Source organism: Streptomyces sp. NBC_01275 (assembly GCF_026340655.1).
GTDB lineage: Bacteria > Actinomycetota > Actinomycetes > Streptomycetales > Streptomycetaceae > Streptomyces.
This window is the reverse complement of sequence record NZ_JAPEOZ010000001.1, coordinates 6,979,515-7,036,812: the sequence shown is the minus strand read 5'-3', so window position 1 is coordinate 7,036,812 and position 57,298 is coordinate 6,979,515. Positions and strand designations below refer to the sequence as shown.

Annotated in this window: 46 protein-coding genes and 1 pseudogene (2 of these 47 only partly in view); 11 read left to right on the top strand and 36 right to left on the bottom strand. The window is 71.3% G+C overall.

Annotated elements, in window-relative coordinates:
* The 4 genes from infB to rimP all read right to left on the bottom strand — a co-directional run.
* Positions 1 to 433, bottom strand: partial view of a translation initiation factor IF-2 gene (gene infB / locus OG562_RS31325; protein WP_266403894.1) — the 5' end (the start) only. It extends 2,714 nt beyond the left edge of the window; 433 of the gene's 3,147 nt are visible here — the first part of the coding sequence; it begins with the start codon at positions 431 to 433; the stop codon falls past the left edge of the window.
* Between the two features lie 148 nt (positions 434 to 581).
* Positions 582 to 878 carry a YlxR family protein gene (locus tag OG562_RS31320; protein WP_266403893.1) on the bottom strand — a complete coding sequence of 99 codons (297 nt, stop codon included), beginning with the start codon at positions 876 to 878 and terminating at the stop codon, positions 582 to 584.
* A gap of 193 nt (positions 879 to 1,071) precedes the next feature.
* Entirely contained in the window at positions 1,072 to 2,058 is a 987-nt protein-coding gene (gene nusA, locus OG562_RS31315) for a transcription termination factor NusA (RefSeq protein ID WP_266403891.1), read from the bottom strand.
* A 2-nt stretch (positions 2,059 to 2,060) separates the two neighbouring features.
* The gene (rimP, locus tag OG562_RS31310; protein ID WP_266403889.1) at positions 2,061 to 2,582 is read right to left on the bottom strand and encodes a ribosome maturation factor RimP; all 522 of its coding nucleotides are present in this window, start codon (positions 2,580 to 2,582) and stop codon (positions 2,061 to 2,063) included.
* Positions 2,583 to 2,824: 242 nt separating this feature from the next.
* Between rimP and OG562_RS31305 the strand changes: the two genes are divergently transcribed.
* The 3 genes from OG562_RS31305 to OG562_RS31295 are packed head-to-tail and all read left to right on the top strand — an operon-like array spanning position 2,825 to position 4,933.
* Positions 2,825 to 3,466, top strand: coding sequence for a hypothetical protein (locus tag OG562_RS31305; protein WP_266403887.1), 642 nt, complete (start codon positions 2,825 to 2,827; stop codon positions 3,464 to 3,466).
* Positions 3,463 to 3,984, top strand: coding sequence for a ferritin-like domain-containing protein (locus OG562_RS31300; protein ID WP_266403885.1), 522 nt, complete (start codon positions 3,463 to 3,465; stop codon positions 3,982 to 3,984). Before OG562_RS31305 ends, OG562_RS31300 begins: the two co-directional genes overlap by 4 nt.
* A 52-nt stretch (positions 3,985 to 4,036) precedes the next feature.
* A complete protein-coding gene (locus OG562_RS31295) occupies positions 4,037 to 4,933 on the top strand; it encodes an aminoglycoside phosphotransferase family protein (RefSeq protein ID WP_266403884.1) in 897 nt (298 codons plus the stop codon).
* Here the strand turns inward: OG562_RS31295 and OG562_RS31290 are convergent.
* From OG562_RS31290 to OG562_RS31255, 8 genes are all read right to left on the bottom strand, one after another.
* The gene (locus tag OG562_RS31290; RefSeq protein WP_266403882.1) at positions 4,930 to 5,136 is read right to left on the bottom strand and encodes a ferredoxin; all 207 of its coding nucleotides are present in this window, start codon (positions 5,134 to 5,136) and stop codon (positions 4,930 to 4,932) included. The two genes, OG562_RS31295 and OG562_RS31290, sit on opposite strands and share 4 nt — an antisense overlap.
* Entirely contained in the window at positions 5,137 to 6,354 is a 1,218-nt protein-coding gene (locus tag OG562_RS31285) for an NADH-ubiquinone oxidoreductase-F iron-sulfur binding region domain-containing protein (RefSeq protein ID WP_266403880.1), read from the bottom strand. It abuts the gene before it with no gap.
* The gene (locus OG562_RS31280) at positions 6,351 to 6,932 is read right to left on the bottom strand and encodes a ferric reductase-like transmembrane domain-containing protein (protein WP_266403878.1); all 582 of its coding nucleotides are present in this window, start codon (positions 6,930 to 6,932) and stop codon (positions 6,351 to 6,353) included. Before OG562_RS31280 ends, OG562_RS31285 begins: the two co-directional genes overlap by 4 nt.
* Entirely contained in the window at positions 6,929 to 7,894 is a 966-nt protein-coding gene (locus OG562_RS31275) for an FAD:protein FMN transferase (protein ID WP_266403875.1), read from the bottom strand. Before OG562_RS31275 ends, OG562_RS31280 begins: the two co-directional genes overlap by 4 nt.
* Positions 7,894 to 8,307: a hypothetical protein gene (locus tag OG562_RS31270; RefSeq protein ID WP_266403872.1), complete on the bottom strand. Its 414-nt coding sequence runs from the start codon at positions 8,305 to 8,307 to the stop codon at positions 7,894 to 7,896. Before OG562_RS31270 ends, OG562_RS31275 begins: the two co-directional genes overlap by 1 nt.
* Positions 8,308 to 8,446: 139 nt before the next feature.
* On the bottom strand, positions 8,447 to 10,153 hold the full coding sequence (locus OG562_RS31265) for a proline--tRNA ligase (RefSeq protein WP_266403870.1): 1,707 nt from the start codon (positions 10,151 to 10,153) through the stop codon (positions 8,447 to 8,449).
* A gap of 107 nt (positions 10,154 to 10,260) precedes the next feature.
* Positions 10,261 to 10,791 carry a GNAT family N-acetyltransferase gene (locus tag OG562_RS31260; RefSeq protein ID WP_266403867.1) on the bottom strand — a complete coding sequence of 177 codons (531 nt, stop codon included), beginning with the start codon at positions 10,789 to 10,791 and terminating at the stop codon, positions 10,261 to 10,263.
* A gap of 69 nt (positions 10,792 to 10,860) precedes the next feature.
* On the bottom strand, positions 10,861 to 11,709 hold the full coding sequence (locus OG562_RS31255; protein ID WP_266403864.1) for a GNAT family N-acetyltransferase: 849 nt from the start codon (positions 11,707 to 11,709) through the stop codon (positions 10,861 to 10,863).
* Positions 11,710 to 11,900: 191 nt separating this feature from the next.
* On the opposite strand from OG562_RS31255, the gene OG562_RS31250 reads away from it, so the two are divergent.
* The gene (locus tag OG562_RS31250) at positions 11,901 to 12,257 is read left to right on the top strand and encodes a hypothetical protein (RefSeq protein WP_266403861.1); all 357 of its coding nucleotides are present in this window, start codon (positions 11,901 to 11,903) and stop codon (positions 12,255 to 12,257) included.
* 12 nt (positions 12,258 to 12,269) lie between these two features.
* Here the strand turns inward: OG562_RS31250 and ispG are convergent, their stop codons facing one another.
* The 5 genes from ispG to OG562_RS31225 form a co-directional block, all read right to left on the bottom strand.
* Positions 12,270 to 13,427: a flavodoxin-dependent (E)-4-hydroxy-3-methylbut-2-enyl-diphosphate synthase gene (ispG, locus tag OG562_RS31245; protein ID WP_266403858.1), complete on the bottom strand. Its 1,158-nt coding sequence runs from the start codon at positions 13,425 to 13,427 to the stop codon at positions 12,270 to 12,272.
* A gap of 204 nt (positions 13,428 to 13,631) precedes the next feature.
* A complete protein-coding gene (locus OG562_RS31240; RefSeq protein ID WP_266403856.1) occupies positions 13,632 to 14,936 on the bottom strand; it encodes an RIP metalloprotease in 1,305 nt (434 codons plus the stop codon).
* Entirely contained in the window at positions 14,933 to 16,216 is a 1,284-nt protein-coding gene (gene dxr, locus OG562_RS31235; RefSeq protein ID WP_266403853.1) for a 1-deoxy-D-xylulose-5-phosphate reductoisomerase, read from the bottom strand. The genes OG562_RS31240 and dxr overlap by 4 nt, the downstream gene beginning before the upstream one ends.
* A gap of 187 nt (positions 16,217 to 16,403) precedes the next feature.
* Positions 16,404 to 18,341, bottom strand: a complete 1,938-nt coding sequence (locus OG562_RS31230; RefSeq protein WP_266403851.1) for an acyl-CoA dehydrogenase family protein — start codon at positions 18,339 to 18,341, stop codon at positions 16,404 to 16,406.
* A 144-nt stretch (positions 18,342 to 18,485) separates the two neighbouring features.
* The gene (locus OG562_RS31225; RefSeq protein ID WP_266403849.1) at positions 18,486 to 19,295 is read right to left on the bottom strand and encodes an endo-1,4-beta-glucanase; all 810 of its coding nucleotides are present in this window, start codon (positions 19,293 to 19,295) and stop codon (positions 18,486 to 18,488) included.
* Positions 19,296 to 19,541: 246 nt separating this feature from the next.
* Between OG562_RS31225 and OG562_RS31220 the strand changes: the two genes are divergently transcribed.
* From OG562_RS31220 to OG562_RS31210, 3 genes are all read left to right on the top strand, one after another.
* The gene (locus tag OG562_RS31220; RefSeq protein WP_266403845.1) at positions 19,542 to 20,555 is read left to right on the top strand and encodes a LacI family DNA-binding transcriptional regulator; all 1,014 of its coding nucleotides are present in this window, start codon (positions 19,542 to 19,544) and stop codon (positions 20,553 to 20,555) included.
* 129 nt (positions 20,556 to 20,684) lie between these two features.
* Entirely contained in the window at positions 20,685 to 22,748 is a 2,064-nt protein-coding gene (locus tag OG562_RS31215) for a glycoside hydrolase family 31 protein (protein ID WP_266403842.1), read from the top strand.
* Between the two features lie 110 nt (positions 22,749 to 22,858).
* Entirely contained in the window at positions 22,859 to 24,046 is a 1,188-nt protein-coding gene (locus OG562_RS31210; protein WP_266403839.1) for a sulfotransferase, read from the top strand.
* A gap of 26 nt (positions 24,047 to 24,072) precedes the next feature.
* Here the strand turns inward: OG562_RS31210 and OG562_RS31205 are convergent, their stop codons facing one another.
* From OG562_RS31205 to OG562_RS31175, 7 genes are all read right to left on the bottom strand, one after another.
* A complete protein-coding gene (locus tag OG562_RS31205; protein ID WP_266403838.1) occupies positions 24,073 to 24,786 on the bottom strand; it encodes a hypothetical protein in 714 nt (237 codons plus the stop codon).
* A 42-nt stretch (positions 24,787 to 24,828) separates the two neighbouring features.
* On the bottom strand, positions 24,829 to 27,042 hold the full coding sequence (locus OG562_RS31200) for a glycoside hydrolase N-terminal domain-containing protein (RefSeq protein WP_266403836.1): 2,214 nt from the start codon (positions 27,040 to 27,042) through the stop codon (positions 24,829 to 24,831).
* Complete coding sequence (locus OG562_RS31195) at positions 27,039 to 29,030, bottom strand: beta-galactosidase (protein ID WP_266403834.1); 1,992 nt, start codon at positions 29,028 to 29,030, stop codon at positions 27,039 to 27,041. Before OG562_RS31195 ends, OG562_RS31200 begins: the two co-directional genes overlap by 4 nt.
* Positions 29,027 to 31,243 (bottom strand): exo-alpha-sialidase, encoded by a 2,217-nt coding sequence (locus tag OG562_RS31190; RefSeq protein ID WP_266403832.1) that lies wholly within the window; start codon positions 31,241 to 31,243, stop codon positions 29,027 to 29,029. The genes OG562_RS31195 and OG562_RS31190 overlap by 4 nt, the downstream gene beginning before the upstream one ends.
* 231 nt (positions 31,244 to 31,474) lie before the next feature.
* Positions 31,475 to 32,410 carry a carbohydrate ABC transporter permease gene (locus tag OG562_RS31185; protein ID WP_266403829.1) on the bottom strand — a complete coding sequence of 312 codons (936 nt, stop codon included), beginning with the start codon at positions 32,408 to 32,410 and terminating at the stop codon, positions 31,475 to 31,477.
* On the bottom strand, positions 32,407 to 33,441 hold the full coding sequence (locus OG562_RS31180; protein WP_266403827.1) for a sugar ABC transporter permease: 1,035 nt from the start codon (positions 33,439 to 33,441) through the stop codon (positions 32,407 to 32,409). Before OG562_RS31180 ends, OG562_RS31185 begins: the two co-directional genes overlap by 4 nt.
* 27 nt (positions 33,442 to 33,468) lie before the next feature.
* Positions 33,469 to 35,172, bottom strand: a complete 1,704-nt coding sequence (locus tag OG562_RS31175) for an extracellular solute-binding protein (protein WP_266403825.1) — start codon at positions 35,170 to 35,172, stop codon at positions 33,469 to 33,471.
* Positions 35,173 to 35,507: 335 nt separating this feature from the next.
* Here OG562_RS31175 and OG562_RS31170 point away from each other — a divergent pair, with 335 nt between their 5' ends.
* Positions 35,508 to 38,402 carry a glycoside hydrolase family 3 C-terminal domain-containing protein gene (locus OG562_RS31170; RefSeq protein ID WP_266403822.1) on the top strand — a complete coding sequence of 965 codons (2,895 nt, stop codon included), beginning with the start codon at positions 35,508 to 35,510 and terminating at the stop codon, positions 38,400 to 38,402.
* 154 nt (positions 38,403 to 38,556) lie between these two features.
* Here the strand turns inward: OG562_RS31170 and OG562_RS31165 are convergent, their stop codons facing one another.
* The 5 genes and pseudogenes from OG562_RS31165 to gabT form a co-directional block, all read right to left on the bottom strand.
* Complete coding sequence (locus tag OG562_RS31165) at positions 38,557 to 40,002, bottom strand: aldehyde dehydrogenase family protein (RefSeq protein WP_266403820.1); 1,446 nt, start codon at positions 40,000 to 40,002, stop codon at positions 38,557 to 38,559.
* A 164-nt stretch (positions 40,003 to 40,166) separates the two neighbouring features.
* Positions 40,167 to 40,799, bottom strand: a complete 633-nt coding sequence (locus tag OG562_RS31160; protein ID WP_266409626.1) for a phosphatase PAP2 family protein — start codon at positions 40,797 to 40,799, stop codon at positions 40,167 to 40,169.
* A gap of 205 nt (positions 40,800 to 41,004) precedes the next feature.
* Entirely contained in the window at positions 41,005 to 42,729 is a 1,725-nt protein-coding gene (locus tag OG562_RS31155; protein ID WP_266403817.1) for a glycosyltransferase family 2 protein, read from the bottom strand.
* A 234-nt stretch (positions 42,730 to 42,963) separates the two neighbouring features.
* Positions 42,964 to 43,180: pseudogene (locus OG562_RS31150) on the bottom strand (phosphoesterase); the annotation flags it as partial.
* Between the two features lie 84 nt (positions 43,181 to 43,264).
* On the bottom strand, positions 43,265 to 44,599 hold the full coding sequence (gene gabT, locus OG562_RS31145) for a 4-aminobutyrate--2-oxoglutarate transaminase (RefSeq protein WP_266403816.1): 1,335 nt from the start codon (positions 44,597 to 44,599) through the stop codon (positions 43,265 to 43,267).
* A gap of 252 nt (positions 44,600 to 44,851) precedes the next feature.
* On the opposite strand from gabT, the gene OG562_RS31140 reads away from it, so the two are divergent.
* Positions 44,852 to 47,203 carry an ATP/GTP-binding protein gene (locus OG562_RS31140; protein ID WP_266403813.1) on the top strand — a complete coding sequence of 784 codons (2,352 nt, stop codon included), beginning with the start codon at positions 44,852 to 44,854 and terminating at the stop codon, positions 47,201 to 47,203.
* Positions 47,204 to 47,261: 58 nt separating this feature from the next.
* A complete protein-coding gene (locus OG562_RS31135) occupies positions 47,262 to 48,887 on the top strand; it encodes a PucR family transcriptional regulator (protein WP_266403810.1) in 1,626 nt (541 codons plus the stop codon).
* 146 nt (positions 48,888 to 49,033) lie between these two features.
* On the opposite strand, the gene OG562_RS31130 is transcribed toward OG562_RS31135, so the two are convergent.
* The 7 genes from OG562_RS31130 to OG562_RS31100 form a co-directional block, all read right to left on the bottom strand.
* Positions 49,034 to 49,486, bottom strand: a complete 453-nt coding sequence (locus OG562_RS31130) for a hypothetical protein (protein WP_266403807.1) — start codon at positions 49,484 to 49,486, stop codon at positions 49,034 to 49,036.
* A 130-nt stretch (positions 49,487 to 49,616) separates the two neighbouring features.
* Positions 49,617 to 51,056 carry an FAD-binding oxidoreductase gene (locus OG562_RS31125; protein WP_266403804.1) on the bottom strand — a complete coding sequence of 480 codons (1,440 nt, stop codon included), beginning with the start codon at positions 51,054 to 51,056 and terminating at the stop codon, positions 49,617 to 49,619.
* Between the two features lie 47 nt (positions 51,057 to 51,103).
* Positions 51,104 to 51,916 (bottom strand): ABC transporter permease, encoded by an 813-nt coding sequence (locus tag OG562_RS31120; protein WP_266403802.1) that lies wholly within the window; start codon positions 51,914 to 51,916, stop codon positions 51,104 to 51,106.
* Positions 51,917 to 52,846, bottom strand: coding sequence for an ABC transporter permease (locus OG562_RS31115; protein ID WP_266403799.1), 930 nt, complete (start codon positions 52,844 to 52,846; stop codon positions 51,917 to 51,919).
* On the bottom strand, positions 52,846 to 53,991 hold the full coding sequence (locus OG562_RS31110; protein WP_266403797.1) for an ABC transporter ATP-binding protein: 1,146 nt from the start codon (positions 53,989 to 53,991) through the stop codon (positions 52,846 to 52,848). Before OG562_RS31110 ends, OG562_RS31115 begins: the two co-directional genes overlap by 1 nt.
* A gap of 5 nt (positions 53,992 to 53,996) precedes the next feature.
* The gene (locus OG562_RS31105) at positions 53,997 to 55,244 is read right to left on the bottom strand and encodes a spermidine/putrescine ABC transporter substrate-binding protein (protein WP_266403795.1); all 1,248 of its coding nucleotides are present in this window, start codon (positions 55,242 to 55,244) and stop codon (positions 53,997 to 53,999) included.
* Between the two features lie 69 nt (positions 55,245 to 55,313).
* Complete coding sequence (locus OG562_RS31100; RefSeq protein WP_266403794.1) at positions 55,314 to 56,855, bottom strand: gamma-aminobutyraldehyde dehydrogenase; 1,542 nt, start codon at positions 56,853 to 56,855, stop codon at positions 55,314 to 55,316.
* A gap of 211 nt (positions 56,856 to 57,066) precedes the next feature.
* Between OG562_RS31100 and OG562_RS31095 the strand changes: the two genes are divergently transcribed.
* Positions 57,067 to 57,298: the start of an NADAR family protein gene (locus OG562_RS31095; RefSeq protein ID WP_266403792.1), read on the top strand. It continues 329 nt past the right edge of the window; the window shows 232 of its 561 coding nt (coding positions 1-232); it begins with the start codon at positions 57,067 to 57,069; its stop codon lies off the right edge, out of view.

Genomic DNA, 57,298 nt, shown 5'->3' with positions numbered 1-57,298 from the left:
ACGGCGGAGCGGTGAACTCCGGGACGGCCGGGGCGGGACGCGGCGCGGGCCGGGGGCCCGGCGTCGGACGCTGGCCGGAGGACGCCGGCGCGGGGGCCGACGGAGCCGGGGCCGACGAGGCGGCCGGGGCGACCGGCGCGGCCGGGGCCGCGGGCGCCTGTGCCACGGGGGGCTTGGGGGCAGCCGGCCGCGGAGCGGCCGGACCCGGACGGGCCGCCTGCGCCGGTGAGGGCGCGCCGGGCCTGGGGGCAGCCTTGCGCGGGGCGGGCTTGCCGCCGCCCTGGAAGGCGTCTGTCAACTTGCGTACAACGGGCGCCTCGATCGTCGAGGACGCCGAACGGACGAATTCACCGAGTTCTTGGAGCTTGGCCATGACGACCTTGCTCTCGACCCCGAACTCCTTGGCGAGTTCGTATACCCGGACCTTAGCCACTTCGCTCCTTTTAGGTCCGGGTGTGTCCGGACCGTCGCTACTTCATGGGCGTACTCATCGCGTGCTCATCGAGTGCTCATCGCAATCTCGACCTACTTCCAACTCGCGGGGTACCAGAGCCGCACGGAGGTTCCGTGCGACGCCGTTCTTACGGTGTTGCCTGCTCGGCAACGGTCGTCTGCTCGACGTACTGGCGCAACGCCTTTGTGTCGAGCGCTCCCGGGGCTCGCAACGCCCTCGTGAACGCCCGGCGGCGTACCGCCTGATCGAGACAGACCAGGGTGGGGTGTACATAGGCACCCCGGCCGGGCAGCGTACCGCGTGGATCGGGGACGCATGCGCCCTTGATCGCCACGATGCGCAGCAGCTCCGTCTTGGCCGCCCGCTCCCGGCACCCCACACAGGTGCGTTCAGGGCATGCTCCGGCGTGCGTCCGGCCAGACACAGTTAAGTCTACCTCCCCGCGGCGGTCTCACCCCTTTGGGGCAGAACTCGAACACTTGCCGCGTTACATCTGACGTGATCTAAGCGGAGGGCGGCTTGGATCTATTCCCCGGCCGCTCTCGACTGGTGAGCCCGGCGGCTCTCGCCCGGCGGTCCCGGCCGCACCGCCCGGTGGCTCCGGCCGCCCTAGGCGGCTAGTCCTCGGGCTGCTCGGTGTCGGGGCGGATGTCGATCCGCCAGCCGGTCAGACGGGCGGCGAGGCGGGCGTTCTGCCCTTCCTTGCCGATCGCCAGCGACAGCTGGTAGTCCGGCACCGTCACACGCGCGGAGCGGGCCTGGAGGTCCACGACCTCGACCTTGGAGACGCGGGCCGGGGACAGCGCGTTCGCCACCATCTCGGCCGGGTCGTCCGACCAGTCGACGATGTCGATCTTCTCGCCGTTCAGCTCGCCCATCACGTTGCGGACCCGGCCGCCCATGGGGCCGATGCAGGCGCCCTTGGCGTTCAGACCCGAACGGGTGGACCGTACCGCGATCTTCGTGCGGTGGCCGGCCTCGCGGGCGATGGCGGAGATCTCCACCGACCCGTCGGCGATCTCCGGCACCTCCAGGGCGAAGAGCTTCTTCACCAGATTGGGGTGGGTACGCGAAAGCGTGACCGAGGGACCGCGGACGCCCTTCGCCACCCGAACGACGTACGACCGAAGACGCATGCCGTGCTGGTAGCTCTCGCCGGGGACCTGCTCCTGCACCGGCAGGATGGCCTCCAGCTTGCCGATGTCCACGAGCACGTTCTTCGGGTCGCGGCCCTGCTGGACCACGCCGGTGACGATGTCGCCCTCGCGGCCCGCGTACTCGCCGAGCGTGGCGTCGTCCTCGGCGTCGCGCAGGCGCTGCAGGATGACCTGCTTGGCGGTGGTGGCGGCGATGCGGCCGAAGTCCGACGGGGTGTCGTCGAAGTCGCGCGCCTCCTGCCCCTCCTCCAGGTCCTCGGGGTCCTCCTTCGCCCACACCGTCACATGGCCGGTCTCCCGGTTGAGCTCCACGCGCGCGTGGTGGCGGCTTCCCTCGGTACGGCGGTAGGCGATGAGGAGGGCCGACTCGATCGCCTCGACCAGCAGGGGGAAGGAGATCTCCTTCTCCCGTACCAAGCCCCGCAGGGCACTCATGTCGATGTCCACGGCTACGCCTCCTCCTCTTCCTTCATGTCCTTCTCGTCCTTCTTGTCCTTGCGGTTGAACTCGACCTGCACGCGCGCCTTGTCGATGTCGCCGAAGGCGAGTCGGCGGGCGGTGGCCTTGCGGCCCTTCACGCCGGGCACCTCCACGTCGACGCCCTCGTCGTCGACCTCGAGGATCCGCGCGACCAGGTCGTCGCCGCCCTCGGTGAGCTGGAACCTGACCAGCCGGTCGACGGCGCGCGTGTAGTGCCGGTGTTCGGTGAGGGCGCGCTCCGCGCCCGGGGTGCCGACCTCGAGGGTGTACTCGCCCTCGCCCATCGCTTCGGTCTCGTCGAGCTTCGCCGAGAGCGCACGGCTCACATCGGCGATCTGGTCCAGGTCTGCTCCGGTGTCGGAGTCGACGACGACACGCAGTACACGCTTGCGCCCGACGGAGTCCACGGCGATCTCTTCGAGATCCAGGCCCTGGGAGGTGACGAGCGGTTCCAGGAGCTCTCGCAGCCTCTCGCTCTGGGTGGTGCTCATCCGGGTGACTCCTCGGCCGCGTGTGCTGTTGTGGGTTGGATCGCGTGTCTGGTCAAAGGGTATCCGGTCGCGAGGAGTGTTGCCGTCCACCTGTGCACGGAGGGTGGCGAAGGGGTGCCCTCGGGTGGCGCCCGACGGTGCCGCTGAGCGCCGCGGGACGGGTGCGCGGGTACGGTGATCGCGGGCCCGCCGCCCACTGGTCCGCCCCCTGGTTCCGTACGAGTTCTCCGAGGACGTCTGCCGTGCCGTTCCCCCTGCCCTCGCGCACCCCGTCGGGGCCGCGCAGAAGATCCCTGCTCGCGTCGGCCGCCGGGGCCGCGCTGCTGGTGGGCTGCTCGTCCGCCGGCGAGAACGGCGCGGACACAGCGGGCGCCGCGAGCGGCAGCCCGTCGGTCACCGAGCGGGCACGCACGCGTGCGGCCCAGGACAGCGACGCTCTGTTGCGGCGCTACGACGCCGTCCTCGCCGTCCATCCGGCGCTGGCGCGGCGGCTGGGACCGCTGCGGGCGGAGGTCGCGGCGCACGTGGAGGCGTTCGGCGGCGTCGGGAACGGAAGCGGGAAGACGTCCGCGCCCCCGTCGGCCTCGAACTCCCCGTCCGCTTCTGCTTCTCTTTCCGCTTCTCCTTCTGGCGCCCCTTCTGGTGCTCCTTCCGCTTCTCCTTCTAGTGCTCCTTCTACGAGTCCTGTGGGCACGCCTGCTGCCACGACGGCCCCCGGGACCGAGAAGGAGGCCCTCGTGGGTCTCGCCGCCGCCGAGCGGACGCTCGCCGACCGCCGGGCCACGACCCTGCTGGAGGTGCCCGGCGAGCTGGCCCGGCTGCTGGCGTCGGTGGCGGCCGCCGGGGCGGCGCACGCGTATCTGTTGACGGAGGGGACCCGATGAGCAAAGCGACGAGCACGCCGACCAGCGCGGAGACGAGCGCCCAGTCGACCGCGCTGCAAGCGGCGCTGGCCGCAGAGCACGCCGCGGTGTACGGGTACGGGGTCGTCGGCGGCCGGATCGGCGAAGAGCGGCGCACCGAGGCGCGGGCCGCCTACGACGCGCACCGGGCGCGCCGGGACGCGCTGGTGCGCGAAGTGCGTGACCTGGGCGCCGAGCCGGTCGCCGCGAGCGCCGCGTACGCGCTGCCGTTCGCGGTGGCGGACTCCGCCGCGGCCGTACGGCTCGCCGCCGAGCTGGAGGACCGGGTGGCCGGGGTCTACTCCGACCTGGTGCGGGCGGCCGGGGAGAAGCGGCGCGCGGAGGCCGCCGGGGCGTTGCGGGAGGCGGCGGTCCGGGCGGTGCGCTGGCGCGGGGGGAGCGTACCCTTCCCAGGTCTCGCCGAACGGAACGGTAAGAATTCGGCCACGTCCGGGATCCCGGCCTCCCCGGGGGCGGCTTCGGCGACACCGACCGCGTAACCGGGAGCAGGACCGGGAACTGGACCGGGAGCAGGAAGGGAACGACTCGCGCATGGCTTTCGAACCGCCGCACCGTCTGGTCAGGGCGCTCGGCGAATCGGCACCGGACGGTGACGGCTGGTTGGAGAAGCTGCCGGAGGCGGCTCGACAGGCCGTCGCTCTACGCGAGTTGACCGTCGAGCGGGTGCAGGTGCCGGGCGGCCGGACGAGCCTGGTCGTGCTGGTCCGGCGCGCGGACGGGACGCCTGCCGTGCTGAAGCTGGCCCCTCCGCGGTTCCGGCCGGCGGCGGAGCGGGCCGCGCTCGCCCACTGGGCCGGGCTGGGCGCCGTACAGCTGGTGGAGGGGCCGGGGGGTGACGGGGGGATGTTGTTGGAACGGCTGCATCCGGATGTGTCGGTGCGGTCGCTGGCCGAGGCGAAGGCGTTGCTGGAGGCTGCGGGGACGCTGCGGCGGCTGTGGGTGGAGCCCCCGGCCGGCGGCGGTTTCGAGACAGTGGCCGAGCGGACCGGGCGGCAGGCCGAGGCCATGCGGGCGACTGCCGTCGGCTCCGAGGTGGGTGTGCTGGTGGACGCGGCTCTCTCCGCCCGGGAGGAGTTGGTGGGGGCGGCGACTGAGGTGCGGTTGCTGCATGGGACGTTTCGGCAGAGCAAGGTTCTCGCCGGTGAGCGGGCGCCATGGCTGGCCGTGGGGCCGGATCCGGTGGTCGGCGAGTGTGCGTTCGATCTGGCTCGGTTGGTGCGGGATCGGGTGGAGGATCTGATCGCTTCGCCGTCGGGCGCGGCGCATTGCCGCCGGCGGGTCAAGCGGCTGGCCGAGTCGTTGGAGCTCGATCAGGAGAGGGTGCGGGGGTGGACGCTGTTTCGGGCTGTGGAGTCTGGTGTGCGGGCACTGCGCGTGGGGCGGGTCAGGGATGCCGAGTTGTTGCTGGAGTTTGCCGGGTGGCTCTAGCGCGCCGCCAACTTCAAAGCCAGGACCGGGCAGTCCGCTGCTGCTCTGCGGGCCCGTTTTGTCGTGCGGGGCGGGACGGGAGTGCCGTTGACGATGGGGTAGCCCCACTCGTCCAGGGTGATGTGGTCGGGGAGGAGTTCCGCGCACAGGCCGTGGGCCTGGCAGGACGTCCAGTCGACGTCGATGGTCATGGGCTGGTCCATTCAGGCCTCCTGAGGGATCGGCAGCAGAGGCGTGCGGTCGGTGGCCGTGCAACGGCCGTGGGCGTGGGCGTCCGCCTCGGCGGCGAAGGTGGTCAGGGCGCTGCGGACCAGGCGGACCGTGCCGTCGGGGTGGTGGCAGGCGCCGCGGCCCTCGACGAGGCCCGACCAGCGGGCGAGGTCGGCGCGGACGGTGCCCTGGGGGCCCGGGGCGGCGAGGGTGCGGAAGGCGGTGGCGATGCGGGGCAGGCCGTTGAGGCAGGGGCCGCACTGGCCGGCCGACTGCAGGGCGAGGTAGCGCAGGACGCGGGCGGTCTCGGCGAGGCCGCACCGGCCGACGGGCAGCGCGGCGAGGACACCGGCGCCCAGGTAGCTTGAGTCGACGGTGAGTTGGGCCGCCTCCGGGGCGGGGATCCAGGTGCCGTGGTAGCCGCCGACGAGGACCGCCTGGGCGCCCTCCAGCGGCAGCAGCCGCCCGATCGGCAGACCGTACGGAGCCTCGATGACCCGGGGTTCGCGGCCGGCCGCATGGACCGTGCACAGGGCGCTGCCCGGCTGGGTCGGGGTGCCTGCAGTGCGGTACCAGTCGGCGCCGTAGCGGGCGACGAGGGCGAGGTGGGCGAGGGTCTCGACGTTCTGCACCAGGGTCGGGGCCCGGTGCACCCCGCGTTCGCGGACGGGCGGGCGCTGGTGCGTGGGCAGGGCCGCGCCGCCGGAGACGTACTGCGCGAGGGCGGAGGCCTGGCCCGAGAGGAACGACTTGGGCAGCCGGACGACCTTGACGGGCAGCGGGTCGGCGGTGCGCTGGGCGAGGACGGATTCCAGCCAGGTCGCGCCGTCCTCCACGGCGAGGTGCGCCTCCCCCGCGCCGACCGCGTGGGCCGCGACCTGCAACCCGTCGAGCACGAGGTGGGGCGAGAGCCGCAGCAGCGTCTTGTCCTTGCGGCTGGCCGGCTCCCCCTCCGCGCCGTTGGCCACGACCACCGGGGTCCGTCCGGTGCGGCGGCCCGCCTCGGCCACGGCGACGAGCTTGCGGTACGTCGGGAAGGCGGCTCCGCCGTGCCCGGTGAGCCCGGACTCGGCGACCGTGCGCAGAACAGCGTCGGGATCGCCGTACGCCAGCGGGCCGTAGCGCTGCTGGTGGGTGGGGAGGTCGGCCGGGGCCGCGCCGGGGGCGAGGAGCCGGGGGGACATGTACAGGTCGGGGAAGGTCGCGGTCACGGTCGGGCTCCTTCGGCGGTGCGCAGGAGGGCCGCGGGGGTGCGGCGGGCGGCGCGGGCGGCTTGGGCGAGGCGGGCGGCGACGGCGGCGACGGCGGTCGCCACGCAGGCGACGGTCAGCCAGGTCATCCAGTCGGCTTCGGTGTCCGTGCCGATGCCGATGCCGTGCACGAGGGCGACCGGCCAGGAGGCGTACGCCAGCCAGTGGACGGCCCGCCAGGCGCGGTGGCCGAGGCGTTCGCGCAGCAGGCTGGTGACCAGGACGGCGAGCATCAGGTCGAGGGCGACCGTGCCGAGGCCCAGCCAGAGGGGCTGGTAGTCGGAGACGAAGGGGATCAGGACGTCGACGACCGTGATGTTCACATAGCTGTCCACGATCGCCGTGGTGATGTGCAGGGCCAGGAACGCGGTCGCGGAGAGGGAGAGGGTGCGGTGCAGGCTCATCGTGCCGAACCGGGGGAGCCCCGGGAGCCGGGTTCTCAGTCGGACCGCTATGCCCAGCAGGACGACGATCGTGAAGAGGACGAGGCACACGGCGCCGGTGGCGCGGTTGGCGTACCAGAGGGTCTCGGAGGTCATGCCGCGGCCTCCAGGGTGGTGGTGGGCCAGCCCGGTGTGGTGACGACCGTGCCGTTCTGCGCCACCAGGCGGGCCGGGAGGCCGCGGCGGGTCAGCCAGCGTTCCGCGCCCGCCCCCTTGACCAGGGCCGCCGTGCTCGCCGCGTTGGCGTCGGCGCAGGTCGCGGCGGCGACGGAGACGGTTCGCCAGGGGGAACGGACGGGCAGGCCGGTGCGCGGGTCGACGATGTGGTGCAGGTCGTGGCCGCCGCGCCGCCAGCGCCGGGCGGTGGTGCCGGAGGTGGCCAGGCCGCCGCTGCGCAGCCCGACGGTGGCGTACGGGCCCTGCGCGGGCGTCTCGTCGACCGCGCCGGTGACGTCCTGGACGCGGATCTGCCAGCCGCCCGCCGGGGGCTCCCCGGCGACGGCCGTGTCGCCGCCCAGGCTGACCAGGACCCCGCAGCCGGCCGCCTCGGCCAGCATCGTCGCGGCCCGGTCGGCGGCCCAGGCCTTGGCGGTGGCGCCCAGGTCGAGCCGGACGCCCTCGGGGACGGTGACCGTGCCGGTGGCGCGGTCGAGGTGCACGGCGCGCCAGCCCGGGGTGCGGCGCACGGTGAGCCGGACCGGGCGGTCGTCCTCGCTCACCAGCGTGAAGTCGCGGTCGTAGCCGATCGCGGCCATCGCGGAGCCCACGGTCGGGTCCACGGTCCCGTCGGTCGTCTCGGCGGCGCGCAGCGCGACCGTGAGGGCCTCGGCGAGCAGGGGGCTGACCCGGACCGGGCGGCCGGCGGTGGCGTCCAGGGCGGCCAGTTCGGAGTCGGCGCGGAAGCGGCTGCAGGCCGCGTCGACCTCGGCGAGGTGCCGGGCGAGGAGCAGGTTGCAGGACTCCAGCAGGGCCGGGTCGGTGACGACCAGGCGGACGGTGGTGCCGAGGGCACGCCACTCGACGGCGGCCGTGGTGCGGGCGGCGAGAGGCGTGCTCATCACGACGCCCCCGAGGTGGAGTCGGCGGAGCCGCCGGAGGAGGAGGTCAGACCGCTGCCGGAGCTGGTGGAGTCAGTGGAGCCGGTCGAGCTGCCCGAGCTGTCCGAGCTGTCTGAGCTGGTCGAGCCGTCCGAGCCGCTCGAGCTGTCCGTGGACGAGCTGCTCGACGAGGAGTCCGTGCTGCTGCTGTCGTCCGTGGTGCTGGAGTCGGCGCTACCGGAGTCCGTGCCGCTGCTGGTGCTCGTGGTGCTGTTGGTCGTCGACGAGGCTGCCGCGTCGGCGTCCGCCTGCATCGTGCCGACCAGGGCGAACACCCCGGCCGCGGCGGCGAGCGTGACGGCCGCCGCGAGGGACGCCGTCCGACGGGCTCCTCTTCTGACCGCTGCCGCGGCACCTCGTTCCCTGGTGGTCATGGCCGTTCCCCTCCCTAGTGACGTTCTGTCACGTCCTAAGGTCGGGGAACAGCCTGAGAGAAGTCTGTGAGGCGGCCATACGCCTCGACAGAAGTCTCTGAGAGGTTTCTTTAAGCGGTGCGGCCGCGGTGAGGTTTCCTCAGGCGGTCGTGAGGCGGGCGATCGCCTCGTCGACCGTGAGCTCCTCGCGCTCGCCGGTGCGACGGTCCTTCAGCTCCAGGACGCCCTCGGCGCTGCGTCGGCCCGCGACCAGGATCTTCGGCACGCCGATCAGCTCGGAGTCGGTGAACTTCACGCCCGGGGAGACCCCGGCCCGGTCGTCGACCAGGACGCGCAGGCCGGCGGCGCGCAGCTTCTCGGAGACCTCCAGCGCCAGCTCGGTCTGCAGGGCCTTGCCTGCGGCGACGACGTGGACGTCGGCCGGGGCGACCTCGGCGGGCCAGCACAGGCCCTTGTCGTCGGCGCTCTGCTCGGCGAGGGCCGCGACCGCGCGGGAGACGCCGATGCCGTAGGAGCCCATGGTGACGCGGACCGGCTTGCCGTGCTGGCCGAGGACGTCGAGCTTGAGGGCGTCGGCGTACTTGCGGCCCAGCTGGAAGATGTGGCCGATCTCGATGGCGCGGTCCAGCTTGAGGCCGGTGCCGCAGTGGGGGCAGGGGTCACCCTCCTGGACGACCACGGCGTCGACGTACTCGCCGACCTCGAAGTCACGGCCCGCGACGACGTTCTTCGCGTGCGTGTTCTCCTTGTTGGCGCCGGTGATCCAGGAGGTGCCGGGGGCCACCCGCGGGTCGGCGATGTACCTGACCTTCTCGCCCAGGCCCTGCGGGCCGACGTAGCCGCGGACCAGGTCCGGGCGGCCCACGAAGTCCTCGGCGGTGACCAGCTCGACGGCGGCGGGCGCGAAGTGCGCCTCGACCTTGCCCAGGTCGACCTCGCGGTCGCCGGGGACGCCCACGGCCACGATCTCGCCGTCGACCTTCACCAGCAGGTTCTTCAGGGTCGCGGAGGCCGGGACGCCGAGGGAGGCGGCGAGGGTCTCGATGGTGGGGGTGTCGGGGGTCGGGATCTCCTCGAGAGCGGCCACGCCGTCGGCGTCCACCGGCTTCAACTCGTACGTGATCGCCTCGGTGTTGGCCGCGAAGTCGCAGTTCGGGCAGTCGGCGAAGGTGTCCTCGCCGGCCTCGGCCGGGGCGAGGAACTCCTCCGACTTCGAGCCGCCCATCGCGCCCGCGGTCGCCGCGCAGATGCGGTAGTCCAGGCCCAGACGCTCGAACACCTTCTGGTACGCCTGGCGGTGCAGGGCGTAGGAGTGGGCGAGGCCCTCGTCCTCGGTGTCGAAGGAGTAGGAGTCCTTCATGAGGAACTCACGGCCGCGCAGGATGCCCGCGCGGGGGCGGGCCTCGTCGCGGAACTTGGTCTGGATCTGGTAGAGGATGACCGGGAGGTCCTTGTAGGAGGACGCCTGGTCCTTCACGATCAGCGTGAAGATCTCCTCGTGGGTGGGGCCGAGGAGGTAGTCGCCGCCCTTGCGGTCCTTCAGACGGAACAGCTCCGGGCCGTACTCGTCCCAGCGGCCGGTCGCCTCGTACGGCTCACGCGGCAGCAGGGCGGGGAGGCTGACCTCCTGGGCGCCGATCGCGTCCATCTCCTCGCGGACGATTCGCTCCACGTTGGCCAGGACCTTCTTGCCCAGGGGCAGCCAGGACCAGATGCCGGCGGCGGTGCGGCGGACGTAGCCGGCGCGGACGAGGAGCTTGTGGCTGAGCACCTCGGCGTCCGCGGGGTCGTCGCGCAGCGTCTTCGCCATCAACTGGGACATGCGCTGGACCGGTGCGTTCGCCATGGTTCTCGTACTCCTGCCGATGGGGGTCCCCCCGCTCGGGCGAAGCCGAGAGCGGGGGAGGGTGTTGGCAGGAGGTTAACCGGGAGCGCGGCGTGGCCGGTAATCCGTCAGGGACGGCGCAGGGGCAGCGGGGCGCCCATCACCGCGTAGGGGCGGGGGGCGCTCGGGAAGAGGACGCGGCGGGCGAGGTCCTGGTACCCGAGGGAGCGGTAGAGGGCCCGGGCGGGGCTCTCGGTGTCGATCGCCGAGAGGATCGAGCGGGGTTCGCTCGCCGTGTCGGTGATCGTGGTGATCAGGGCCCGGCCCACGCCGCGGTTCTGGTGGGCGGGGTGGACGTGGAGTTCCGTGATGACGAAGGAGTCGTCGAGCCACTCCTCGTTGCCCTGGGCGCGGAGGTAGGGCTGGACGACGGTGGACCACCAGTGGACGCGGTCGTTGGGCATGCCGTAGACGAAGCCCACGAGGGCGTCTCCGACGGTTGCTCCGAAGGATCTCGCGCCCGGGTTCGTCATATGGCGCAGGACGATCTGTCGGCGTACGGCCACCTCGTCGGGGCCGAGGCCGAAGGCGACCGCTTGGACGGCCAGGGCCTCGTCCACGCGGGCAGGAAGGTCCAAGGCGCCGATGACGAGGTCCATGGCGGGGAGCCTACAGGGGGGTTGCTCCGGTCTGCCGAGTGCGGCCCGTCGTGGCCGGTCGTGCAGTCTTCAGAACAGGATGCTCATGAACTCGCCCACCTCTTGGAAGCCCACCCTTCTGTACGTGCGCCTCGCCGACGTGTTGAAGTCGTTCACGTACAGACTCACCAGCGGGGCCACGTCCGCGAGCGCGTAGCGGAGTACGGCCGCCATTCCTGGGGCGGCCAGGCCCCTCCCCCGGTACTCGGGGGCCACCCACACGCCCTGGATCTGGCAGGCCTGGGTCGTCGCCGCGCCGATCTCGGCCTTGAAGACGACCCTGCCGTGGTCGTCGAGGCGGGCGAAGGAGCGGCCGGAGCCGACCAGTTCGGCGACCCGGGCCTGGTACAGGAGTCCGCCGTCGCCGACCATCGGGGAGACGCCGACCTCCTCGGTGAACATCGCCACGCACGCCGGCATGATCGTTTCCATCTCGTCCTTGCGGATGCGGCGGACGTAGGGATCCGGGGCGACGTCGGTCGGCATCCGGTCGGTGACCATCAGCGGCTGGTGCGCGCGGACCTCGCGGGCGGAGCCCCAGTGAGGTTCGAGGAGGCGCCAGAGCAGGGCGGTCGGCTCGGCGGGGCCGACGATGGAGGAGCAGCGGCGGCCCGCCCGGCGGGCGCGGTCGGCGAAGGCGCGTACGGCGCGCGGGGTGGCGCAGATCGGGACGAGGTTCGCGCCCGCATAGCAGAGGGACGTCAGCATGCCGTCCTCGTACCAGCCCCACATCTCGCCGCCGAGCCGCCAGGGGTCCAGGCCCGCGACCTGGACGCGGGAGGTCACGAAGGCGTTGGCGACCGGCTCACGGTCGAGGACGACTAGCGCGGCGTCCAGGTCGCTCGGTTCGAGGACCCGGGAGGTGGTCTGGGTCAACACGTGCGGGGCCTCACACTCAGGTCTGCTTGATCTCCGCACTGTACCTGCGGAAGCTTGGGTGCGCCGCCCTGTGTGTGGGCCCCTGTTCACAGGTGGGCGTCTGCTGGTGTCGCCGTCCTCTGGGGGCTGCCGCCCCCAGACCCCCGCTTCGGCCCTGAACGGGCCTCGTCCTCAAACGCCGGACGGGCTGGATGATGCCGACCGGCGCTGAAAAGCTCGGCGCCCTCGTCCTCGAACGCCCGACAGACTCGATGACGCCTACCAGCACTGGAAAGCTCGGCGCCCTCGTCCTCGAACGCCCGACGGGCTGGATGATGCCGACCGGCGCTGAAAAGCTCGGCGCCCTCGTCCTCGAACGCCCGACAGACTCGATGACGCCTACCAGCACTGGAAAGCTCGGCGCCCTCGTCCTCGAACGCCCGACGGGCTGGATGATGCCGACCGGCGCTGGAAAAATCGGCGCCCTCGTCCTCGAACGCCCGACAGACTCGATGACGCCGACAGGCCGGATGATGGCGGCCTGTCGGATGATGCCGGCCTGTCGCTGAGGGGACGTCTTCTCAGCCTGCCACTGCCACGGACGGCTCGCCGGAGGGGACTCCGGCCGCCTCCATCTGTTCGGCCAGCTTCATGGCCTCCTCGATGAGGGTCTCGACGATCTTGGACTCAGGGACGGTCTTGATGACCTCGCCCTTGACGAAGATCTGGCCCTTGCCGTTGCCGGAGGCGACGCCGAGGTCGGCCTCGCGGGCCTCGCCGGGGCCGTTGACGACGCAGCCCATGACGGCGACGCGCAGCGGGACCTCCATGCCGGTCAGGCCGGCGGTGACCTCTTCGGCGAGCTTGTAGACGTCGACCTGGGCGCGGCCGCAGGACGGGCAGGAGACGATCTCCAGGCCGCGCTGCTTGAGGTTGAGGGACTCCAGGATCTGGTTGCCGACCTTGACCTCCTCGACCGGCGGGGCCGAGAGGGAGACCCGGATCGTGTCGCCGATGCCCTGGGAGAGCAGGGCTCCGAAGGCGACCGCCGACTTGATCGTGCCCTGGAAGGCCGGGCCGGCCTCCGTGACGCCGAGGTGGAGGGGGTAGTCGCTCTGGGCGGCGAGCTGCCGGTACGCCTCGATCATGATGACCGGGTCGTTGTGCTTGACGGAGATCTTGATGTCCCGGAAGCCGTGCTCCTCGAAGAGGGACGCCTCCCAGAGGGCGGACTCGACGAGCGCCTCGGGGGTCGCCTTGCCGTACTTCTGCAGGAGCCGACGGTCCAGGGAGCCCGCGTTCACGCCGATGCGGATCGGGGTGGCGTGGTCGTTCGCCGCCTGGGCGATCTCCTTGACCTTGTCGTCGAACTGCTTGATGTTGCCGGGGTTGACGCGGACCGCGGCGCAGCCGGCCTCGATCGCGGCGAAAACGTACTTCGGCTGGAAGTGGATGTCCGCGATCACCGGGATCTGCGACTTGCGGGCGATCGTGGCGAGGGCGTCGGCGTCGTCCTGGGTGGGGCAGGCGACGCGGACGATCTGGCAGCCGGACGCGGTGAGCTCGGCGATCTGCTGGAGGGTGGCGCCGATGTCGGACGTGCGGGTCGTGGTCATCGACTGCACGGACACAGGGGCGTCGCCGCCCACCGCCACGGAGCCGACCTGGATCTTCCGGCTCTTGCGCCGCTCGGCGAGCTTGGTCGGAACGGACGGCATGCCGAGAGAAATCGCAGTCATCTGCTGTGCAACCCCAAGTCGTGGATCAAGGTCCAGGTCCCGTAGTCGGCGGGCTCCAGGCTTCGAGATTACGGCACCGGCCGGGGCGCGAGCACTCCCCCCGTCTCGAACCACTCGGCGGGGGGACCCTCGCCCGCCGTAAACCCACTCAAGGCAAGACGGCCTGGAACGTGTCGTTCCAGGCCGTCTTCGAACGCGGTGCGGCTACGAGATTCTCACGGGGTTAACGACGTCCGCGATCAGGACGAGGATCGTGAAGCAGACGAAGATCCCCGCCACCACGTAGGCCACCGGCATCAGCTTCGCCACGTCGAACGGGCCCGGGTCCGGACGGCGCAGGACCTTGGCCGTGTTGCGGCGCAGCGCCTCCCACAGGGCGCCCGCGATGTGCCCGCCGTCGAGCGGGAGCAGCGGGAGCATGTTGAAGAGGAACAGGGACAGGTTGAAGCCCGCGACCAGCATCAACGCCATCGCCAACTGCTGGGTCGCCGGGATGTCGAGGGTGAAGATCTCACCGCCGACGCGGGCCGCGCCGACGACGCCCATCGGGGAGTCGGGCTCGCGGGGGGCGCCGTCGAAGGCCGCGTTCCACAGGGCCGGGATCTTGCCGGGCAGGGCGGCGAGGGAGTCGACGGCGTCGCCCACCCGGTCGGTCATCCAGGTCACGGAGTCGCCGAAGTCCTGCTTGACGACGCCGGTGGCCGCGCTGAAGCCGAGGAAGCCGGCCTTGACGTACTCGCCCTGGACGTAGGCCCCGCTGGAGTCCTTCTTCGCGACCTGGTTGGTGGCGATCTTCGCGTGCAGGGTCACTTCCTGGCCCTTGCGGTCGACGATGATCGCGACGTCCTTGCCGGCGCTGACGCGGATGAGGTCGGAGAGCGTGCTCCAGTCGTCGGTCCGCTGTCCGTCGAAGGAGACGATCTCGTCGCCCTTCTGCATGCCCGCGGCCGCCGCCGGGGAGGCGGCGTCGGTCTTCTTGCAGGCGTCGCGGTTCTCGCTCTGGGCGATGACGCACGGCGAGACGGAGCTGACGACGTTGGTCTGCTGCTGGATGCCGAAGCCCATCAGGACGGTGAGGAACAGGGCCACCGCCAGGATCAGGTTCATGAAGGGGCCCGCGAACATGACGATGACGCGCTTCCACGGCTTGCGCGTGTAGAACATGCGGGTCTCGTCGCCCGGCTGGAGCTCCTCGTACGCGGCCGAGCGGGCGTCCTCGATCATCCCGCGCCACGGTGAGGTGGAGCGGGCCGTGACCCGGCCGTCCTCGCCGGGCGGGAACATGCCGATCATGCGGATGTAGCCGCCGAAGGGGATGGCCTTGACGCCGTACTCCGTGTCGCCCTTCTTGCGCGAGAAGATCGTCGGGCCGAAGCCGACCATGTACTGCGGCACGCGGATGCCGAAGAGCTTGGCCGTGGACAGGTGCCCCAGTTCGTGCCAGGCGATCGAGACCAGGAGGCCTACCGCGAAGACGACTATGCCGAGGATCATCATCAGGGCTGTCATGCACGCGCCTCCGCGGTAGCCGTCTCTGCCGTCTGTTGTGCCAGGTGTGCTGTCAGTTCGCGGGTCCGGGTCCGGGCCCAGGTCTCCGCTTCGAGGACGTCCGACACGGTCAGTGAAGTTCCCGTACGCGGGGCGCCGTGCTCCTCGACCACCCGTGTGACGGTCTCCATGATCCCGTTGAACGGCAGCGCGCCCGTGCGGAACGCCTCCACGCACTCCTCGTTGGCGGCATTGAACACCGCCGGGGCCGTCCCCGCGAGCTCGCCCACGTGCCGGGCGAGGCCGACCGAGGGGAACGCCTCCTCGTCGAGCGGGAAGAACTCCCACGTCGACGCCGTGCTCCAGTCGAAGGCGGGCGCCGCGTCGGGGACGCGCTGGGGCCAGCCGAGGCCGATGGCGATGGGCCCGCGCATGTCGGGGGGCGTCGCCTGGGCCAGTGTCGATCCGTCCGTGAACTCAACCATCGAGTGGACATACGACTGAGGGTGTACGACGACCTCAATGCGGTCGAAGGGAATGTCGTACAGCAGGTGCGCCTCGATGACCTCCAGACCCTTGTTGACCAGGGTCGCGGAGTTGATCGTGATCACCGGGCCCATGGACCAGGTGGGGTGGGCGAGGGCCTCCTCCACCGTGACGTTCGCCAGCTGCTCCTTCGTACGGCCGCGGAAGGGGCCGCCGGAGGCGGTGACGACCAGCTTGCGGACGTCGGCGCGGGTGCCGGCGGCCAGGGACTGGAAGAGCGCCGCGTGCTCGGAGTCCACCGGGATGATCTGCCCGGGTTCGGCGAGCGCCTTGACCAGCGGGCCGCCGACGATGAGCGACTCCTTGTTGGCGAGCGCGAGGGTGCGGCCCGCCTCCAGGGCGGCGAGGGTGGGCGCGAGGCCGATGGAGCCCGTGATGCCGTTGAGGACGGTGTGGCAGTCGGAGGCGGCGAGGTGGGTGGCGGCCTCCGGGCCCGCGAGGATCTCGGGAAGCGGCTCCCCCGCGCCGTACTCGGCGGCCAGCGCCTCGCGCAGGGCCGGTACGACGTCCTCGCGGGCGACCGCGACGGTCCGCACCCGCAGCCGGTGCGCCTGCTCGGCCAGGAGGGCGACCCGGCCGCCGTTGGCGGAGAGGCCGGTGACGCGGAAGCGGTCCGGGTTGCGCAGCACGAGGTCGATGGCCTGGGTGCCGATCGATCCCGTGCAGCCGAGGACCACCACGTCCTTCGGGCCGTCGCCCGCGACGGGATCGTAGACGAGGTGCGGGTCGGCGAGGGGGGCTGGGCTGTCGCTCATCCCCCCATTGTTGCCGCAACGGATGCGCGGGCGGACAGGGTGTCCCCTCCGAACATGGGGACACCCTGTCGACCGACGCGGACGCCCTGCCGATCCGGGTCGATCCGAGCAGAACCGCGTCGGTCTCCGGCTCGGTCTCCGCGTCGGTCTCCGGCTCGGTCTCCGGGGCGATCCGGTGGGCTACGTCTCACCCGATCGGACGGCGGACGTTCTCCCGTTCGCTCGGGCCGGGGGTCGTGTCGGCGATCCACGGGCCCTCGCCCGACGGGTCGACGACGCCTTCCTCCAGCCACTCGTAGGCGCCCGCCATGACGCCCTTGACGACCTTGCGGTCCAGGTCGTCGGTGTTGTTCCACAGGCGGGTGAAGAGCTCGTCGACACGGATGCGGGACTGGCGGCAGAAGGCGTCGGCCAGCTGGTAGGCCTCGCGGCCGTGCTCGCCCCGGGAGCGCAGCAGCTCGGCGCGCACACAGGCCGCGCTCATCGCGAACAGTTCGGCGCCGATGTCGACGATCCGGCCGAGGAAGCCCTGCTTGGTCTCCATCCGGCCCTGCCAGCGGGACATGGCGTAGAAGGTGGAGCGGGCGAGTTTGCGGGAGTGGCGTTCCACGAAGCGCAGGTGCGGGGAGAGGTCGACCCCGCCCTGCTTGAACTCCCCGTACGACGACGGCAGCTGGCCCGGTCCGGCGACCAGCTTCGGGAGCCACTTGGCGTAGAAGACGCCCGCGTTCGCGCCGGCCTTCGCCTTGTCCTGGAGAGACTTGTCGGGGTCGATGAGGTCGCCGGCGACGGTGAGGTGGGCGTCGACGGCCTCGCGGGCGATGAGGAGATGCATGATCTCCGTCGAGCCCTCGAAGATGCGGTTGATGCGCAGGTCGCGCAGGACCTGTTCGGCGGGGACCGCCCGTTCGCCGCGGGCGGCGAGCGACTCGGCGGTCTCGAAGCCGCGGCCGCCGCGGATCTGGACGAGTTCGTCGGCCATGCGCCAGCCCAGCTCGGAGGCGATGAGCTTGGCCAGCGCACCCTCGATGCGGATGTCGTTGCGGTCCTCGTCGGCCATCTGCGAGGACAGGTCGAGCACGGCCTCCAGGGCGAACGTCGTCGCCGCGATGAAGGAGATCTTCGCGCCGACCGCCTCGTGGTGGGCGATCGGCTTGCCCCACTGCTCGCGGGCCGCCGACCACTCGCGGGCGATCTTCAGGCTCCACTTGCCGGCGGCCACGCAGGATGCGGGGAGGGAGAGCCGGCCGGTGTTGAGGGTGGTGAGGGCGATCTTCAGACCCGTGCCCTCGGGGCCGATGCGGTTTGCGGCCGGCACCCGGACCTGATGGAAACGGGTGACACCGTTCTCGATGCCGCGCAGGCCCATGAAGGCGTTGCGGTGCTCGACGGTGATGCCGGGCGAGTCCGCCTCCACGACGAAGGCGGTGATGCCGCCCTTGTGTCCTTCGCTCCTGGGCACCCGGGCCATCACGACCAGCAGGTCGGCGACCACGCCGTTGGTGGTCCACAGCTTCACCCCGTCGAGGACGTAGTCGTCCCCGTCCGGCACGGCGCTGGTGGCGAGGCGCGCCGGGTCGGAGCCGACGTCCGGCTCGGTGAGGAGGAAGGCGCTGATGGCGGTGGTGGCGCAGCGCGGCAGGAACTCCTGTTTCTGCTCGGGGGTGCCGAACAGCTTCAGCGGCTGCGGTACGCCGATCGACTGGTGCGCCGAGAGCAGCACGCCGATCGCGGGGCTGGCCGAGCCCGCCAGGGCCAGCGCCTTGTTGTAGTACACCTGGGTGAGGCCGAGGCCGCCGTACTTGGGGTCGATCTTCATGCCGAGGGCGCCGAGCTCCTTGAGCCCGTTGATCACCTCGTCGGGGATCCGCGCCTCGCGCTCGATGCGGGCCGCGTCCACCTTCGTCTCGCAGAAGTCGCGGAGCTTGGCCAGGAACTGCTCACCGCGCCGTACGGCCTCGTCGGTGGGGAGCGGGTGGGGGTGGATGAGGTCGAGCCGGAAACGGCCCAGGAACAGTTCCTTGGCGAAGCTGGGCTTGCGCCAAGCCTGCTCCCGGGCGGCCTCCGCCACCTGGCGGGCCTCACGCTCGGTGACGGTGGGTTTCTTGAGGGGTGGTGCGGACATGAGGCTCACCTCGCCGCGAATCGGGATCATGGACCTGATGGGTTACCGACCGATGCCTGATCGTTTCGATGTCGGTTACCGACTGGTGCTACTCGATCGTTGGTACCCGATCCGGGACGAACCCACCACCCCTCGCGCGTCCGGTCAGCCCACGGTGACCGAGTAGGACTTCGTGTCCAGACGCCCTGTTCCCTTGAAGACCTCGGTGCCGGACTCGATGCCGGAGACGTACTTGTCGTTGCTCAGCAGCTTGCGCCGAACGAGGGCCTGGGTGAAGTCGTCGAGGTTGAGCGTGGCCTTGGTGGTGTTGGTGCGGCGGACGAAGGAGTACACCTTCCAGCCGATGTCACCCTGGTAGACGTCCCACATCGAACCGCCCAGGCTGACGCTGCCGTACTTGGCGCCCAGCGGGCCCGCGCCGCCCTGGCGGTTGAGCCAGATCATGATCTCGTCGGTGGGCTGGTCCTGCCAGTCCGCGGTGTTCTTGGTGTGCAGCCACAGGTCGTAGGCGACGTTCATGGTGCCCGGGTTCGCCGGCAGGGAGAACTCCCAGCTCGCGGTCACCTTCTTGCGGTCGCCGACCTTGATCGGCAGTCCGGTGGACGCCTTGTCGACCTTCCAGCCCCAGTGCCAGCCGAGGACCGTGCTCGCGTACGACTTCACGTCCGAGTCGGCGCCCTTGGCGCTGTTGGCCCAGGTGTAGCTGGTGCCCCAGGAGATCGTCGAGCCGGACTGGGCGTTGTCCCAGACGCACTGGCTGCCGACGCCCTTGTCCTGACCCCAGAGGTTGTTGTTCACGTAGTACTTGCCGAGCGTGACCGTGTCGAAGGCCGTGCACTTCTTGCTCGACTCGCCCGCCTGGGCGAGGGTGACGCCGGCGGCTGCCGCGAGGGCCACGACGGCGGCGGTGAAGGCCTTCGCCTTCTTCGACAGACGGGGACGGCGGTGCTGCATGGAGGTCCTTCCGGGGGCTGATCGTGCTGACGTGACTCCAGTGGCCGCCGGGCCGGAAAAGGTTGCCGTAGCGTTCTCCACCATTCCCCACACCTCTTTGCCTCCAACTCGTTGTCGAAGCGCTTCGACGACCTATGGACACCCACCCCCGCTGGAGCTACTGTCGAACCACCCTCACCCGCCCCTGTTCGAAATGCGCACGGAAATGCGCACTGTCGAAGCGCTTCACAAAACTTGGAGAGCTGGATGGTCACCCTCGCCGAGGTCGCCCAGCACGCCGGAGTCTCGGCGAGCACGGTGAGCTATGTCCTCAGTGGCAAGCGGTCCATCTCCACGTCCACCCGACAGCGGGTCGAGCAGAGCATCCGGGAGCTCGGCTACCACCCGAACGCCGGGGCCCGCGCGCTCGCGAGCAGCAAGTCGAACATCGTCGCGCTGATGATCCCGCTGCGCACCGACATGTACGTGCCGGTGATGATGGAGATCGCCATCGCCGTGGCCACCACGGCCCGCCTCCACGGCTACGACGTCCTGCTGCTCACCGGCGAGGAGGGTCCCGACGCCGTCCGCCGCGTCACCGGCAGCGGGCTCGCCGACGCGATGATCCTGATGGACGTCCAACTCGACGACGAGCGGCTGCCGTTGCTGCGGGCCACCGACCAGCCGTCCGTGCTGATCGGGCTGCCCGCGGACACCGAGGGGCTCACCTGTGTGGACCTCGACTTCACGGCGACCGGCGCGCTGTGCGTGGAGCACCTGGCGATGCTGGGGCACCGCGACATCGCTGTCATAGGCGAGGCGCCGGCGGTCTACGAACGGCACACCGGTTTCGCCGAGCGCACCCTCGACGGACTCCGGTCCCGGGCGAGGGAGTTGGGCCTCAGACTGCTGCACCGGCCGTGCGAGGGCGGATACGACGCGATGGCCCTGACCTTGGCCCGGATCCTGGACGAACGCCCGGGGACCACGGGGTTCGTGGTGCAGAACGAGTCGGCGGTCGAGCCGTTGCTCGCGCTGCTGCGCCAACAGGGCCGAGCCGTGCCCGAGGACGTGTCGGTGGTCGCGATCTGCCCGGACCAGGTCGCCGCCCAGGCCTCGGTGCGGCTGACGTCGGTCGCCATCCCCGCGCAGGAGATGGGCCGGTACGCCGTGGAACACCTGGTCGCCAAGCTGGAGGGGCGCGGCCGGGACGAAGTCGTGCTGATCGCACCCGAGTTGACGGTCCGGTCGAGCACGGGACCGGCGCCCACCGCCTCCTGACCCACCCTGCTTGCTCGCTCCGCCTCTGCTCTGCCTCTGCTCTGCCTCTCGCTCTGCTTTCTCGCTGTCGTGCCCTTCGCCGGGGCACCGCCATGTCTGCACTCCTTACTCCTTCAAGGAGCACTCCACATGAACCAGCCCGCCCCTGCCGAAAGCCCGTCTGCCGTCAACCCGCCCCAGGTCAGCCTCGCGCAGTCCTCGCCCACGGTCGGCACCTTCCGTGAGCGGGGCGGCGCGCTGGAGTGGAGCGGCCGCCAGGAGACCCTGCGCATCGAGCCGTGGGGTCCGGACGCCGTCCGGGTGCGCGCCCGGCTCGGCGGGCCGGTTCTCGAAGGGCTGCCGGGCGCGCTGCTCGACGAGCCGCCGGTCACCGAGAGCAGCGTCGAGATCGGTGACGGCGAGGGGCAGTTGACGGTCGGCGCGCTGACCGTCGAGGTGAGCGCCGAGGGTCTGGTCCGCTTTCTGCGCACGGACGACGGCGGTGAGCTGCTCGCCGAGGAGCGCGCCCACTTCTGGTGGCCGGGCCCGCGTCTCTACACGCCGGTCGGCAACGGCCACCACCGGCTGGAGCAGCGCTTCGCCGCCTACGACGACGAGAAGCTGTACGGCCTGGGCCAGCACCAGCACGGCCGCCTCGACCAGAAGGGCCTGGTCGTCGACCTGGTGCAGCGCAACGCCGAGGTCGGCATCCCGGTGCTCACCTCCAGCCGCGGCTACACCCTGCTGTGGAACAACCCGGCGATCGGGCGGGTGGAGCTGGCCGGCAACGGCACCCGCTGGGTGGCGGACTCGGCGCGGCAGATCGACTACTGGATCACCGCCGGCGCCCCGGCCGACGCCCAGCGCCGTTACAGCGCGGCCACCGGCCGTACCCCGATGCTCCCGGAGTGGGCGGCGGGCTTCTGGCAGTGCAAGCTGCGCTATCGCACCCAGGACGAACTCCTCGCCGTGGCCCGGGAGTACAAGCGCCGGAACCTGCCCCTCGACGTCATCGTGTGCGACTTCTTCCACTGGACGCATCTGGGCGAGTGGAAGTTCGACCTGGCGGAGTGGCCTGACCCGGCGGCGATGGTCCGTGAACTGGACGAGCTGGGCGTGAAGTTGGTCGTGAGCGTCTGGCCGTCGGTGTCCCCGCTGAGCGAGAACCACCCGGTGATGGAGCAGCGCGGCTACTTCATCGGCACCCAGTACGGCCCGATGGCGCACGCCGACTGGCCGGACAAGGGGGTCGCCTCCACGGTCCAGGTGGCCTTCTACGACGCGACGAACCCCGAGGCCCGTGACTTCGTGTGGTCGAAGGTGCGGGAGAACTACCTGGAGCCGTACGGCATCACGGCCTTCTGGCTGGACGCCTGCGAGCCTGAGCTGAAGCCGGGCTTCCAGGAGAACCTGCGCTACTGGGCGGGCCCGGGGCTGGAGGTCGGCAACCTCTATCCGGCCGACAACGCCCGCACCTTCTACGAGGGGCTGCGCGCGGCGGGCGAGGAGGAGATCGTCAGCCTCAACCGCTCGGCGTGGGCGGGCAGTCAGCGCTACGGGGCGGCCCTGTGGTCGGGTGACATCGGCACCGACTTCCCGACCCTGCGCCGCCAGATCGCGGCCGGTCTCAACACCGCGCTGTCGGGCATCCCCTGGTGGAACACCGACATCGGCGGCTTCCACGGCGGCGATCCGACCGACCCGGCGTACCAGGAGGTCATGGTCCGCTGGTTCCAGTTCGGCGCGCTGTCCCCGCTGATGCGCCTGCACGGCTTCCGCGACCCGGGCATGCCGCTGGGCCCGGACATGACCGGCGGCCCCAACGAGGTGTGGTCGTACGGCGAGGAGGCCGGCGCGGTCCTGGAGAAGTACCTGCGGCTGCGGGAGCGGCTGAAGCCGTACGTCCTTCAGGTCATGCGGGAGGCTCACGAGGAGGGGCTGCCGCCCATGCGGCCGCTGTTCCTGGAGTTCCCGGACGACCGGGCGGCCTGGTCGGTGGACGACTCCTACCTCTTCGGCCGGGATCTGCTGGTCGCCCCGGTGCTGACGGCGGGCGCGACCGCCCGCACCGCCTATCTCCCGGCGGGGGCGACCTGGACGGACGCGTGGACGGGTGAGACGTACGAGGGCGGGGCGGCCGTGACGGTCGACGCGCCGCTGGACCGGATCCCGCTGTTCCTGCGGGACGGGGCGCGGCTGCCGGTGGCGGGTTAACGGCGCGGAGTAAAGGCTGGGTTACTTGTCGATCCGGTTGCGGGGGACGGCAGTCGGCCGGGTAGGAAGCACCCGTCCAACTGCCCGCCCCTTCGAAGGGTGTTCCCCTCATGTCCGCACCTCCGCTCGCCCTCTCCCTGGCCAACCTGCTGCTCCGGCCGGCCCATGGCTCCCGGCACACCCCCGACCGGGTCTTCGACCGGCTGCTCGCCGACGTCGAACAGCCGGACGGGGACCGGGAGTTCGTCGACGACTTCCGGTTCCTGCTACGCGACTGGTCCCGGGACGAGAAGCTCACCCCGGTCGGCTGGTGGTCCGCGCAGGGCCATGTCCGCAGGCATCTCGCCAACCGCGCGCGGGTGCGGCGACTGATCGCCGAGCGACCCGAGATCGCGCAGGAGCCCATCGAGCGGCCGGTGTTCGTGGTGGGTCTGCCGCGCACCGCCACCACCCTCACCCACAGTGTGCTGTCCCTCTCGGAGCAGCACCGATGTCCGCTGTTGTGGGAGTTACTGACACCGGATCTGGAGGGGTCGCCCGAGCGGCGCCGCAAGGCCGTCACCGTGGCGCGCAGGATGGTCGGCGGCATCAACCTGTTCGCGCCGCGTTACCGCGACATCCACCCCATGACCGCCGAGGGCCCCGAGGAGTGCACCTTCGCCCTCCCGCACACCGTCATGCCGCTGTCCCAGGCCCGTGTCGCGCAGTACCGGGTCGCCCTCGACGAGCGGGACTTCGTTCCCGACTACGCGTACCTCAAGCAGATCTACCAGGTGCTCCAGCACGGCCGGCCCCGCCGCCGGTGGGTGCTGAAGTCCCCGCTGCACACCGACAACCTCGACGCGCTGCTCGCCGTCTTCCCCGACGCCACGCTCGTGTGGACCCACCGTGACCCGGCCGCCGTCGTGGCGTCGTTCTGCAGCCTGATCGAGCACGGGATGGCCATCACCCTGCGCCCCCTCGACCTGCACGGCCTCGGCGCGACCTGGCTCGGTCTGCTGAGCCGCTCCATGAGCCGCGGCCTCGCGGCCCGGGCCGCGGTCCCCCGCGAGGCGCTCGTGGACGTCCCGTACTCCTGGCTCGGCGCCGATCCGGCCACCGGCGCCCCGAAGCTCTACGCCGCCGTCGGCGCCCGCTGGACCGACGCCGACGCCGCCCGGCTCCCGGAGGTCGTCGCCCGCCCCAAGGGTTCCCGGCCGCACCGCTACGACCTGGCCCGTTACGGCCTGACCCGCGCCGACGTCGACACGGCGTTCGCCGGCTACAACGCGCTGCGCGCCGAGGTCGACCGGGCGTAGGGCGCAGGCCGACCTCGGCGCCGGTGTCAGCTGCTGCTGACGGTCAGGCTGTTGGCCTGGAAGTCCAGCCCGCCGGAGGACGAGGTGATCTCGAACCCGAACTGCACGTCACCGATGGTCTCGTTCCCGAACCAGCCCTTCGTGTCCTTGATCCACTTCAGGATCGGAAGGATGTTGACGGTGCCGGACGACGAGTCGGACGTGCGCAGGAACGAGAACACCTCGTTCGCGCCGTTGTTGCCCTTGTAGACGGTCCAGGTGTGACCGCCGAGGGTGACATTGCCCTGGGAGGTGCCGAGCGGCCCGACGGCGCCGTTGTAGTTGACCCAGAGCATGATCTCGTAGTCGTAGTCCGTGTCCCAGATGTCGTACGAGGTGTTGTACGCGCCGGACGACGGGACCGTGACGTTGTAGCTGCTGGAGAGCGAACCGAGCGAGGTGATCGTCTTGTTGACCACCTTCTTGGAGTTGGGGTACGACTTGATGCCGCCGGTGTTGGGGTGGTTGGCCCAGACACCCCAGTTGGTGCCGGAGTTGGCCCAGATGCACTGGCTGCCGGCGCCGGAGCCCCAGATGTTGTTGTAGAGGGTGTAGCCGTTGAGGCTGGTGTTGCCCCACTGGTCGCAGGAGTTCCAGACGGCGGCCGAGGCGGGCGCGGAGGCGAGGCCGACGGTGGCCCCGAGGGCCAGCGCGGGGGCGAGCAGGGCTTTGGCGACCCTGCCGAGCGTGCGTGTTGCCATGGTGTCCCTTCCATGGGTGGGGGGAGGAGCGGTTTCTGCGGGTTACCACGCCCCCAGGGTGAGGACGTGGTCTTCTCCGGCGACGAGTTGAAGCGGCTGCGCGCCGTCGGAGGAAGTCCGGACTTCGATGCGGTGCGTGCGCCGCGGCCTCAGGACGGCGCGTGCGCCGTCGGGGCCCCAGGTCAGATCGAGCTCGGCGCCGAACCGGGTGCGCACGCCCCGGAGTTCGCCCGTGGGGAGGGCGGAGGGGAGCGCGGGCAGCAGGACCAGCCGGTCGGGGGTCGACTGGACGAGCGCCTCGATCAGCAGGGCGGGCAGGGTGTGCGCGGCGTCGGCGTTGTAGACGTCGCGGTGGGGGTAGTGGGCGCTCATCAGGGAGGCGTGGAAGAAGTCGCCGTCCAGGACGTCGGCGAGAGCGTCGGCGACCCGGCGGCCGTCGCGCAGCCGTGCCGCGATCAGCGCGTGGTGCAGACGTCCGTGCGCGGAGTCGTTCTCGGCGCCGCGCAGGGCGAGGGCCCGGTGGGCGGCGGCGGCCAGGCGCGGGGTGTCGTAGGGGTTGATCTCGTCGAGGGGCCAGACGCCGTAGAGGTGGCTGAGGTGGCGGTGGTCGTAGGCGTCGTCGAGGCCGGGCCAGGCCCATTCGGCGAGGGCGCCGTCGGCGTTGATCCGGTGCGGCGGGAGCCGGTCGGCGAGGGCGCGCCAGCGGTCGGCCCGTTCGGGGTCGTGCGGGTGGTGGTCGGCGGCCGTGAGCAGGGCGTGCCGCGCGGCGGAGAGGTCCATGGCCGCGTTCAGCGCGCCCCAACTCGCGTTCGCCGGCCGGTTCTCGGGCGAGTAGGAGGGGACGACGACCAGCTGCCCGTCGGCGTCGGTCCGACCGAGGAAGTCCTCGTAGAACAGGGCGACTTCGGCGAGCGCGGCGACGGTGCGCGGGTCGCGTTCCCCACGGGTCTCGTCATGGTCGACCAGCGGCTTGAGCAGCCAGTCGGCGCCGGCGGTCCACAGCTGGTGGGGGTACTCGCGACCGAAGTGGTACGACAGCCCGGACTCGCCGTCGGTGTGCGCGGGCGCGACCGCGCCCCGGGCGCCGAAGACCGTGCGGGCGTTCTCCCGCCAGTCGCCGAGCTGACGGTGGATCAGGGCGGCAAGGGCGTCGGTGACTTCGGGGAGGGCGGCGGCCGCGGCGGAGGCGGTCTGGAGGTTGAGGTTGGCGTTGTTCGTGAACGCCCCGGACCAGGCGGTGTCCCAGTCGCCGGTCCACAGTCCGGTCAGCCGGGGCGGGTTGAGGCCGGCGGAGGAGAGCAGGTGGTAGCGCCCGGCGGCGAACAGGCGCTCCAGGAGGGCCGTGCTGCGAGGGCGCTTCAGCAGCTCGGAGCCGGGCAGGGCGCGCTCGTCGGGGTCGGCGTGGAGGTCGAGGGCGACCCGGGCGTAGGCGGTGCGGTGGAGGGCGAGATGGCGGTCGAGCAGGTCGTCGTAGGAGTGCGGCAGGTCGCTCAGGGCGCGCTGCTCCTCGGTGACGTCCGGTTCTCCGGTGTGCCGACGGACCCGGGTGAGCAGCAGGACGGACTCCGCGCCGGTGATCCGCACACCGGGGCGGGTGAGCGCGGTGCGGCCGCCGGTGACGACGACGAGGGTCACGCCCGTGTACGCGCGGTCGCCGTCCGGGTAGCGGGCGCGCAGGGTGAGCAGGGCGCCGTCCGGGGTGAGGAGGGCGCTCCGGCCCACGGCGAGGTCGGCGGGTGCGCCCGGGAGCCGGTGGTCCAGGGATATGTCCAGGTCGAGGCCGGTGACCTGCTGGACGATCACGTCGTCCGCACGGGAGACGAAGACCCGGCCCGCGACGCCTGCGCAGGCGACGGCCGTCTCGCCGCTGGTGAAGTCGACCGAGCGGCGGTAGCGACGGTGGCGGGGCGGCTCGTCCGAGGGCGCACTGTCCGGTCGTGCTCTGCGCAGTCGTATCTGGAAGGCCGGGTGGAAGGGCTGGACCCACTGCAGGGGGCGGCCGTCGGTGAAGGTCTCGGCCGCCGTCAGCTCCCCGGCGAGCAACTGGTCCTGAAGGTCCGGGAGTTCGGCGGCGAGTCGGGGCGGGCGGGCGTGTTCGGCGCCGTTGGGGCGGACCAGGGTGTGGTGGGTGACGATGACGCGGTCGTCGTACGGATCGCCGAACGAGAGGACGCCGTGCCGGCCGTTGCCGCTGAGGAAGGCGTCCTCCCAGCGGTCGGCGGGCCGGGGCTCCCAGGTTCCGTGGACGAGGTTCACGGGCGCAGCACCGCCACGCCGTAACGGCCGAGGGTGACCCGCTCGGCGGCCTTGTCGCCGGTGAGCAGGTCGGTGTGGGCGCCCGGCACGTCGACGGTCACCGGTTCGCGCCCGTGGTTCAGGAGGAACAGCAGGTCACCGCGCCGGACCGCCTCAACCCGGTCGGGCAGCCCGTCGAGGACCGGGTGGACCCCGGCCCCGGCGGCGATCCGGGTGAGGAGGCCGCGCAGCGCGTCGGGCTCGGGGAGCGTGGAGACGTACCAGGCGCGGTCGCGGCGCAGGACGGCGGGCAGTCCGTCGAGTTCGCCGCCCTGGTAGGCGCTCTGCGCCACGCCCTCCTCGGCCTCGATCTCCTCCGACCACAGCGTGCCCCGGAAGCCGTCGCAGTCGACGGTCTCCCCCTCGTCCAGCGGCCACCACTCGTGCAGGACGTGGATGCCGAACAGTTCGCGCAGCCGGGGGTCCATGCCGCCGGGGCGGACCCGGTCGTCCTGGTCGGCGACGCCGGTGAGGAAGCCGGAGACCAGGACGCCGCCGGTGCGGACGTAGGCGAGGAGGTTGTCGATCGCGGCGTCCGTCATCGTGTACAGCTGCGGGACGACGACCAGCCGGTAGCCGGCGAGGTCGTGTTCGGGGTGGGCGAAGTCGGCGGTGAGGTGGGCTTCCCACAGGGCACGGTGCCAGGCGTGCAGGACGGCCGAATGGTCGACCTGGGCGGAGGGGCGGCCGTCCTGGGCGGCGGCCCACCAGGCGTGCCAGTCGTGCAGGATCGCGATGTCCGCACCGATATGACGTCCCGTCACCTCGCCGCCGATGGCGGCGAGTTCCGCACCCAGCTGCTTGACCTCCTGGAAGGTGCGGCCCCGCTCCCCCGCGTGAGGGACCATCCCGGAGTGGAACTTCTCCGCGCCCTGCCGGGACTGGCGCCACTGGAAGTAGCAGACGGCGTCCGCGCCGCGGGCCACCGCCTGGAGGGACCAGAGCCGGTTGAGGCCCCGGGGCTTGGGGTGGTTCACGCCCCGCCAGTTGACCGGGCCGGCCGCCTGTTCCATCAGCATCCAGGGGCCGCGGGCCTGGGAGCGGGTCAAGTCCTGGATGAGCGCGCCGTGTTGGGGGCCGAGGGGGTCGCGCGGGTCGGGGTAGAGGTCGACGGAGACGACGTCCTCCTCCTCGGCCCAGCGCCAGGCGTCCTGGCCGAAGAACAGCGGCATGAAGTTGGTGGTGACCGGGACGTGCGGGGTGTGCCGGGCGACGATGTCCCGCTCGGCGACGTAGCACTCCAGGAGCGCGTCGGAGGTGAAGCGCCGGAAGTCCAGCACCTGGGCGGGGTTCTTCATGTAGTGGGGCGTGCGCGGGGGCAGGATGCCGTCCCAGCTGTCGTAGCCCTGGCTCCAGAAGGCGGTGCCCCAGGCGGTGTTGAGGGCGTCGAGCGTGCCGTACCTGGTGCGCAGCCAGCGGCGGAAGGCGGCGGCCGCCTCGTCGCCGTGGTCGGCCGTGCAGTACTCGTTGTTGATGTGCCACATCGTGAGGGCGGGGTGGCCGCCGTAGCGGGCGGCGAGGTCCTCGGCGATGGCGGCTGCGTACCTGCGGTAGGTCGCGCTGGAGTGCGAGAAGTGCTGGCGGCCGCCCCACCACTCGACGCGGCCGTTCTCGTCACGGGGCAGGGTGTCCGGGTGGAGACGGCCGAGCCACGGGGGCGGGGAGGAGGTCGGGGTGGCGAGGACGACTCCGACGCCGTTCGTGTGCATCAGGTCCATCAGCCGGTCCAGCCAGCCGAACTCCCGTGCGCCCGGCTCGGGTTCGAGCTTCGCCCAGGAGAAGACGCCGAGCGTGACGGAGTTGACGCCGGCCTCCCGCATGAGGCGGACGTCCTCGTGCCAGGTCTCCTCGGGCCACTGCTCGGGGTTGTAGTCGCCGCCGAAGAGGATGCGGCCGCGGGTGGCGTCCGCCAGCCCCGGATCGCCGGACCGATCCTTGCGGTACGTCATCGGACGGGCTCCCCGTACTGCACGCCCCGCCCGTTGGTGGCGAGGTAGACGCGGCCGTACACGCGCGGGTCGCCGACGATGGTCTCGCCGGTCCAGCCCCACTGGTGGGCGTCGTCGTTGATCCGCGTCCAGGTCCTCGCGCCGTCGTCGGAGCGGTAGACGGCGGTGATCGCCTCCGTCGAGCCGACCTGGTAGATCGCCGGATAGTCCGCGCCGTCGGCCGCCCTGCCGAAGCCGAGGGTGTACGAGGCCCAGCAGCTGTCGACCTTCGAGAAGCCCGCGCCGCCGTCGGTGGAGCGGTAGAGCCCGTTCCACTTGGTGCTCAGCCAGAGGTCGCCGGACCGTCCCGGGGCCGCGACCAGCTTGAACTGGCTGTCTCCGGCCGGCAGCCCGGTCGCACGCGCGGTGAATGAACGGCCACTGTCAGTGCTGGCCAGCAGCGTTCCCGTGGCGGTGTCGTAGGCGTAGAAGAGCGTCGGGTCGGCCGGGTCGGCGACCGGCGTGGCGCCCTTCGGGAAGGAGGGGATCTCGGTCCAGGAAGCGCCGCCGTCCGCCGAGCGGTGGGCCGGGTATGCGGTGCCGTCCCAGTGCACGAAGGACCACAGCAGCACGCTGCCGTCGGCGCCCGCGGCGATCGGCCCCGGGGCGTCCTTGGCCAGGGCGGGCTGCGCGGCGAAGGGCTGCCAGGTGCGTCCGCCGTCGTGGGAGGACGCGCCGTTGCCGTGGTCGCCCCAGCCGGTGCGCACGACGTACGACGGCCTGGCCGCGGCCTGGGCGAGTCCCGTCGCCGACCCGGACACGGGGTTCGTCGCCATGCCGCGCGAGGGCGACGCCGTGAGGTGGTCGTGGTACAGCACGCCGATGTCCCGGGAGCCGCTGAGCAGGTGCGCCTCCCCGACCGGGGGCGACACCAGCTGGACCACGGACGCCTCCTCCAGCCCGCGGATGCGCGGGGCCCAGTGTCTGAGGTCGCGAGTGCCGTAGAGGGTGGCGCCGGTGCCGTAGACGACGTGCCGGGAGTCGTACGGGTCTACGGCGACGGCCTGGATCCACCAGCCGAACTTGGGCGCGTCCGCGCCCCATCTGAGATACGGGGTCTCGGAGACGTCGAAGACCGCGGAGTCCTTGAGGGAGGTCCAGGTGCGGCCGCCGTCGGTGGTGCGGTAGAGCGTGTCGACGGCCGCCCAGCGGTTGTTGGTGGAGACGACGACCGTGCCGGGGCGACGGGCGTCCACGGCGACCCCGCCGTAGCCGAAGCCGTCGACGCCCCCGTCGCTCGTGGTCCCGCCGGGCCGCACCGGCGTGACCTCGGTCCACCTGCCGGTGGCGGTGGCCAGCTTGTGCACGCTGCCGTCGGACTGGCCGTTGGGGCCGGGTGCGTCGGCGTACGTGACGTACAGCTCACGGCTGTGGCGGTCGTGGGCGGCGCGGACCGGGACCTTCGCGGCGGGGCCGGCGGGCTGACCGGGGACGGCCTCCCAGACGGCGCCGTCGGCGGTGCGGTACAGGTTGGCGGTCGTACCGCCGGAGTCGCCCCAGCCGGCGTAGACGGCACGGCCGACGGCGACGAGGAGCGTGACGCCCTGGCCGGAGCCGCTGGGGACGCCCGGGAAGCCGGTCACCGCTGCCCACGTCGCGCCCCGGTCGGTGGACTTGAGGAGTCCGTCGTGCCTCGTCCCCAGCCACAGGGTGTCGCTGTCGCGCGGGTCGACGAGGAGGCGCTCCCCCATGCCCCGGCCGTCCTCGTTGGCCCCGAGCTTCACGGTCAGGTCGGTGCGGGCCCAGGTCGCGCCCCGGTCCTCGGAGCGCAGCACGGCTCCGTTGCCCGCCCACGACTGGGCGTACGCGCCGAGGGCGAGGTAGAGCCGGTCGGGGTGCGCCGGATCGACGGCGAGGGCCTCGACGCCGAGCAGGTTCCAGTCGTCCCAGCCGAGGTGATCGGTGAGCGGGGTCCACCGGGCGGCCCGCTCGTCCCAGCGGTAGGCGCCGCCGATGTCGGTGCGGGCGTAGGCGAGGCCGCGGACGGAGGGGTGGAAGAGGACGCCGGTGACGAACCCGGTGCCGCCGATCACCGCGTTGCGCCACCGGTAGCCTCCCGCGGTCGGACCGGATCGGGTGGGTGCGGCTTGGGCACGGTCGTGGGTGAGCGGGAGTGCGGTGAGCGTGGCGGCGGCTGCGGTGCTGGTGAGGAGGGTGCGGCGGGTGGGGCGCATGTGGGGTACCTCGGTGGGTGAAGGTTTGCGGGTTGGGGGGGGTGTGTCGTTCGTCTGCGGGTAGGGGGTTGGTCGCGCCCACTACCGGCGGAGCCGCATGTCGGCACAGTCCCGCGCCCCTGAGCAGGGCCGGTCGCGCCCGACCTGAGGGGCGCGGCCGACCACGCCGAACCCGCAGCCGCCGTACATCCCAAGTCCCCGGGGACGGGGCGCCGGGACACCGGGCGCCCGCTACCCCTTCACGGCCCCCGTCAACATCCCCTTCTTGAAGTGCTTCTGGACGAACGGCGACAGCACCGCCACCGGCAGCAGTGCCATCACCATCACCGCCATCTGCACGGCCAGGCCGGACAGCTGGCCGGTCTTGATGGCCTGCCCCAGCCCGACCGGCGCCTCCTGCTTCTGCACCAGCTGGATCATGACGTTCTGCAGCGGCATCATGTTCTGGTCGTTCAGATAGAGCGACGCGTTGAACCAGGCGCTCCAGTAGCCGACGGCGTAGAACAGCGTGATCACGGCCAGCACCGCGCGGGACAGCGGCATCACTATCTGCCACAGGATCCGGAAGTCGCCGGCCCCGTCGATCCGCGCGCTGTCGATCAGTTCCTGCGAGATCCCCATGAAGAAACCGCGCAGGACGAGGATGTTGAAGACGCTGAGCGCGCTCGGCAGGATCAGCGCCAGATAGGTGTCCGTGAGGCCCAGGGACTGCACCAGCAGATAGGTCGGGATCAGGCCCGCGCTGAAGAACATCGTGGCCAGCAGGACCAGCAGGATCCAGCGGTGGGCGAGCGAGCCGGTGCGGGACAGGCCGTACGCGCACAGCACCGACACCGTCATCGAGAACAGCGTGCCGACGACCGTGATGAGGATGCTGATGACGGCGGCGCGCGTCACCTGGCCGCCGCTGAGCAGCTCCCGGTAGGCGACGAAGGTGATGCTCTTGGGCACCATGACCAGCCCGCCGGCCTCGTCGATCGCCTTGCGCGAGGAGAGGCTGGTGACGACCACGATCCACAGGGGGAACAGGATCGCGAGGCAGGCCAGCGTCAGGACGAGCCCCTTGCTCGCCATGCCGACCTTGCCGGGCTCCTCCTCCCACGCCGGCCGGGGCGGAGCCGACCACGGACGAGGGGACCGACGGGACTTCTCGAGCACTGCGCTCACTTCTTGTACACCCCCTGCTCGCCCATGAGATGGGCCACCTTGTTCGCGGCGAGGACCAGCCCGAGGCTGACCACGCCCTTGATCAGACCGGCGGCGGCCGCGTAGCCGAAGTCCTGGTTGCGTACGCCGTTCCACCACACGAAGGTGTCGAGCACCTCTCCCGCGCCCGGTCCGACGGCGTCGCGTTGGAGGAGGATCTGTTCGAAGCCGACCGTCAGGGCGTCGCCCACGCGCAGCACCAGCAGCAGGGCGATCACCGGGCGCAGGGCCGGCAGTGTGACGTGCCACATGCGGCGCCAGCGGCCCGCGCCGTCCATCGCGGCGGCCTCGTAGAGGTCCGGGCTGACCGAGGCCAGCGCGGCGAGGAAGACGATGATCCCCCAGCCCGCGTCCTTCCACACGCTCTGCGCGGTGATCAGGTACTTGAAGGTCTCGGGGTCGGTCATGATGTCGAGGCCGTCGTAGCCGTGCTGGCGCAGCAGCTGGGACAGGATGCCCGCGCCGCCGAACAGCTGCTGGAAGACCGCGATGACCAGGACCCACGAGAAGAAGTGCGGCAGGTAGAGGATCGCCTGCGAGATCGCCCGTACCCGGGGCCTGACGACGCTGTTGATGAGCAGCGCGAGCAGGATCGGGATCGGGAAGTACAGCACCAGTTGGAGGGAGAACAGCACCAGCGTGTTCTGGAACGCGCTCCAGAAGGCCGAGTCGTCGAAGATCCGCTGGAAGTTCTCCAGCCCCACCCAGGGGCTGTGCAGCATGGAGACGATGCCGTTGTCGCTGATGTAGGGGTCGTACTCCTGGAACGCGACGATGTTGCCCAGGATCGGCACGTAGTTGAAGAGCAGGACCAGGGCCACGGCGGGCACGGTCATCAGGAGCAGGGCGCGGTCGCGCCGGAACCTGAGCCGCAGACTCAGCTTCCCGGAGGGTCGTTTCTCCTCAGGGCCGGTGGCGCCGCCGGACGCCACGGGGGTCTTCTGCGTTTCGTCCGCCTCGGCGCCGCTCCGAGGCACCGTGCTGTGGGACACGGCCGTTCTCCTCGCCTCGCCGCCGGGTCAGCTCGCCGCCGTGCCGTTGTCGTCGAGCAGTTTCTGGTACCAGTCGCGGAGCTTGTCGCCGCCCTTGCTCTTCCAGTCGGACACGGCCTGCTGCATGTCGCCGACCTTCTTGCGGCCGCGGATGATGTCGTCCTCGAGCTGCTCGAAGTCGTTGTAGAGGTTGGTGTAGCGGGCGGGCTCGGTGATCTGCATGCCGTAGAAGGAGGACTTCTTGGTGAAGGCGCCCATCCGCTGCTGCCACTCGACCTGGCCCTTGGCGACCTCGGGGAGGTCGGGGTGGGCGAGGGTCGCGGCCGGGCTGGCCATCATCACGTAGGCGTTGAGCACGTCGATGTTGCCCTGGTCGGTCTTGACCGGGACGCCGTCCTTGAGGGTGTAGTGGGTGCCCTCGACGCCGTAGTTGGTGAGCATGTACTCCTTGGTGCCGTACGGCGCGGCGGTGGTGTTGGCGACGGCCAGCACGTCGTGGATGACCGAGGCGGAGGCCTTCTTGTTGACGAAGGCGAAGATGCCGGCCGGGTTCTTGGCCCAGAGGGTGGGGTCGCCGCCGTCGTGGCCGGGGATGTCCATGCCCCAGATCTGGAAGTCCGGGTTCTGGGTGGCCTGGGCGGAGGCCTGGCCGTACCACTGCGAGATGTCCTGGTTGTAGATGAGGAACTCGCCGGCCACGAACTTGGGGGCCGGATCGGTGGCCTGGCTCTTGCCCAACTTGGCGTCGGGGTGCACGAGTTCGTCGGCGAACAGCTTGCGCGTCCACTCGATCGCCTCGAGGTACTCCTGGGTCTCGATGCGGTTGATCAGCTTGCCGTCGACGACGTTCCAGCCAAGGGACTTCTCGTCGCCGGACAGGACGCCGAACATGTTCCAGGCGGTCCACTTCATGTCGAGGCAGGCCCACCGCTTGGCCTTGGCGTCGGTGATCTCCTTGGCCAGGGCGTAGAACTCGTCGGCGGAGGTGGGGACCTGGTACCCCTCCTTGTCGAAGACGTCCTTGCGGTAGAAGGGCACGATGCTGGTGACGTACGAGGACGGCATGGGCAGGCCGAGGAGTTTGCCGCCGAAGATGGAGCGCTGCCAGGCGTCGGTGGGGACGGCCGCGAGGTTGGGGTAGTCCTTGACGGCGTCGCCCGAGAGGTAGGGGCCCAGGTCGGCGAACTTGCTGATGATCGCGGTGGGTATCTTGCCGGTCATGTTCCAGCCGGGGACGACCACGACGTCCGGTACGTCGCTGGAGGCGAGGACCGCGCCGAGCTTCTGCTCGTAGGTGTTGCCGTCCTGGTTCTGCCAGACGACGTCGACGCCGATCAGGTCGTTCATCGCCTTGTAGTAGGCGTTGTCCGACTTCGGCGGGGAGCCCCAGAACGGGGACATGACGGTGACCTTGCCGCCCTTGCCGAGCTTCTTCGGCACCGACGTCTTCAGCGTGGCGAGGTCGAGCTTGCTGGTGAAGCCGACCGCGGAGCCGTTCTTGGCCGCGATGTCGGGCGTCACCACGTTGCTGACCACATAGGCCGGCAGGAGCTTCTTGGCGTCCTTGCCCGACGTGGTGCCGTCGCGCGAGCCGCTCTCCGTGCCGCCGCAGGCGGCCAGCAGCGGCATCCCTCCCGCCACCGCTGCGGTGGCGACCGCCGTGGAGGCGAGGAAGCTTCTCCGGCTGGGGCCGGAGGAACCAGAGGAGGGGGAAGCGGCGTTCGGCGTCATTGCGTCAACCCTTCATGGCGCACCAGGACACCCGGCGGTGGCCGTCGGCTGCGGTGTCTCGAGTGGGACTACGAGTGGAACCGGCTGAGCTGAAGCGGTCCTCCGACCATTGGTGCTGGGCTCGCAGTCGAAGCGCTTCGATGTTGCTGCGAGGTTAAGTGAACACCGGGGGGTGCACAAGGGTCGCTTCCAGATTCCTCCGAGGTATCGAGTGAGAGTGCTTCTTATGTACGGCTTGAAATAACGGTGAGGTCTCTTGACACTCCCCCCTGCGTCGAATGAGCATCGAAGCGCTTCGAAAGCATCTCCTCGCTCCACCGCAAAGGGATCCCCACGTGACCGCATCCACGCCGCCCACGCCGCCTTTCCGCGATCCGCATCTGCCGTTCGCGAAGCGCATCGACGATCTGCTGTCGCGACTCACCCTGGACGAGAAGGTCTCCTTCCTGCACCAGTTCGCACCCGCCGTCGAGCGCCTGGGCGTCGCCGCGTTCCGCACCGGCCAGGAGGCGCTGCACGGCGTCGCCTGGATGGGTCCGGCGACGGTGTTCCCGCAGGCCGTGGGTCTGGGCGCGACCTGGAACCCGGACCTGGTGCGCCGGGTCGGCGAGGCGGTGTCCAAGGAGGTCCGGGCGATGCGCGCCAGGGACGAGCGGGTGGGCCTGAACGTCTGGTCCCCCACCGTCAACCTGCTGCGCCATCCCCTGTGGGGCCGTAACGAGGAGGGCTACTCCGAGGACCCGAAGCTCACCTCGGCCATCGCCACCGCCTACACCCACGGTCTGCGCGGCGACCATCCGACGTACTGGCGCACGGCCCCGGTCCTCAAGCACTGGCTGGCCCACAACAACGAGACCGGCCGGGACGTCACCTCGTCCTCGGTCCGCCCGCGGGTGCTGCACGAGTACGATCTGCGCGCCTTCCGCGAGGCGGTCGAGGCGGGCGCGGTGGCCGGGGTGATGCCGGCCTACAACCTGGTCAACGGCCGCCCCAACCACGTCTCCCCGTATCTGCGCGAGCAGTTGCGGGCCTGGACGCAGGAGGAGCTGCTGGTCTGCTCGGACGCGGGCGCGCCCTCCAACCTGGTCGACTCCGAGCACTACTTCGACACCCACGAGGAGGCGACGGCGGCCGCGCTGGTCGCGGGCGTGGACAGCTTCACCGACCACGGCACGGACGGCTCGAAGATCACCGCCCGCGTCCAAGGGGCCCTGGAACAGGGTCTGTTGACAGAGGCGGACGTCGACACGGCGGTCCGCCGCCAGCTCTCGGTCCGCTTCCGCCTGGGCGAGTTCGACCCGCACTACGACCCGCACGCAGGCACCGGCGAGTTCGACACCCCCGGCCATCGCGCCCTCGCCGGGGAGGCCGCCGAGCAGGCGGTCGTGCTGCTGCGCAACGACGGCGTGCTGCCACTGGCCCCCGACAGCAGGATCGCGGTGGTCGGCCTGCTCGCCGACGAGTGCAAGCTCGACTGGTACAGCGGCACGCTGATCCACCGCTCCACCCCGCTGGAGGGCCTGTACGAGCGGTTCGGCGCGGAGCGCGTGCAGTTCGCGGAGGGCGTGGACCGCGTTCTGCTGAAGACCTCCGCAGGAACGTTCCTGAAGGTGCCGCCCGCCCCCGAGGCCGCCGAGGCGGCACGCGGCGCCGAGGGCGCCCTGGACCCGGCGCTGCTCGCGGGCCGCACGGACCTCCCGCCGCTCACCGCGGACGCCGTCGGCACCGAACTCGCGCTCGCCGACTGGGGCGAGGGCGTGCTGACGCTGCGCGCTCCCGACGGCCGCTACCTCTCCGTAGCGGAGGACGGCTGCCTGCGCGCTTCCGCCGACCAGCCCGGCGGCTGGGTGGTCCAGGAGACGTTCCGCCTGGAGCCGTACGGACACGGCGACAGCCGGGCGAGCGGTCACGGAAACGGTCACCTCTTGCTGCACCTGGGAACGGGTCGCCCCGTCTGTGTCGCCGCGGACGGCGTCAGGGTTGCCGGGAAGAGCGAGGGGAACGGGAAGCCCGGAGAGAGTCCCGAGGTCTTCGAGGTCGTCGTCGTCGAGCGCGGCGAGGACGCGGTGGCCCGGGTCGCCGCCGCGGCCGACGTGGTCGTGGTGGTGGCGGGCAACGACCCGCACATCAACGGCCGCGAGACCGAGGACCGTACGACCCTGCGGCTGCCCGCCCACCAGGAGCGACTGCTGGAAGCGGCCCGGGCCGCGCGGGCGCGCACGGTGCTGGCGCTGGTGTCGGCCTACCCGTACGCGATCGAGCCGGGCCCGCTGTCGGCCGTCCTGTGGACCGCGCACGGCGGCCAGGCCGCGGGCACGGCGCTGGCGCGCGTCCTGGCCGGCGACGTCTCCCCCGCCGGCCGGCTGCCGCAGACCTGGTACGCCGACGACGCGGACCTGCCCGACCTGCTCGACTACGACGTGATCGGCGCCCGCCAGACGTACCTGTACTTCGAGGGCTCCCCGCTGTTCCCCTTCGGCCACGGCCTGTCGTACGCGTCGTTCGCCTACGCCGATCTGGCGGTGCGCGTCGAGCACGGCACGGCGCAGGTCTCCTTCACCGTCGCCAACACCGGGGACCTGGCCGCCGACGAGGTCGCGCAGCTGTACACGCGGGCCGTGGACCCGTCGGTCACCCGGCCGCGCCGCGAGCTGCTCGACCACCGCCGCATCACGCTCGCCCCGGGCGCGAAGACCGAGGTGTCCTTCCAAGTCCCCCTGTCCGCCTTCGCCTTCTGGGACGTGGCTCAGGGCCGGTGGCGGGTGGAGCCGGGCCTGTACGACCTGTTGGTCGGCGCGTCCAGCGCGGACGTCCGGCTGCGCACGACGCTCACACTCGACGGCGAGCCGTCGCTCCCCCGCCGCGTCCGCCGACTCGGCCTGTCCGCCGCCGACTTCGACGAGCAGAGCGGCACCGAGATCGTCGACCGCACGAAGACGTCGGGCGACGCGGTGACGGCCGTGGCGGACGGCTCCGGCGAACTGGTCTACCGGGCCTGCGACTTCACGGCCGGCGTCACGGGCGTGACGGTGACGGCGGCCGGCTCGGGCACGGTCGAGCTGTCCCTGGACGGCGGCCCGACCCTGGCCTCGCTGACCATCGGCACGCCCACGCCGGGTCCGTACGACCACAGAAGCGTCGACGCGCCCTTCACCGCCGACGGCGTGCGCGACCTGCACCTCAGACTGCGTGGCCCGCTGCGGCTCGCGCACGTCGGCTTCTCCGGTTGAGGGTCCGGACGAAGTCGGCACAGAGAAGGGGTCCGGCACCGGAAGGCATCGGTGCCGGACCCCTTCGGGGACGGCGATCGAGCGCCGACCAGAGACTAGCTGAAAATGGTTCCCATTAGCTAGAGGTGGCCGGAGCGCGTCTCCCCACGTGTGCTCAGAGCGCGAGCCCGGTCAGCACCAGCACGCGCTCGTACGTGTAGTCGTCCATCGCGAACTTCACTCCCTCGCGGCCCACACCGGACTGCTTGGCGCCGCCGTACGGCATCTGGTCGGCGCGGTAGGACGGCACGTCGCCGATGATCACGCCGCCGACCTCCAGCGCACGGTGGGCGCGGAAGGCGACCTGGAGGTCGTGGGTGAACACGCCCGCCTGGAGGCCGTACTTGGAGGAGTTGACGGCCGCGAAGGCCTCGGCCTCGCCGTCGACCTTCTGCACGGTGAGGACCGGCCCGAAGACCTCCTCGCAGGCGAGGGTCGTGTCGGCCGGCACGTCGGTGAGGACGGTCGGCGCGTAGGAGGCGCCGTCGCGCTTTCCGCCGGTGAGCAGGGACGCGCCCGCGGCGACGGCCTCGTCCACCCACGTCTCGACGCGCTTGGCCGCGTCCTCGCTGACCAGCGGCCCGACGTCGGTCTTGTCGTCGGCGGGGTCGCCGGTGACCTGGGCCTCCACGGCGGCGACGATGCGCGGCACCAGCCGGTCGTAGACGGAGGCGTCCGCGACGACCCGCTGCACGGAGATGCAGGACTGGCCGCCCTGGTAGTTGGAGAAGGTCGCGATGCGGGCGGCGGCCCAGTCGAGGTCGGCGTCGCTCGCGAAGTCGCCGAGGACGACGGCCGCGCCGTTGCCGCCCAGCTCCAGGGTGCAGTGCTTGCGCGGCACCGAGTCCATGATCGCGTAGCCGACCTTCTCGGAGCCGGTGAAGGAGATGACCGGCAGCCGCTCGTCCTGGACGAGGGCGGGCATGCGGTCGTTGGCGACCGGGAGAATCGACCACGAGCCGACCGGAAGCTCGGTCTCGGCGAGCAGGTCGCCGATGACCAGGCCGGAGAGCGGGGTGGCCGGGGCGGGCTTGAGGATGATCGGCACGCCGGCCGCGATCGCCGGGGCGATCTTGTGGGCGCACAGGTTCAGCGGGAAGTTGAACGGCGCGATGCCGAGCACGACGCCCTTGGGGAAGCGCCGGGTGAGGGCGAGCCGGCCCTGGCCGCCCAGGTCGGTGTCGAGGCGCTGGGCCTCGCCGCCGTTGAACCGCCGGGCCTCCTCGGCCGCGAACCGGAACACGGACACCGCCCGTCCGACCTCGCCCCGCGCCCACTTGACCGGCTTGCCGTTCTCGGCGGAGATCAGCTGGGCGATCTCCTCGGTGCGCTCGACGAGCCGCTTGCTGACGTGGTCGAGGGCGGCGGCGCGCACATGGGCCGGGGTGGCGGCGAACTCGTCGCGGACGGCGTACGCGGCGGCCACGGCCTCCTCGACCTGGGCGTCCGTCGGCACGCTGACCTTGCCGACGAGCCGCCCGTCCCACGGGGAGGTGACGTCGAAGCCGTCCTCGCCGGTGACCTGGCGGCCGGCGAGCCAGAAGGCGTAAGTGGAAGACATGTGTCGAATCCCGGCCCTTCCGCGATAGAGGGTGTGCTGTACGTGGTTCTCGTGGTCCACGGTAGGCGCGGGACGGCACGCGGTCGCTTGTCCGAGTCGTACGGGTGGGCGGCGGGGGCACTACGGTTTGGCACGGTCGAGCCGACCCCTGCCGCAGGGCCTGCTCAGAGCCGGGCCCGCAGCCGCCGGAGGAAGAGCCACAGCGCCCCCAGCAGCGCCGCGCACAGGCACCAGCTGGCCACCACGTCCAGCGGCCAGTGATACCCGTGCCGGACCAGCCCGTAGGACACGGCCAGCACGAGGAGCGCGCCGACGCCGACGGCCAGCCGCCGGACGAACGCCGTCAGCAGCCACGGCAGCAGGATCAGCACCGAGGCCCCGTAGGCGACGACGGCCGTCGCCGTGTGCCCGGAGGGGTAGTACCCGGTGGCGGGCGGCACGACGGGCGTCCCCGGCCGGCCGGTCCACTCCTTCAGGGGTACGACGATCAGCGGCACCAGCGCCATCAGGAGCTGCGCGGCGACGGACGGCGCCCACCACAGCGCCCTGCCCGCCGCCCACGCCAGCCGGGCCACGTACACCGCGACCAGGATCAGCACGGGCACCGCGATCTGCACATTGCCCAGGTCGGACAGCAGCTCGGCGGCCCGGTCCGGGTGGATCAGGGCCCGGCTGAGCCGCCCGTCGAGCCGCAGCAGCGGCCCGTCGACGACGACCTGCCAGGTGATCAGCGCGAAGAGGAGCAGGGGCAGACCGAGGAGAAGGGCGGTAGCGCGCGGAGCCTGGACGCCCTGCATCGGGGGCGCTTCCTCGGTCTGCTGATCGGAGCGGGTCGACATGCCCTCCAGCTTGTCAGGAACGGCCGCCTCTCAGCAGCGGACCTTGGGCCGGAGGGCGGAGTGCGGGGTGCGGATGGCGGGGTGCGGAGGACGGGATGCGGAGGACGGGATGCGGAGGACGGGATGCGGGATGCGGATGCCCCGCCGGCCTCCGGTCGCCCGGCTAGGGCCTGGGGGATCGGCCGGGTCCGCCGAGGGCGGACAGGCGTCTGCGCCGTACGATCCCGCGCAGCCGTCGGCCGCCGATGCGCCGACCGAGGCCGCTGAGCCGCCCGCGGACCCGCCGTTCGAGTCGCGTCGGCCGCCACTTCCCCGGCTCCTTCTTCGGGGCGACGGTGATGTGCAGGCTGAGGTTGGCGTAGCCCTGCGTGTAGTACGGCTTGACGTGGAGGCTCCCGCTGCGGCCGCCGGTGGCCGCGGCGAGGTCGTCGGCCTTGCGGGCGCCGAATCTGCGCTGGGTGCTCAGGCCCTGGGTGCGGACGTTCAGGTACACGTCCCAGATGCCCGTCGGCAGCGGGGCGCCGTCCAGGGCCCTGGTGAGGTCGACGTCCGCGGTGAAGCCCGCGAGCGCATCGTCGAAGGCCTGGTCCGGGGTCGCGGCGGGCAGCGGTGCGGGGCGGACGGGGACGCGTGCCTCGCGGCCGTCGTTGCGCAGCCGCAGGACCAGTTCGGTGGCCGGCTGACGGGTGGGCACGTTCTCGATGCGGCCGTAGCCGCGCAGCCGCAGGACGCCGCCGCGCCGGATCCGGCGCCATTCCACGGCGTCCAGCCGGTCGTCCTGGCGCAGGTCGTCGGTGATGTCGTAGCAGGAGTCGGGGATGCCGGCCGTCTCGTCGCGGAAGTACGGGTAGGTCGCGTAGGCGCGCCCGCCGTCCACGACCACCTCGTGCGCGGGACCGCGTCCGCTGCGCTCCTCCTTCAGGAAGTCGATGACCTCGATCAGCTCCTGGTGCAGTCCGTGCCGGGAGCAGTGGGCGGCGAGGCGGTGCGGCGCGGTCATCTGCGCGTCGAGTTCCGGGGTGTAGAACGCGTCCAGCTGTTCCTTGGCGATGCCCATGGCCTTGCGGCGGTCGCCTTCGTCCAGAAGGGGGAATCGCCAGGAGAAGGAGTCCAGCAGGCCGCCCCTGAAGGTCCGCAGCAGCGCGGCGTCGCGTACGGGTCCGGGTTCACTGTGGGCGGCGATCGCGGCCATCAGGCGCCGGGCGACCTCGAAACGTTTCATCAGGTCGCTGTAGCTGCTGGTGATGTTGCCCTGGTCGTCGCGCTTCACCTTGTAGTAGCAGTCCTCGGTGGCGACCACGGAGATCACGGAGGCCTGGAGATACGCCTTGGTGACGAAGAGGCGGTCCTCGCCGATGCGGACGTCCTCGTCGAAGCGCAGCCCGCGCTCGTCGAGGAACGAGCGCCGGAAGAGCTTGTGCGGCGTCAGGGCGTACCAGACGCGGGAGGCGGCCAGGTCGACGACCTCCTGGTCGGCCTCGAACATGGAGGCGGGCACCGTGCAGTTCACGCCCACGTACTTGCCCAGCACCACGTCGGAGCGGTTGCGCTCGGCCATGTCGATCATCCGGCGCAGGGCGTGCGGGCCGAGATGGTCGTCGGCGTCCAGGAAGAACACGTAGCGGCCCCGGGCCAGCCCGAGAGCGACGTTGCGCGGGCCGCTCGGCCCCCCGGAGTTCTGTTGGTGGACGACGCGCACGAGGCCGGGATGCTCGGCGGCGAACCGGTCCAGCTCCTTGCCGGTGCCGTCCGTGGAGCCGTCGTCGACGGCCAGACATTCGAGTGTGTACGCGCCCGGCGACTGCTCGACCACCGACTCCAGACAGCGGGTCAGGTAGGGCATCGCGTTGTAGGCGCCGATGACGACTGTGACGGTTGGTTCCGACACCAATTCCCCCCCAGGAACTGTTCACGACAACTTGGCCACAGTTTTACCGGCTGTTTAAAGCTGACGCAAAGAGTTCAACTCCCCTCCGCTTGTAAACAGTTGATGTCCCATCGGTGTCCCATGGAAAGCAAAAAGAGACCCCGGACGGGGTCCGGGGTCGCGTCGCGCGGTCTGTGCCAGAGTTTGCACGCTCTGGGGCGGAGAAGTTGCGCTGTCTGGGTCAGAGAAGGAGGTCGGCCACCCCGGAACAGGGGGGGTGGTTCCGGGGTGGCCGTCCGGATCGGAGTGCCGGCCGCCCCGGGGGGTTTGGGGCGGGCGACCGTCCGATCGGTGAGGAGATCCGAAGCCGGAAGCTCCGTTTGTGTGCGCGAGGGCACGACCAGGTCGAAGCTGGGGAGGCCTCGGCCTGGAGTCCGCCCACAGTCCCCTGTGGGCGGGGTGTATCTCTCATCTCGGTAGAACGTACGGCAGGGACAGGCGGTGCGACAGGCGCTCTCCCGTCCCGCCATCCACCCCGCACACGTTCTTCACACGCTCAGATGCGCGCGAAGGCCTGCTCGATGATGTCGAGGCCCTCGTCGAGCAGGTCCTCGCTGATGACCAGCGGGGGCAGGAAGCGCAGCACGTTGCCGTAGGTGCCGCAGGTCAGGACCAGCAGGCCCTCCTGGTGGCAGGCCTTGGCGAGCGCGGCGGTCGCCTCCGGGTTCGGCTCCTTCGTCGCACGGTCCTTGACCAGCTCGATGGCGATCATCGCGCCCCGGCCGCGGACGTCGCCGATGACGTCGAACTTCTCGGCCATCGCGGACAGCCGGGCCTTCATCGTCGCCTCGATCGCCTTCGCCCTGGCGTTGAGGTCGAGCTCCTTCATCGTCTCGATCGAGCCGAGGGCGCCCGCGCAGGCGACCGGGTTGCCGCCGTAGGTGCCGCCGAGGCCGCCCGCGTGCGCCGCGTCCATGATCTCGGCGCGGCCGGTCACGGCGGCCAGCGGCAGACCGCCCGCGATGCCCTTGGCCGTGGTGATCAGGTCCGGGACGATGCCCTCGTCCTCGCAGGCGAACCACTGGCCGGTGCGGCAGAAGCCGGACTGGATCTCGTCGGCGACGAAGACGATGCCGTTGTCGGACGCGAACTTGCTGATGGCCGGCAGGAAGCCCTTCGCCGGCTCGATGAAGCCGCCCTCGCCGAGCACCGGCTCGATGATGATCGCGGCCACGTTGTCCGCGCCGATCTGCTTGTTGATCATGTCGATCGCCTGGGCGGAGGCCTCGGCGCCGGCGTTCTCCGGGCCGGTCAGCCAGCGGTAGCCGTACGCCACCGGCACCCGGTAGACCTCGGGCGCGAACGGGCCGAAGCCGTGCTTGTACGGCATGTTCTTCGCCGTCAGCGCCATGGTCAGGTTCGTCCGGCCGTGGTAGCCGTGGTCGAAGACGACGACGGCCTGCCGCTTGGTGTACGCCCGCGCGATCTTGACGGCGTTCTCGACGGCCTCGGCGCCGCTGTTGAACAGCGCGGACTTCTTGGCGTGGTCACCCGGGGTGAGCTCGGCGAGGGCCTCGGCGACCTCGACGTAGCCCTCGTACGGCGTGACCATGAAACAGGTGTGGGTGAAGTCGGCGAGCTGCGCGGAGGCGCGGCGTACGACGGCCTCGGCGGACGCGCCGACCGAGGTCACCGCGATGCCGGAGCCGAAGTCGATCAGGCGGTTGCCGTCGACGTCCTCGATGATGCCGCCGCCCGCGCGCGCGGTGAAGACCGGAAGCACGGAGCCCACACCGGCCGCGACCGCGGCGAGACGGCGGGCCTGCAGCTCCTGCGACTTCGGGCCGGGGATGGCGGTGACGACGCGGCGCTCCTGCGGAAGGGCGGTCATGGCGGGCTCCTGGGGTGTCACGGACGCGGGGTGGTGCGGACGCTCTGTTCCTTTCTCGCAGGCTAGGACGGGTTGCGACAGGTGGGCATGCTCCATGTGGGCGGTGTCGGAAAGGCCGCTTGTCCGCCGTGGACATAGCGGCGCTCGGGGCCGTCACCGCAGGCCCGGCCGTGTATACGGTGAACTCCCCTTACGGGCACGTTAGATTGCTCGCTGACGGTGGACGGAACGGCTGCTCAGGGGGCAAGGGCGATGGACGGCGACGGCACGCGGGACGTACGCGGGACGCATGCGAATCCTGTGCCGCGCCCTGCGGGACCGCCGCAGCTGCCGCCGCGGCCCGGACACGCCCCGTCCGCAACGCCCGCCGACGCCGTCGCCGAGTGGCTGAACGAGGAACGGCCGGCCGCCCGGCCCGGCATCTGGCGTTTCGGATACCGCCTGCCGAAGGCCGCCCGGGCGACAGAACGGCTCGCTCCGGTCACCGTGATCGGCATGCTGGTGCCGCTGGCCGTGGCACTGGTGCTGTGGTCCGTGTGGCGACGGGGCGGGATGCCGTACCAGTTCACCCTGCTGCGCCTGTTCACCCCGGACGACTGGTGGTGGGGCGGCACGATCGCCTCCCCGAAGAACATGGAGGGCGCCGAGGCCCGGGTGGTCTACGACGGCGTCTTCTTCACGGTCCTCGTCTACGCCATGGGCCGGCTGGGCAGCTGGCCCGACGCCCTGCGGCACTTCATCGGCCGTCGCCCCCAGCCCGCCCGGGCCGCCCTCGCCCTGCTCGGCGCGCTCGTCGCCCTCAGCTTCGTCTTCCCCAGCGCCTTCGGGGTCGGCTGGGACGCCCTGCCGGTCGTCGACCCGCTCTTCTCGCTCATCGTCCTGATCTCCGGCAGCTACGAGCTGTTCGCCTCCCCCCTGTTCACCAACGCGCTGTACACGGTCATCACGCTGCTCGTGGTGTGGCCGTTCGCCCGGCTCGGCGGCTGGCTGCCGTACGGGAAGGAACGACTCGCCGCCCGCCGCGCCGGGCCCGAGACCAAGGCGCCCACCATCGAGCGGCCCCGCGCCCAGTGGCCCGAGCTGCGGGGCGCCGGGCAGCACGAGGCGGCCGAGCTGCTGACCGCCGAGGTGGCCGCCGGGCGGATGAACGACGTCGACTGCGCGCGGGTGCAGTGGGCGTGGACGGCGCGCCTCGGGGAGTTCCGGGAGACCGTGCTGCGCCAGGGCGGATCCGCCTGGACCCATCCGTCCGGGGCTCGCGACCTGCCCCGCCGCACCGCACGCCACGACCTGCTCGCCGGTCAGGTGCGCATCGGCCGCTGGCCCGCCGCCGAGCGCACTCCGGTCGCCTACCACGACGCGGGCGCCGCGCTCGGCCCGGACGTGCTGGGCACCTCGCTGCTCGCGGTGGGGCCGTCGGGCTCGGGCAAGACCCGCACGCTGATCGAACCGCTCACCGAGGCGCTGGCGCTGCAGGCGCTCACCGGCGGCTGCGCCGTCGTCGCGGTGTCCTCGGCCGGGAGCCCGCTCGGCGCCGACTCCGCGTTCGACGTGATCGTACGGATAGGGGACCCGTCGTCCGTGCACGACCTGGACCCGTACGCGGAGTCCGACGACCCGGACGAGGTGGCCGCGATCCTCGCCGAGGCGCTGGTCGGCGATCTGGACGTAGGGGGCGGCGCGGCCACCGCGCTCGCCCAGGTCCTGGGCCCCTACCGGACCGTGCACGGACGCTTCCCCGCCCTGCCGGAACTGCGCGAGCTGCTGGAGGGCGAGTCGGCCGCGGTGTTCGCGCTGCGCGAGGCGGTCGCCGGGCACGAGGTCATGCGCCGCGAGCTGGAGGCCCGCATCCGCCAGACGGGCGCGCCCGGCGACGTGGGCCGGGCCCTCGCCGACCGCCTCGCGCTGCTGAACCGGCCGGTGTTCGCCGAGTTCTTCGGGGGCGACCGGCGTGAGGCGCGGGAAGCGCACCGGGCGTTCTCGCTGCGCGCCGTCGCCCATCACCCCCTGCGGGTCCGCATCGACCTGCCCGAGCGGGGTCACGAGGAGGCCGCCCGGCTGATCACCCGGCTCGTCCTCGCCCAGTTCCACGCCGTCGCCCGGGAGCGGCGCGGCCACTTCGCCTGTCTGGTCCTGGACGACGCGACGGGCACGGTCACCGCCGAGTCGGTGCGCCGCATCCAGCGGCTGCGCTCGCAGAACGCGGGCGTGGTACTGGCCCTGCGCACCGTCGGCGACGTCCCGGAGGCGCTGCACGGGCCGCTGTACGGGGCCGTCGGCTGCCGGATGGCGTTCTCCGGCGTGACCACCTGGGACGGCAGCCGGTTCGCGCAGACCTGGGGCACCGAGTGGGTGGAGACCACGGAGGTCGCCAAGCACACCGTCTTCGCCGACCAGCCCATGACCCGCGCCATCCACGCCCTGCGCAAACTGGTGACCGGCAAGGCCGTGACCACGGACGCGGTGACCGTGCGCCAGGTCGAGCGGGAGCGCTGGTCCGCCTCCCAGCTGGCCCACGAGATCCCGCCCGGCCACGCGGTGCTGTCCCTGACGAGCGTGGGCGGCGAGCACGCGCCCCCGCTGCTGGTGGACCTGCGGGGCTGAGGGGACGTTCGGGGTTGAGGGGACGTTCGGGGCCGGACGGGGACCGTACAGTGAGGCCATGCCCCCCACGCTCGCCTCGCTCGTCCATCACTCCGCGCTGAAGCTGACCGTGCGCGCGGGCGAGGACCGGCTGGACGTGCCGGTGCGCTGGGCGCATGTCAGCGAGCTCGCGGACCCCGTGCCGTACATGGAGGGCGGGGAGCTGCTGCTGATCACCGCGCTCAAACTGGACACGGAGGACCCGCAGGCCATGCGGCGCTATGTGAAGCGCCTGGTGGGAGCCGGAGTGGTCGGGCTCGGCTTCGCCGTCGGCGTCAACTACGAGGAGATCCCCGGGGCGCTCGTCGAGGCGGCCGAGCAGGAGGGCCTGCCCCTGCTGGAGGTGCCGCGCCGCACCCCGTTCCTGGCGATCAGCAAGGCGGTGTCGGCGGCGATCGCGGCCGACCAGTACCGGGCGGTGACGGACGGCTTCGCCGCCCAGCGGGAGCTGACCAGACAGGCGCTGACGGACGGTCCGGAGGGGCTGCTGGCCGCGCTCGCCTCGCAGGTCGACGGCTGGGCGGCGCTCTACGACGCCTCGGGCGCCGTCGTCGCGGCCGCGCCGGAGTGGGCGGGCCGCCGGGCCGCGCGGCTGACGGCGGAGGTGGAACGGCTGCGGGAGCGGTCGTCGCCGACCGTGGTCGGCGGGTCGGAGAACGCCGAGTCGGGCGAGAGCGCCGACCGGGTCGAGCTGCACTCCCTGGGCACCGGCCGCCGCCCGCGCGCCGCGCTCGCCGTCGGCACGGCGGCGGCCCTGGGCACCGCCGAGCGGTACGCCGTCCACTCGGCCATCGCCCTGCTCACCCTCACCACGGAACGCTCCCGAGCCCTCCAGGCCGCGGAGCAGCGGATCGGCGCGGCGGTGCTGCGGATGCTGCTCGCGGGCGAGCCGGACCATGCACGGGCCGTCGCCGGGGAGCTGTACGGCGAGCTGCTCGACGCGCCTTTCCGGGTGATCGTCGCCGAGTCGAGGCGCCCGAGCGTGCCGGGCGCCGCCGAAACCGGCACGGGCAGCGGTGCCGACCCCTTGGGCGCCGTGGCCGAGATCGTGGAGTCGGCGGCCGCCCGGTCCGGGGAGGCCGTGCTGGTGGTGCCCGAGGGCGAGCGGCTGGTGGTGCTGGGCGCGGACGAGGGGGCGACCGTGGCGGCGTGCGCGCACCACGTGGCGGCGCTGGACCTGGCGCGGACCGCCGGAGGCGGACGCGAGGCGGGCGAGGAGACCGATCTCGTCGTGGGTCTGTCGGCGCCGGCCGGCCCGAACGGGGCCGCGTCGGCGTACCGGCAGGCCGAGCAGGCGCTGTCCGTGGCGCGGCGACGGGGCCGGGTGTACGTGGAGCACGCGGAGCTGTCGGACGGATCCGTGCTGCCGCTGCTCGCGGACGACGCGGTGAAGGCGTTCGCGGACGGCCTGCTGCGCCCGCTGTACGACCATGACGCGACCGGCCGGGGCGATCTGGTGGCCTCGCTGCGCGCCTGGCTGTCCCGGCACGGTCAGTGGGACGCGGCGGCGGCCGACCTCGGCGTCCACCGCCACACGCTCCGCTACCGGATGCGCAGGGTGGAGGAGATCCTCGGCCGATCCCTGGACGACCCGGACGTGCGGATGGAGCTGTGGCTGGCGTTGAAGGCGACGTCGGCGGAGTAGCCGGGCGAGGCAGGTGTCCGCGTCGGCCGCACGGGCGGCCGACGTGCGGAGCCGGTTCAGTGCGCCTCCCGGTCGGGGGGACGTGGTGGCGTGCTGGCCCCGGCCAGGTCGGTGGTCGGGGAGGGCTGGGTCTGTCGGTCAGCCGGTCAGCCGTCCTCTCCCCGGGCCAGGCCCGCCGCCGCCTCGTGCATCGCGAGTTCGAGGAGCGCCGGGTCGGTCAGGGTGCCGGAGCCGTCCGGCGGGACCAGCCAGCGGACCCCGCCGGTGGAGCGCCCCGGGTACGGCACGACGATCCAGGTGCCGGGCCCGGCCGTGCGGATGCCGGTGCCGATCCAGCGGGCGGCCGTGCCCGCCGGCACGAAGAAGCCCATGCGGTCGTCGCCGAAGTCGACGAGCACGGGCCCCGACCGGTCGAGGATGCGGGTGAGCACGTCGAGCGTGGGATAGCCGAGCTCGCCCGGCAGGATGAGTACGTCCCAGGCCCTGCCCGCGGGAAGGAGGGCGACCCCCAAGGGGTTGCGCTCCCATTCCCAGCGGCAGGCCTCGGGATCCGGTGCGACGGATGCCAGCCATTCGACCGCCGTCTTCGCCCCAGTCATGAGATGACCTCCCTTTCTCTCGGGAGCGCGGTCGCGCCCCGAGGGGAGAGGGAGGTGTCCGGCGAGCATTACGCGACTTCAGGACCCTCGTTGGAGTGAACCGGATCACACCATGACGACAGTCGTACGGTCAGCTGTCGAAGCCGAGCCCCAGCCGGTCCATCGTCTTCAGCCACAGATTGCGCCGCCCGCCGTGCGCGTCCGCCCGGGCCAGCGACCACTTGGTGAGGGCGATGCCGGTCCAGGCGAAGGGCTCGGGCGGGAAGGGCAGCGGCTTCTTGCGGACCATCTCCAGCTCCGTGCGCTCGGTCCGCTCCCCCGACAGCAGGTCCAGCATCACCTCGGCGCCGAAGCGGGTCGCTCCGACGCCGAGACCGGTGTAGCCGGCCGCGTAGGAGACCTTCCCGTGGTGCGCCGTGCCGAAGAACGCCGAGAAGCGCGAGCAGGTGTCGATCGCGCCGCCCCACGCGTGCGTGAAGCGGACGCCCTCCAGCTGCGGGAAGCAGCCGAAGAAGTGCCCGGCGAGCTTGGCGTAGGTCTCCGGCCGGTCGTCGTACTCGGCGCGCACCCGGCCGCCGTAGGGGTAGATCGCGTCGTAGCCGCCCCACAGGATCCGGTTGTCGGCCGACAGCCGGAAGTAGTGGAACTGGTTGGCGCTGTCCCCCAGCCCCTGCCGGTTCTTCCAGCCGATCGAGTCCAGCTGCTCGGGACTGAGCGGTTCGGTCATCAGCGCGTAGTCGTAGACCGGGACGGTGTAGGCGCGCACCCGCTTCACCAGGTTCGGGAAGATGTTCGTCCCGAGCGCGACATGCCGGGCGCGCACGGATCCGTAGGGGGTGCGTACGGCCATCCCCGCGCCGTACGGTTTCAGCGTCAGCGCGGGGGTGTGCTCGTAGACGCGGACGCCGAGGCGGACGCACGCCTGCTTCAGGCCCCAGGCCAGCTTGGCGGGGTGGAGCATGGCCACGCCCCGGCGGTCGTACAGGCCCGCCTCGAAGGTGGGCGAGGCGACCTGCTCGCGGACCGCGTCGGCGTCGAGGAACTCGACGCCCTCGGCGAGGCCCTTGCGGGCCAGCTCCTCGTACCAGTCGCGCAGTTCCCACGCCTGGTACGTCTCCGTGGCGACGTCGATCTCGCCGGTGCGCTCGAAGTCGCAGTCGATGCCGTGCCGGGCGATGGCCGCCTCGATCTCGTCGAGGTTGCGGGCGCCCAGCTCCTCCAGCCGGTGGATCTCGTCCGGCCAGCGGGCGAGCCCGTTGGCCAGCCCGTGGGTGAGGGAGGCCGCGCAGAACCCTCCGTTGCGGCCCGAGGCGGCCCAGCCCACCTCGCGGCCCTCCAGCAGCACCACGTCCCGCTGCGGCTCGCGCTCCTTGGCGACGAGCGCGGTCCACAGTCCCGTGTAGCCGCCCCCGACGACCAGCAGGTCGCAGCTTTCGGGGCCGGTGAGCGCGGGCTCGGGGTGGGGCTTGCCGGGGTCTTCCAGCCAGTACGGGACCGGCTGCGCTTCGGAAAGCGACTTCGTCCAGTTGCTGTTGTCCTCTGTGCCACGGCTCATGGCGCTTGGGGCCATGATTTCAACTCCCTACAGGGCTTTTCCGGCTACGCCGGCTTATCCGGCTACGCCTTTTGCTTGTTGCGGCGTTTCCCGATGACCATCGAGGTCAGGACGAGCAGTACGGCGATCATGAACATGGCCGTACCGATGACATTGATCTGAACGGGCGTGCCGCGCTGTGCCGAACCCCAGACGAACATGGGGAAGGTGACGGTCGAGCCCGCGTTGAAATTGGTGATGATGAAATCGTCGAAGGAGAGCGCGAAGGCGAGCAGCGCGCCCGCGGCGATTCCGGGGGCCGCGATGGGCAGGGTGACGCGCAGGAACGTCTGCGCCGGTCCGGCGTAGAGGTCCTGGGCGGCCTGCTCCAGGCGCGGGTCCATCGACATGACACGCGCCTTGACGGCCGTCACGACGAAGCTGAGGCAGAACATGATGTGCGCGATGAGGATCGTCCAGAATCCCAGCTGAGCGCCCATGTTGAGGAACAGGGTGAGCAGCGAGGCCGCCATGACGACCTCGGGCATCGCCATGGGCAGGAAGATCAGCGAGTTGACGGCGCCCCGCGCGCGGAAGCGGTAGCGGACGAGCGCGAAGGCGATCATCGTGCCGAGGGCGGTCGCGCCGATCGTCGCCCAGACGGCGATCTGGAGGCTGATCGACAGCGATCCGCACAGTCCGGCGACCCCGCAGGGGTCCTTCCAGGCGTCCGTGGAGAACTGCTGCCACTGGTAGTTGAAGCGCCCCTTCGGTTTGTTGAAGGAGAACACCGTCACGACGACGTTGGGCAGGAGGAGATAGGCGAGCGTCAGAAGTCCCGCGATGACCACGAAATAACGCTTGAGCCAGTTGACAATCCAGTTGACGAAGGCCATTTAAACCAGATCCTCCGTCCCGGACCTGCGGATGTAGAGGGTGACCATGAGCAGAATGGCGGCCATGAGAATGAAGGAGAGGGCCGCTGCCGTCGGATAGTCCAGAACTCGCAGGAACTGGGTCTGGATGACGTTTCCGATCATGCGGGTGTCGGTGGAGCCGAGGAGTTCGGCGTTGACGTAGTCGCCGGCCGCCGGGATGAAGGTCAGCAGCGTCCCGGAGACCACGCCGGGCATCGACAGCGGGAAGGTGACCTTGCGGAAGGTGGTGATGGGCCGGGCGTACAGGTCGCCCGCCGCCTCGTGCAGCCGCCCGTCGATGCGCTCCAGCGAGGTGTACAGCGGCAGGATCATGAACGGCAGGAAGTTGTACGTCAGACCGCAGACGACGGCGAGCGGCGTGGCCAGGACGCGGTCGCCGGCGGTCCAGCCGAGCCAGCTGGTGACGTCCAGGATGTGCAGCGTGTTGAGGGCGCCGACGACCGGGCCGCTGTCCGCGAGGATCGTCTTCCAGGCGAGCGTGCGGATCAGGAAGCTGGTGAAGAACGGCGCGATCACCAGGATCATGATCAGGTTGCGCCAGCGTCCCGCGCGGAAGGCGATCAGATAGGCCAGCGGGTAGCCCAGCACCAGACACAGGACGGTCGCGGCGAACGCGTACAGGCCCGAGCGCAGGAACTGCGGCCAGTACTCGCTCAGCGCGTCCCAGTAGGTCGCCAGGTGCCAGGTGACCTTGTAGCCCTCCTCCAGGGAGCCCGTCTGCACGGACGTGGAGCCCTGGTAGATCATCGGCAGCGCGAAGAACACGACCAGCCAGAGCAGACCGGGCAGCAGCAGCCAGTACGGCGTGAGGCGCCCGCGCTTGCGCGGCGGCTTCTTCTCGGGGGCGGCCGGGGAGAGCGGCGGGGGCGCCTCGGTGAGCGTCGCCATCAGACCGCCGCCTCTTCCTGGATGCCCGCGTCGATGTCCTGGGCCGCGTCCAGTCCGAAGGTGTGCGCGGGGTTCCAGTGCAGGACGACGTCGGCGCCGGGGGTGAGCCGGGAGTCGCGGTCGATGTTCTGGGCGTAGACCTCGAACTCGGGGCAGACCGCGCTGTCGATGACGTACTGGGTGGAGACGCCGATGAACGACGAGTTGGCGATCTTCCCGGTGATGCGGTTGCGGCCCTCGGGGATCTCGCCGGCGTCGTCGGCGTGGGTGAGGGAGATCTTCTCGGGGCGGACGCCGACCAGCACCTTGCCGCCGGTGGTCGTCGGCGCGGAGCAGCGCGCCTCGGGCAGTACCAGCTTGCCGCCGCCCGCCTTCAGCACGATGTCGTCGCCGCTCCTGGCGTCGACCTCGGCCTCGATCAGGTTGGAGGTGCCGAGGAAGTTCGCGACGAACGTCGTCTGCGGGTTCTCGTACAGGTCGCTCGGCGAGCCGAGCTGCTCGACGCGGCCCGCGCTCATCACGGCGACCGTGTCGGCCATGGTCATGGCCTCCTCCTGGTCGTGCGTGACGTGCACGAAGGTGATGCCGACCTCGGTCTGGATGCGCTTGAGCTCCAGCTGCATCTGGCGGCGCAGCTTGAGGTCGAGGGCGCCGAGGGGCTCGTCGAGGAGGAGCACCTTGGGCGTGTTGATCAGCGCACGGGCCACGGCCACGCGCTGCTGCTGGCCGCCGGAGAGCTGGTGCGGCTTCTTACGGGCCTGCTCGCCGAGCTGTACGAGGTCCAGCATGTCCTCGACCTGCTTCTTCACGCTCTTGATGCCGCGCCGGCGCAGTCCGAAGGCCACGTTCTCGAAGATGTCGAGGTGCGGGAAGAGGGCATAGGACTGGAAGACCGTGTTCACCGGGCGCTTGTAAGGCGGCAGGCGGGTGACGTCCTGGTCGCCGAGGTGGACGGTGCCACCGGTGGGCTCCTCCAGACCGGCGATCATGCGCAGGGTGGTGGTCTTGCCGCAGCCGGACGCGCCGAGCAGGGCGAAGAAGGAGCCCTGCGGGACGGTCAGGTCGAGCGGATGGACGGCGGTGAAGGAGCCGTAGGTCTTGCTGATGCCGGAGAGGCGGACGTCGCCGCTGTGGTCTGTCGTCATGATCGTCACGCCCCAGTGAGCTTCGCGAACTGTGCTTCGTAGGCCGTCTCTTCCTTCGCGCTCAGGGAGCGGAAGGAGTGGGACTTGGCCTGCATGGCCTTGTCGGGGATGATCAGCGGGTTGTTCGCCGCATCCTCGTCGATCTTCGCAAGCTCGTCCTTCACGCCGTCCACGGGACAGACGTAGTTGATGTACGCGGCGAGCTCGGCCGCCGGCTCCGGCTCGTAGTAGTAGTCCATGAGCCGCTCGGCGTTGGTCTTGTGACGCGCCTTGTTGGGGATCAGCATGTTGTCGCTCGACGTCATGTATCCGCTGTCGGGGATGACGAAGTCGACGTCCGGGCTGTCCGCCTTCAGCTGGACCACGTCACCGGCCCAGGCGATACAGGCCGCGAAGTCGCCGCTGGTGATGTCGGACGTGTAGTCGTTGCCGGTGAAGCGGCGGATCTGGCCGCTGTCGACGCCCTTCTGGAGGCGGGCGATGGCCGCCGCGTAGTCGTCGTCGGTGAACTTCGCCGGGTCCTTGCCCATGTCCAGCAGGGTCATGCCCATGCTGTCGCGCATCTCGGTGAGGAAGCCGACCCGGCCCTTGAGCTTGGGGTTGTCCAGGAGGTCGGAGACCGACTTCACCTCTACGCCGTCGAGCGCCTTCTTGTTGTAGGCGATGACCGTGGAGATGCCCTGCCAGGGGTAGGAGTAGGCCCGGCCCGGGTCCCAGTCCGGGCTGCGGAACTGGGCGGACAGGTTGGCGTAGGCGTGCGGCAGGTTGGACGCGTCCAGTTTCTGGACCCACCCCAGCCGGATGAGCCGGGCGGCCAGCCAGTCGGTGAGGACGATGAGGTCGCGGCCGGTGTCCTGGCCCGCGGCGAGCTGCGGCTTGATCTTGCCGAAGAACTCGCTGTTGTCGTTGATGTCCTCGGTGTACTTGACCTTGATGCCGGTCCGTTTAGTGAAGGCGTCGAGCGTCGGATGGTGCTTGCCGCTGTCGTCGACGTCCATGTACTCGGTCCAGTTGGAGAAGTTCACGGTCTTCTCCGTCGCCGAGTGGTCCTCGGCGGACGTGCCGCCCTGGGTCTTGCCGGCCGCGGGGATCCCGCAGGCGCTCAGCGCCCCGAGACCGCCCAGCGTCAGGGCGCCTCCCGCGGAGGCGCGCAGCAGCGACCGGCGGGTCATCGCCGCCCTGCCGCTGCGCAGGCTGCGCCGCATGGCGGCCACTTGGGCCGGGCTCAGGCGGTCGGGCTCGTAGTGCTCCATGCGCGTGGTGCCCTTTCGGGAGGTTCGGCCGTGGTCGGCGGCCGGGCGTCGTCGCCGGTCGGTCGCTGGTCAGTCCCCGAAGACGGTGCGGTGCCAGGGCTTCCTGGCGACCGCGGTGTTGTCGAACATGACGTGTTTGAGCTGGGTGTACTCCTCGAACGAGTAGGCGGACATGTCCTTGCCGAAGCCGGACGCCTTGTATCCGCCGTGGGGCATCTCGCTGATGATCGGGATGTGGTCGTTGATCCACACGCATCCGGCCTTGATCTCGCGTGTCGCGCGGTTCGCCCGGTAGACGTCCCGGCTCCACGCGGAGGCCGCGAGTCCGTACGGGGTGTCGTTGGCGAGCGCGATGCCCTCGTCGTCGCCGTCGAAGGGCAGGACCACCAGGACCGGGCCGAAGATCTCGGACTGGACGACCTCGCTGTCCTGTGCCGCGTCCGCGATCAGGGTGGGGCGATAGTACGCGCCGTTCTTGAGATCTCCCTGAGGAGCCTCACCGCCGGTCACCACGCGCGCGTAGGCATGCGCCCGGTCGACGAAGGCGGCGACCCGGTCGCGCTGGACATGCGAGATCAGCGGGCCGAGGTCGGTGCCCGGAGCGAAGGGATCCCCGAGCCGTACGGTCTCCATGAGGGCGGCCGTCCGCTCGACGAACGCCTCGTAGAGGGGCCGTTGCACGTACGCGCGCGTGGCGGCCGTGCAGTCCTGGCCGGTGTTGATGAGCGCGCCGGCGACGGCGCCGTTGGCCGCGGCCTCCAGGTCGGCGTCGTCGAAGACGACGAAGGGGGCCTTGCCGCCGAGCTCCAGGTGCAGGCGCTTGACGGTGGCGGTGGCGATCTCGGCGACGCGTTTGCCGACGGCGGTGGAGCCGGTGAAGGAGGTCATGGCGACGTCGGGGTGTCCGACGAGCCGCTCTCCGGCCTCCTGGCCGGCGCCGGTGACGATGTTGATCACACCGTCCGGGATGCCCGCCTCGGTCGCCGCCTGAGCGAACAGCAGCGAGGTGAGCGGGGTCAGCTCGGCGGGCTTGAGCACGATGGTGTTGCCCGCGGCGATCGCCGGGAGGATCTTCCAGGCGGCCATCTGGAGGGGGTAGTTCCAGGGGGCGATGGAGCCGACGACGCCGATGGGCTCGCGGCGGACGTAGGAGGTGTGGTCCCCGGAGTACTCGCCGGCGGACTGCCCGGCGAGGTGACGGGCGGCGCCGGCGAAGAAGGCGGTGTTGTCGATCGTCCCCGGGACGTCGAACTCACGCGTCAGCTTCAGCGGCTTGCCGCACTGGAGGGACTCGGCGCGGGCGAAGTCCTCCGCCCGGTCGGCCAGGACGGCGGCGAAGCGGTGCAGGGCGTCGGAACGCTCGCCGGGGGTGGCGCCGGCCCAGCCGGGAAAGGCCGCGCGGGCGGCGGCGACGGCCGCGTCCACGTCGGCCGCGCCGGCCAGCTCGAAGGTGAAGACCTCCTCGCCGGTGGCCGGGTCGACCACCGCGTGGGTGCGGCCCGACGTGCCCTTGACGAGACGGCCCGCGATGAATTGAGCGCCCTCCGCGAACCGCTCCTGGGCGGGAAACCGGTCGGATCGGTCCGGGGTGGCGGTGCCCGGGTTCTGCATGTCGCTCTCCTCCGCCTTCGCCCCACTCTATGCCGGGGCGGGTGGCGTAGCTCCAGCCTGATTTGAGTGCCGATCCTGACAGAGCAAAGGGACTCCAACAAGTGATTCCGTTGTTGCCTTTTGGTTACGCGACGGAATCTGTCGACCAGGTGTCTAGTCGCCACGGAAAAGGCAGGACGCAGTGTCAGTGGTGCGTGCCATCCTCGGATGCATGGAGAAGATCGATGGCCAGGCGGCCCTGGTCAGAGCGGTCCAGGCGGGGGCGAGGATCAAGTACCTGCACTTCTGGGGGCACCGCCCGAGGCCGGACGGCACGGTGGGCGCGAGCTGTCTGAGCCAGTGGTGGCCGTCACCCTTCGAGGTCGACGGGGTCGCCTACGCGACGGCCGAGCACTGGATGATGGCGCACAAGGCCCGTCTCTTCGGGGACGCGGAGGCGGAGA

What these genes read in the sequence shown, in the direction of transcription:
- rimP (WP_266403889.1), bottom strand. Translation starts at nt 2,582, where the DNA reads ATGAGCACCACCCAGAGCGAGAGGCTGCGAGAGCTCCTGGAACCGCTC.
- OG562_RS31300 (WP_266403885.1), top strand. Translation starts at nt 3,463, where the DNA reads ATGAGCAAAGCGACGAGCACGCCGACCAGCGCGGAGACGAGCGCCCAG.
- OG562_RS31295 (WP_266403884.1), top strand. Translation starts at nt 4,037, where the DNA reads ATGGCTTTCGAACCGCCGCACCGTCTGGTCAGGGCGCTCGGCGAATCG.
- OG562_RS31290 (WP_266403882.1), bottom strand. Translation starts at nt 5,136, where the DNA reads ATGGACCAGCCCATGACCATCGACGTCGACTGGACGTCCTGCCAGGCC.
- OG562_RS31280 (WP_266403878.1), bottom strand. Translation starts at nt 6,932, where the DNA reads ATGACCTCCGAGACCCTCTGGTACGCCAACCGCGCCACCGGCGCCGTG.
- OG562_RS31275 (WP_266403875.1), bottom strand. Translation starts at nt 7,894, where the DNA reads ATGAGCACGCCTCTCGCCGCCCGCACCACGGCCGCCGTCGAGTGGCGT.
- OG562_RS31270 (WP_266403872.1), bottom strand. Translation starts at nt 8,307, where the DNA reads ATGACCACCAGGGAACGAGGTGCCGCGGCAGCGGTCAGAAGAGGAGCC.
- OG562_RS31265 (WP_266403870.1), bottom strand. Translation starts at nt 10,153, where the DNA reads ATGGCGAACGCACCGGTCCAGCGCATGTCCCAGTTGATGGCGAAGACG.
- OG562_RS31260 (WP_266403867.1), bottom strand. Translation starts at nt 10,791, where the DNA reads ATGGACCTCGTCATCGGCGCCTTGGACCTTCCTGCCCGCGTGGACGAG.
- OG562_RS31250 (WP_266403861.1), top strand. Translation starts at nt 11,901, where the DNA reads ATGATGCCGACCGGCGCTGAAAAGCTCGGCGCCCTCGTCCTCGAACGC.
- ispG (WP_266403858.1), bottom strand. Translation starts at nt 13,427, where the DNA reads ATGACTGCGATTTCTCTCGGCATGCCGTCCGTTCCGACCAAGCTCGCC.
- OG562_RS31240 (WP_266403856.1), bottom strand. Translation starts at nt 14,936, where the DNA reads ATGACAGCCCTGATGATGATCCTCGGCATAGTCGTCTTCGCGGTAGGC.
- dxr (WP_266403853.1), bottom strand. Translation starts at nt 16,216, where the DNA reads ATGAGCGACAGCCCAGCCCCCCTCGCCGACCCGCACCTCGTCTACGAT.
- OG562_RS31230 (WP_266403851.1), bottom strand. Translation starts at nt 18,341, where the DNA reads ATGTCCGCACCACCCCTCAAGAAACCCACCGTCACCGAGCGTGAGGCC.
- OG562_RS31225 (WP_266403849.1), bottom strand. Translation starts at nt 19,295, where the DNA reads ATGCAGCACCGCCGTCCCCGTCTGTCGAAGAAGGCGAAGGCCTTCACC.
- OG562_RS31220 (WP_266403845.1), top strand. Translation starts at nt 19,542, where the DNA reads ATGGTCACCCTCGCCGAGGTCGCCCAGCACGCCGGAGTCTCGGCGAGC.
- OG562_RS31215 (WP_266403842.1), top strand. Translation starts at nt 20,685, where the DNA reads ATGAACCAGCCCGCCCCTGCCGAAAGCCCGTCTGCCGTCAACCCGCCC.
- OG562_RS31210 (WP_266403839.1), top strand. Translation starts at nt 22,859, where the DNA reads ATGTCCGCACCTCCGCTCGCCCTCTCCCTGGCCAACCTGCTGCTCCGG.
- OG562_RS31205 (WP_266403838.1), bottom strand. Translation starts at nt 24,786, where the DNA reads ATGGCAACACGCACGCTCGGCAGGGTCGCCAAAGCCCTGCTCGCCCCC.
- OG562_RS31195 (WP_266403834.1), bottom strand. Translation starts at nt 29,030, where the DNA reads ATGACGTACCGCAAGGATCGGTCCGGCGATCCGGGGCTGGCGGACGCC.
- OG562_RS31190 (WP_266403832.1), bottom strand. Translation starts at nt 31,243, where the DNA reads ATGCGCCCCACCCGCCGCACCCTCCTCACCAGCACCGCAGCCGCCGCC.
- OG562_RS31175 (WP_266403825.1), bottom strand. Translation starts at nt 35,172, where the DNA reads ATGACGCCGAACGCCGCTTCCCCCTCCTCTGGTTCCTCCGGCCCCAGC.
- OG562_RS31165 (WP_266403820.1), bottom strand. Translation starts at nt 40,002, where the DNA reads ATGTCTTCCACTTACGCCTTCTGGCTCGCCGGCCGCCAGGTCACCGGC.
- OG562_RS31160 (WP_266409626.1), bottom strand. Translation starts at nt 40,799, where the DNA reads ATGCAGGGCGTCCAGGCTCCGCGCGCTACCGCCCTTCTCCTCGGTCTG.
- gabT (WP_266403816.1), bottom strand. Translation starts at nt 44,599, where the DNA reads ATGACCGCCCTTCCGCAGGAGCGCCGCGTCGTCACCGCCATCCCCGGC.
- OG562_RS31140 (WP_266403813.1), top strand. Translation starts at nt 44,852, where the DNA reads ATGGACGGCGACGGCACGCGGGACGTACGCGGGACGCATGCGAATCCT.
- OG562_RS31135 (WP_266403810.1), top strand. Translation starts at nt 47,262, where the DNA reads ATGCCCCCCACGCTCGCCTCGCTCGTCCATCACTCCGCGCTGAAGCTG.
- OG562_RS31130 (WP_266403807.1), bottom strand. Translation starts at nt 49,486, where the DNA reads ATGACTGGGGCGAAGACGGCGGTCGAATGGCTGGCATCCGTCGCACCG.
- OG562_RS31125 (WP_266403804.1), bottom strand. Translation starts at nt 51,056, where the DNA reads ATGGCCCCAAGCGCCATGAGCCGTGGCACAGAGGACAACAGCAACTGG.
- OG562_RS31120 (WP_266403802.1), bottom strand. Translation starts at nt 51,916, where the DNA reads ATGGCCTTCGTCAACTGGATTGTCAACTGGCTCAAGCGTTATTTCGTG.
- OG562_RS31115 (WP_266403799.1), bottom strand. Translation starts at nt 52,846, where the DNA reads ATGGCGACGCTCACCGAGGCGCCCCCGCCGCTCTCCCCGGCCGCCCCC.
- OG562_RS31110 (WP_266403797.1), bottom strand. Translation starts at nt 53,991, where the DNA reads ATGACGACAGACCACAGCGGCGACGTCCGCCTCTCCGGCATCAGCAAG.
- OG562_RS31105 (WP_266403795.1), bottom strand. Translation starts at nt 55,244, where the DNA reads ATGGAGCACTACGAGCCCGACCGCCTGAGCCCGGCCCAAGTGGCCGCC.
- OG562_RS31100 (WP_266403794.1), bottom strand. Translation starts at nt 56,855, where the DNA reads ATGCAGAACCCGGGCACCGCCACCCCGGACCGATCCGACCGGTTTCCC.